At 58.8% G+C, this 55,804-nt stretch carries 54 protein-coding genes, 1 tRNA gene and 1 riboswitch; of the genes, 27 read left to right on the plus strand and 28 right to left on the minus strand.

Annotated features, from left to right (window positions below; translation table 11 throughout):
• Nucleotides 1-121: 121 nt before the first annotated feature.
• From ACIP1X_RS04490 to ACIP1X_RS04505, 4 genes are all read right to left on the minus strand, one after another.
• Nucleotides 122-559 carry an HIT family protein gene (locus tag ACIP1X_RS04490; protein WP_400749701.1) on the minus strand — a complete coding sequence of 146 codons (438 nt, stop codon included), beginning with the start codon at nt 557-559 and terminating at the stop codon, nt 122-124.
• A 37-nt stretch (nt 560-596) separates the two neighbouring features.
• Nucleotides 597-1,091 (minus strand): PaaI family thioesterase, encoded by a 495-nt coding sequence (locus ACIP1X_RS04495; RefSeq protein WP_400749703.1) that lies wholly within the window; start codon nt 1,089-1,091, stop codon nt 597-599.
• A gap of 7 nt (nt 1,092-1,098) precedes the next feature.
• Nucleotides 1,099-2,256 (minus strand): GGDEF domain-containing protein, encoded by a 1,158-nt coding sequence (locus ACIP1X_RS04500; RefSeq protein ID WP_159812112.1) that lies wholly within the window; start codon nt 2,254-2,256, stop codon nt 1,099-1,101.
• A 144-nt stretch (nt 2,257-2,400) separates the two neighbouring features.
• Nucleotides 2,401-2,649 (minus strand): hypothetical protein, encoded by a 249-nt coding sequence (locus tag ACIP1X_RS04505; RefSeq protein ID WP_400749706.1) that lies wholly within the window; start codon nt 2,647-2,649, stop codon nt 2,401-2,403.
• Nucleotides 2,650-2,818: 169 nt separating this feature from the next.
• Here ACIP1X_RS04505 and ACIP1X_RS04510 point away from each other — a divergent pair, with 169 nt between their 5' ends.
• From ACIP1X_RS04510 to ACIP1X_RS04520, 3 genes are all read left to right on the plus strand, one after another.
• Entirely contained in the window at nt 2,819-3,463 is a 645-nt protein-coding gene (locus ACIP1X_RS04510; protein ID WP_400749709.1) for an ATPase, read from the plus strand.
• Between the two features lie 86 nt (nt 3,464-3,549).
• A complete protein-coding gene (locus tag ACIP1X_RS04515) occupies nt 3,550-3,891 on the plus strand; it encodes a hypothetical protein (RefSeq protein WP_400749712.1) in 342 nt (113 codons plus the stop codon).
• Between the two features lie 343 nt (nt 3,892-4,234).
• Nucleotides 4,235-4,867 carry a LysE family translocator gene (locus tag ACIP1X_RS04520; protein WP_400749714.1) on the plus strand — a complete coding sequence of 211 codons (633 nt, stop codon included), beginning with the start codon at nt 4,235-4,237 and terminating at the stop codon, nt 4,865-4,867.
• 419 nt (nt 4,868-5,286) lie between these two features.
• On the opposite strand, the gene ACIP1X_RS04525 is transcribed toward ACIP1X_RS04520, so the two are convergent.
• From ACIP1X_RS04525 to ACIP1X_RS04555, 7 genes are all read right to left on the minus strand, one after another.
• Complete coding sequence (locus ACIP1X_RS04525) at nt 5,287-6,303, minus strand: IS110 family transposase (RefSeq protein WP_400749717.1); 1,017 nt, start codon at nt 6,301-6,303, stop codon at nt 5,287-5,289.
• Nucleotides 6,304-7,065: 762 nt separating this feature from the next.
• Nucleotides 7,066-8,259, minus strand: coding sequence for an ATP-binding protein (locus tag ACIP1X_RS04530; protein ID WP_400749720.1), 1,194 nt, complete (start codon nt 8,257-8,259; stop codon nt 7,066-7,068).
• A gap of 116 nt (nt 8,260-8,375) precedes the next feature.
• Nucleotides 8,376-10,553 (minus strand): TonB-dependent siderophore receptor, encoded by a 2,178-nt coding sequence (locus ACIP1X_RS04535; RefSeq protein ID WP_400749723.1) that lies wholly within the window; start codon nt 10,551-10,553, stop codon nt 8,376-8,378.
• A gap of 217 nt (nt 10,554-10,770) precedes the next feature.
• A complete protein-coding gene (gene yghU / locus ACIP1X_RS04540; protein ID WP_400749724.1) occupies nt 10,771-11,610 on the minus strand; it encodes a glutathione-dependent disulfide-bond oxidoreductase in 840 nt (279 codons plus the stop codon).
• A 629-nt stretch (nt 11,611-12,239) separates the two neighbouring features.
• Nucleotides 12,240-12,677: a hypothetical protein gene (locus tag ACIP1X_RS04545; protein WP_400749727.1), complete on the minus strand. Its 438-nt coding sequence runs from the start codon at nt 12,675-12,677 to the stop codon at nt 12,240-12,242.
• Between the two features lie 96 nt (nt 12,678-12,773).
• Nucleotides 12,774-13,190 carry a GFA family protein gene (locus ACIP1X_RS04550; protein ID WP_212544465.1) on the minus strand — a complete coding sequence of 139 codons (417 nt, stop codon included), beginning with the start codon at nt 13,188-13,190 and terminating at the stop codon, nt 12,774-12,776.
• 89 nt (nt 13,191-13,279) lie between these two features.
• Entirely contained in the window at nt 13,280-14,206 is a 927-nt protein-coding gene (locus ACIP1X_RS04555; RefSeq protein ID WP_400749729.1) for a LysR family transcriptional regulator, read from the minus strand.
• Between the two features lie 125 nt (nt 14,207-14,331).
• Between ACIP1X_RS04555 and ACIP1X_RS04560 the strand changes: the two genes are divergently transcribed.
• A complete protein-coding gene (locus ACIP1X_RS04560; RefSeq protein WP_400749731.1) occupies nt 14,332-14,607 on the plus strand; it encodes a DUF2798 domain-containing protein in 276 nt (91 codons plus the stop codon).
• Nucleotides 14,608-14,945: 338 nt separating this feature from the next.
• Here ACIP1X_RS04560 and ACIP1X_RS04565 read toward each other — a convergent pair whose 3' ends face one another.
• Nucleotides 14,946-15,716, minus strand: coding sequence for an APH(3')-II family aminoglycoside O-phosphotransferase (locus tag ACIP1X_RS04565; RefSeq protein ID WP_400749734.1), 771 nt, complete (start codon nt 15,714-15,716; stop codon nt 14,946-14,948).
• A 154-nt stretch (nt 15,717-15,870) separates the two neighbouring features.
• Between ACIP1X_RS04565 and ACIP1X_RS04570 the strand changes: the two genes are divergently transcribed.
• On the plus strand, nt 15,871-17,658 hold the full coding sequence (locus ACIP1X_RS04570; RefSeq protein ID WP_400749737.1) for a thiamine pyrophosphate-requiring protein: 1,788 nt from the start codon (nt 15,871-15,873) through the stop codon (nt 17,656-17,658).
• Nucleotides 17,659-17,769: 111 nt separating this feature from the next.
• Nucleotides 17,770-18,486 carry a DUF72 domain-containing protein gene (locus ACIP1X_RS04575; protein WP_400749740.1) on the plus strand — a complete coding sequence of 239 codons (717 nt, stop codon included), beginning with the start codon at nt 17,770-17,772 and terminating at the stop codon, nt 18,484-18,486.
• A 2-nt stretch (nt 18,487-18,488) separates the two neighbouring features.
• Here ACIP1X_RS04575 and mntP read toward each other — a convergent pair whose 3' ends face one another.
• Both mntP and ACIP1X_RS04585 read right to left on the minus strand, forming a co-directional pair.
• Nucleotides 18,489-19,052, minus strand: coding sequence for a manganese efflux pump MntP (gene mntP, locus ACIP1X_RS04580; protein WP_400749743.1), 564 nt, complete (start codon nt 19,050-19,052; stop codon nt 18,489-18,491).
• A gap of 7 nt (nt 19,053-19,059) precedes the next feature.
• Nucleotides 19,060-19,230: riboswitch (yybP-ykoY riboswitch) on the minus strand.
• Between the two features lie 190 nt (nt 19,231-19,420).
• Nucleotides 19,421-19,639, minus strand: a complete 219-nt coding sequence (locus ACIP1X_RS04585) for a hypothetical protein (RefSeq protein WP_159812095.1) — start codon at nt 19,637-19,639, stop codon at nt 19,421-19,423.
• Between the two features lie 115 nt (nt 19,640-19,754).
• Between ACIP1X_RS04585 and ACIP1X_RS04590 the strand changes: the two genes are divergently transcribed.
• The gene (locus tag ACIP1X_RS04590) at nt 19,755-20,111 is read left to right on the plus strand and encodes a lysozyme inhibitor LprI family protein (RefSeq protein ID WP_400749746.1); all 357 of its coding nucleotides are present in this window, start codon (nt 19,755-19,757) and stop codon (nt 20,109-20,111) included.
• A 149-nt stretch (nt 20,112-20,260) separates the two neighbouring features.
• Here the strand turns inward: ACIP1X_RS04590 and ACIP1X_RS04595 are convergent, their stop codons facing one another.
• The 6 genes from ACIP1X_RS04595 to ACIP1X_RS04620 all read right to left on the minus strand — a co-directional run bounded on the left by ACIP1X_RS04595 (nt 20,261) and on the right by ACIP1X_RS04620 (nt 26,217).
• Entirely contained in the window at nt 20,261-21,940 is a 1,680-nt protein-coding gene (locus ACIP1X_RS04595; protein ID WP_212550663.1) for an MFS transporter, read from the minus strand.
• Nucleotides 21,941-22,128: 188 nt separating this feature from the next.
• On the minus strand, nt 22,129-22,896 hold the full coding sequence (phnE, locus tag ACIP1X_RS04600; protein WP_282358176.1) for a phosphonate ABC transporter, permease protein PhnE: 768 nt from the start codon (nt 22,894-22,896) through the stop codon (nt 22,129-22,131).
• Nucleotides 22,893-23,717, minus strand: a complete 825-nt coding sequence (locus tag ACIP1X_RS04605) for an ABC transporter permease (RefSeq protein WP_053120731.1) — start codon at nt 23,715-23,717, stop codon at nt 22,893-22,895. Before ACIP1X_RS04605 ends, phnE begins: the two co-directional genes overlap by 4 nt.
• A complete protein-coding gene (locus ACIP1X_RS04610; RefSeq protein WP_400749749.1) occupies nt 23,711-24,508 on the minus strand; it encodes a phosphonate ABC transporter ATP-binding protein in 798 nt (265 codons plus the stop codon). The genes ACIP1X_RS04605 and ACIP1X_RS04610 overlap by 7 nt, the downstream gene beginning before the upstream one ends.
• Nucleotides 24,505-25,368 (minus strand): putative selenate ABC transporter substrate-binding protein, encoded by an 864-nt coding sequence (locus tag ACIP1X_RS04615; protein ID WP_053120727.1) that lies wholly within the window; start codon nt 25,366-25,368, stop codon nt 24,505-24,507. Before ACIP1X_RS04615 ends, ACIP1X_RS04610 begins: the two co-directional genes overlap by 4 nt.
• Before the next feature lie 129 nt (nt 25,369-25,497).
• The gene (locus ACIP1X_RS04620) at nt 25,498-26,217 is read right to left on the minus strand and encodes an SDR family oxidoreductase (protein ID WP_400749751.1); all 720 of its coding nucleotides are present in this window, start codon (nt 26,215-26,217) and stop codon (nt 25,498-25,500) included.
• 354 nt (nt 26,218-26,571) lie between these two features.
• On the opposite strand from ACIP1X_RS04620, the gene ACIP1X_RS04625 reads away from it, so the two are divergent.
• On the plus strand, nt 26,572-28,128 hold the full coding sequence (locus ACIP1X_RS04625; RefSeq protein ID WP_400749753.1) for a diguanylate cyclase: 1,557 nt from the start codon (nt 26,572-26,574) through the stop codon (nt 28,126-28,128).
• A gap of 11 nt (nt 28,129-28,139) precedes the next feature.
• On the opposite strand, the gene ACIP1X_RS04630 is transcribed toward ACIP1X_RS04625, so the two are convergent.
• Complete coding sequence (locus tag ACIP1X_RS04630) at nt 28,140-28,532, minus strand: RidA family protein (RefSeq protein WP_400749755.1); 393 nt, start codon at nt 28,530-28,532, stop codon at nt 28,140-28,142.
• Between the two features lie 114 nt (nt 28,533-28,646).
• On the opposite strand from ACIP1X_RS04630, the gene ACIP1X_RS04635 reads away from it, so the two are divergent.
• Both ACIP1X_RS04635 and ACIP1X_RS04640 read left to right on the plus strand, forming a co-directional pair.
• Nucleotides 28,647-29,540 carry a LysR family transcriptional regulator gene (locus ACIP1X_RS04635; RefSeq protein ID WP_212550668.1) on the plus strand — a complete coding sequence of 298 codons (894 nt, stop codon included), beginning with the start codon at nt 28,647-28,649 and terminating at the stop codon, nt 29,538-29,540.
• A 122-nt stretch (nt 29,541-29,662) separates the two neighbouring features.
• Nucleotides 29,663-30,823, plus strand: a complete 1,161-nt coding sequence (locus ACIP1X_RS04640; RefSeq protein WP_400749758.1) for a radical SAM/SPASM domain-containing protein — start codon at nt 29,663-29,665, stop codon at nt 30,821-30,823.
• Here the strand turns inward: ACIP1X_RS04640 and ACIP1X_RS04645 are convergent.
• Entirely contained in the window at nt 30,794-31,681 is an 888-nt protein-coding gene (locus ACIP1X_RS04645; protein WP_400749761.1) for a LysR substrate-binding domain-containing protein, read from the minus strand. The two genes, ACIP1X_RS04640 and ACIP1X_RS04645, sit on opposite strands and share 30 nt — an antisense overlap.
• A gap of 111 nt (nt 31,682-31,792) precedes the next feature.
• Here ACIP1X_RS04645 and ACIP1X_RS04650 point away from each other — a divergent pair, with 111 nt between their 5' ends.
• The 6 genes from ACIP1X_RS04650 to ACIP1X_RS04675 all read left to right on the plus strand — a co-directional run bounded on the left by ACIP1X_RS04650 (nt 31,793) and on the right by ACIP1X_RS04675 (nt 37,312).
• Nucleotides 31,793-32,845, plus strand: coding sequence for an agmatine/peptidylarginine deiminase (locus tag ACIP1X_RS04650; protein WP_400749762.1), 1,053 nt, complete (start codon nt 31,793-31,795; stop codon nt 32,843-32,845).
• Nucleotides 32,846-32,849: 4 nt separating this feature from the next.
• Complete coding sequence (gene aguB, locus ACIP1X_RS04655; RefSeq protein ID WP_400749765.1) at nt 32,850-33,758, plus strand: N-carbamoylputrescine amidase; 909 nt, start codon at nt 32,850-32,852, stop codon at nt 33,756-33,758.
• Between the two features lies 1 nt (nt 33,759).
• On the plus strand, nt 33,760-34,863 hold the full coding sequence (locus ACIP1X_RS04660; protein ID WP_400749768.1) for an extracellular solute-binding protein: 1,104 nt from the start codon (nt 33,760-33,762) through the stop codon (nt 34,861-34,863).
• A gap of 49 nt (nt 34,864-34,912) precedes the next feature.
• On the plus strand, nt 34,913-36,034 hold the full coding sequence (locus ACIP1X_RS04665; protein WP_400749771.1) for an agmatine/peptidylarginine deiminase: 1,122 nt from the start codon (nt 34,913-34,915) through the stop codon (nt 36,032-36,034).
• A 50-nt stretch (nt 36,035-36,084) separates the two neighbouring features.
• The gene (locus ACIP1X_RS04670) at nt 36,085-37,110 is read left to right on the plus strand and encodes a GlxA family transcriptional regulator (protein WP_053120706.1); all 1,026 of its coding nucleotides are present in this window, start codon (nt 36,085-36,087) and stop codon (nt 37,108-37,110) included.
• 127 nt (nt 37,111-37,237) lie between these two features.
• A tRNA-Gln gene (locus ACIP1X_RS04675) sits at nt 37,238-37,312 on the plus strand.
• 113 nt (nt 37,313-37,425) lie between these two features.
• On the opposite strand, the gene ACIP1X_RS04680 is transcribed toward ACIP1X_RS04675, so the two are convergent.
• Both ACIP1X_RS04680 and ACIP1X_RS04685 read right to left on the minus strand, forming a co-directional pair.
• A complete protein-coding gene (locus ACIP1X_RS04680; RefSeq protein WP_400749774.1) occupies nt 37,426-39,414 on the minus strand; it encodes a U32 family peptidase in 1,989 nt (662 codons plus the stop codon).
• Between the two features lie 567 nt (nt 39,415-39,981).
• Nucleotides 39,982-40,362: a RidA family protein gene (locus ACIP1X_RS04685; protein ID WP_053120702.1), complete on the minus strand. Its 381-nt coding sequence runs from the start codon at nt 40,360-40,362 to the stop codon at nt 39,982-39,984.
• A 138-nt stretch (nt 40,363-40,500) separates the two neighbouring features.
• Here ACIP1X_RS04685 and ACIP1X_RS04690 point away from each other — a divergent pair, with 138 nt between their 5' ends.
• Entirely contained in the window at nt 40,501-41,199 is a 699-nt protein-coding gene (locus tag ACIP1X_RS04690) for an alpha/beta hydrolase (RefSeq protein WP_400749777.1), read from the plus strand.
• A 3-nt stretch (nt 41,200-41,202) separates the two neighbouring features.
• On the opposite strand, the gene gstA is transcribed toward ACIP1X_RS04690, so the two are convergent.
• Nucleotides 41,203-41,814, minus strand: coding sequence for a glutathione transferase GstA (gene gstA, locus ACIP1X_RS04695; RefSeq protein WP_400749780.1), 612 nt, complete (start codon nt 41,812-41,814; stop codon nt 41,203-41,205).
• 109 nt (nt 41,815-41,923) lie between these two features.
• Between gstA and ACIP1X_RS04700 the strand changes: the two genes are divergently transcribed.
• Nucleotides 41,924-42,814, plus strand: a complete 891-nt coding sequence (locus tag ACIP1X_RS04700) for a transcriptional regulator GcvA (protein WP_400749922.1) — start codon at nt 41,924-41,926, stop codon at nt 42,812-42,814.
• Between the two features lie 4 nt (nt 42,815-42,818).
• Here the strand turns inward: ACIP1X_RS04700 and ACIP1X_RS04705 are convergent, their stop codons facing one another.
• Nucleotides 42,819-43,028: a hypothetical protein gene (locus ACIP1X_RS04705; RefSeq protein WP_400749783.1), complete on the minus strand. Its 210-nt coding sequence runs from the start codon at nt 43,026-43,028 to the stop codon at nt 42,819-42,821.
• Nucleotides 43,029-43,393: 365 nt separating this feature from the next.
• On the opposite strand from ACIP1X_RS04705, the gene ACIP1X_RS04710 reads away from it, so the two are divergent.
• The 3 genes from ACIP1X_RS04710 (at nt 43,394) to ACIP1X_RS04720 (ending at nt 47,389) form a co-directional block, all read left to right on the plus strand.
• Entirely contained in the window at nt 43,394-44,731 is a 1,338-nt protein-coding gene (locus ACIP1X_RS04710; protein WP_400749786.1) for an MFS transporter, read from the plus strand.
• Between the two features lie 24 nt (nt 44,732-44,755).
• Nucleotides 44,756-46,018 carry a gallate dioxygenase gene (locus tag ACIP1X_RS04715; protein ID WP_400749788.1) on the plus strand — a complete coding sequence of 421 codons (1,263 nt, stop codon included), beginning with the start codon at nt 44,756-44,758 and terminating at the stop codon, nt 46,016-46,018.
• A gap of 123 nt (nt 46,019-46,141) precedes the next feature.
• Complete coding sequence (locus ACIP1X_RS04720) at nt 46,142-47,389, plus strand: OprD family porin (RefSeq protein ID WP_400749791.1); 1,248 nt, start codon at nt 46,142-46,144, stop codon at nt 47,387-47,389.
• Here ACIP1X_RS04720 and ACIP1X_RS04725 read toward each other — a convergent pair.
• A complete protein-coding gene (locus ACIP1X_RS04725; protein WP_400749793.1) occupies nt 47,364-48,599 on the minus strand; it encodes a LysR family transcriptional regulator in 1,236 nt (411 codons plus the stop codon). The genes ACIP1X_RS04720 and ACIP1X_RS04725 overlap by 26 nt on opposite strands.
• A gap of 156 nt (nt 48,600-48,755) precedes the next feature.
• On the opposite strand from ACIP1X_RS04725, the gene galB reads away from it, so the two are divergent.
• The 6 genes from galB (at nt 48,756) to ACIP1X_RS04755 (ending at nt 54,453) form a co-directional block, all read left to right on the plus strand.
• Complete coding sequence (galB, locus tag ACIP1X_RS04730) at nt 48,756-49,490, plus strand: 4-oxalmesaconate hydratase (RefSeq protein WP_400749795.1); 735 nt, start codon at nt 48,756-48,758, stop codon at nt 49,488-49,490.
• The gene (locus ACIP1X_RS04735) at nt 49,487-50,203 is read left to right on the plus strand and encodes a 4-carboxy-4-hydroxy-2-oxoadipate aldolase/oxaloacetate decarboxylase (protein ID WP_400749797.1); all 717 of its coding nucleotides are present in this window, start codon (nt 49,487-49,489) and stop codon (nt 50,201-50,203) included. Before galB ends, ACIP1X_RS04735 begins: the two co-directional genes overlap by 4 nt.
• A 2-nt stretch (nt 50,204-50,205) precedes the next feature.
• The gene (locus tag ACIP1X_RS04740; RefSeq protein WP_400749800.1) at nt 50,206-51,306 is read left to right on the plus strand and encodes a 4-oxalomesaconate tautomerase; all 1,101 of its coding nucleotides are present in this window, start codon (nt 50,206-50,208) and stop codon (nt 51,304-51,306) included.
• A gap of 70 nt (nt 51,307-51,376) precedes the next feature.
• Entirely contained in the window at nt 51,377-51,937 is a 561-nt protein-coding gene (locus ACIP1X_RS04745) for a hypothetical protein (protein ID WP_400749803.1), read from the plus strand.
• Between the two features lie 302 nt (nt 51,938-52,239).
• Nucleotides 52,240-53,370: an alkene reductase gene (locus tag ACIP1X_RS04750; RefSeq protein ID WP_282353232.1), complete on the plus strand. Its 1,131-nt coding sequence runs from the start codon at nt 52,240-52,242 to the stop codon at nt 53,368-53,370.
• 153 nt (nt 53,371-53,523) lie between these two features.
• A complete protein-coding gene (locus tag ACIP1X_RS04755) occupies nt 53,524-54,453 on the plus strand; it encodes a LysR substrate-binding domain-containing protein (RefSeq protein WP_400749924.1) in 930 nt (309 codons plus the stop codon).
• A gap of 41 nt (nt 54,454-54,494) precedes the next feature.
• Here the strand turns inward: ACIP1X_RS04755 and ACIP1X_RS04760 are convergent, their stop codons facing one another.
• Nucleotides 54,495-55,793 carry an MFS transporter gene (locus ACIP1X_RS04760; RefSeq protein ID WP_400749805.1) on the minus strand — a complete coding sequence of 433 codons (1,299 nt, stop codon included), beginning with the start codon at nt 55,791-55,793 and terminating at the stop codon, nt 54,495-54,497.
• Between the last annotated feature and the right edge of the window lie 11 nt (nt 55,794-55,804).

Genomic DNA, 55,804 nt, shown 5'->3' on the forward strand with positions numbered 1-55,804 from the left:
TGAACGCGGCGCTAAACGCGTAGCAAGCCTGGAAAAGGTGTAAACGATGTCCCCGGTCTAATGTGTAAAGGATGTACCGGTCTCTACAGTGAGGGCTCTAAAGCCAACAACAGCGAGAGAATCAGGGTAAGGGCTCCAGCATCTGCGCAATCCTCATCCGCATTTCCCCATGCACATCCTCCGCATAAGGCACCGCGGTCTTCCAGTCATAAAACCACGCAGGCATCCTGCGCTTTTCCTCAGGCTCCGTGGCGTAACGGGGAAACAAATGGCAATGCAGCTCTGGCTCTGAATTACCCAGAATTTCATAATTCATGCGCAGCGCACCGGTGACCGCCAAAACCACATCCCCGAGGCGCGCCATGTCGAGCAGGTAAACCGCCCGGGCCTCCGCGTCCAGATCATTCAAACTCGGCACCACCGGGTCGGGCAGCAGCAGGCAATAACCCGGCAGAAACTGCACATCGCCCATGACCGCCCAGCCTGAAGGCATTCGGCAGATGACTTTTTCGTTGCTGCCATTGCGGGCCATTTCCACGCGTTGCGAGATAAGCGACATTCACAATCCTTGATGAAAGTTTTGAGTTCAAATTACCTTAACGTCCGTGCGCTGCATCCGCCAATGATCCCGTATCAACGCGCACAAACACCGAATCACCCACCGCTGTCAGCACATCGCCGGCAAACACCTCGCAGATCACCCGCGACTTGCGCCCGACTTCACCTTCAACTCTGGCGCGCAAGGTCAGCGGCACACCCATCGGCGTCGGCTTGATGAATTTGATACCCAGATTGCCCGTGACGCAATCAATACGCGGCAGGCTGCCCGGCTCTCGATTTTCGGCGCGGTAGTGGTAGGCCATCGCCGTCCAGTTGGAGTGGCAGTCGACCAGCATCGCGATCAAGCCGCCGTAGACCAGATCCGGCCAACCGCAGTATTTGGCGTCCGGCACGTGCTCGGCGAGGACGTGCACGCCGTCTTCATGCCAGTAGCTTTTGATGTGCAGACCGTGCGGATTGCTACCGCCGCAGCCGTAGCAAACGCCTTCTGGTGCGGCGCTGTCTTGCAAAGCAGTGTCGAGGCTGGTCATGGTGTTTTCATCCTGAAAGTGGGAGCCCGGTGAGGCGAATGCGGTTGCGGCCACCGCGTTTGGATTCGTAGAGCGCGGCGTCGCCTTGTTCGATCAGCGCCGCCAGACTGGCCGGCGGCGCCTCGAACAGCGTGGCGCCGAGGCTCAAGGTGACGGGTTCGGTGGTGGGGAACGTCTGCGCAGTGGTGCCGAGAAACTGCTCGCGCAGCACGTTGCCGAGTTCGACGATGCGCTCGCTGGAGGCGCCGTTGAGCAGGATGACGAACTCGTCGCCACCCAATCGTGCTGTCAGCGCATTACGCGGCAGCAGCGAACGAATCATCTCGCTCAAGGCGATCAGCAAGCGGTCGCCAGCGATATGGCCGTACTGATCGTTCACCAGTTTGAAGTTGTCGATATCGATCAGCAGCAGGGCGCCGGGACGTTCAGCCGAGACATCGGCGAGCAAGCGCGGCGCACGTTTTTCCAGGGCGCGGCGGTTGTAGAGGGCGGTCAGCGGATCGCGTTCGGCGAGGCGGGCGATCTCTTTTTCGCGGCGATAGCGCTCGGTGCCGGTCATCGACAGCGCAATCAGCATGATCGCCATCGCGCCTTCGACCAGTGAAATCTGGATGATCTCGCCACGAAACGCTGCCAGATCAATCAGCGTGCCGGGGATGACCACGGTCAGTGCCTTGGCGATATAAAAAGCGCCGTGCACCAGCAACACGTAGCGCAATTGCACGGCGCCGACGCTCAGGGATTTACCGTGCGGGCGCAGCAGAAAACTGCCTTTGAGCGTCGCCAGCGCCACCAGCAACGAGTTGGCCGCGAGCATGACTTTCGACCACAGCGGCCCGTCCGGCAGCAGCAACATCACCAGCCAGGTGACGAAAATCAGATACCAGGCGCTCGACAGGCGCGTCTGGGTGAAGCGCGCGACACCGAGCAGGAACAGAAAGTGTGCGGTCACCAGCAGACCGTTGGCGAACCAGATGCCGATCAGCAAAAAGCCGCTGCTGCGTAGCAAGGCGAGGGTGGAACCGACGGTGATCGTGGCGAAACCGGCGCTCCAGAACAGCAGGGAAGGCTCGCGAATGCTGCGCCACTCGATTGCCAGATACAGCGCGGCGGCGGCTGCAAGCGCGATCGAGATGGTCAGCATTGTAATAGGGTCGAGCGGCATTTCTGAGCGAGCCTGTCTATTGGGCATTAAGACCGGCGATTGTAAGCGTTTGGGCGGACTTTTCGCAGGGGGCGCGTTGCCGCGCAGACCACTGGTTTCGGCGCCGGCGCGGACGGTGTGGGCCGTCGCGCGTCGGGCGCTCGGTCATGGCTGCGGCGCGAGCCAGGTGTCCACCACCCGTCGATCCAGTTCTTCCCAATAGGCCATGCCCAATACCCGCGTGGTGTTCAGCCCACGCAGGTAGCCGCGCAGTTGATTGGCGGTGTCGCGAATGAGCTGTGGGTCGTGGATGTCTTTGTCGAGCAGGACGCTTTCGTACTGGACGAGATATTCCGCCACCCGATCACGGAAGTCGGGCAGTACGGCGTCGCGGATCAGATCAAACGTTCTCAAGGAAAGATCCTCTGTGATTATTTTTCGTTGGAATTGAGTGTGTATCAATCTACACGGCGCGCAACTATCGCTGGAAGTAATAGTGATCATCACGAAACGGAAGTTCTGCTTTAGCGGCGTTAGGCGGAAAATTGCCCCCATCGAACACGCTGCTCAAGGAATTTGCGCGATGAACACATTGACTCGACTGGCCATGGTCGCCCTGCTGATGGGCGGGGCGGTTGCCGCTGCACCGACCTACGCAGACGACGCCCGGTCGTGTCACTTGCAACCGATCACGGCCAGCAATGCGGCGTTGAAATACACGCAAACGGTCGGTGTGTTGTACAGCGAAAACACCTTGGAAAACCTGCAATACCTGGAGCGTTACCACGACATGGCGGCGAACGGCGCAAAAGACGCGCTGGACTCGCGGATTCGTGAAGCGTTTGTCGCCAGTTCCGATCCGGAGTTGGCGGTCGACTGGTTGATCAGTTCGTTGCAGCAGCAGTTTTTGTCGGTAACCGTTTACGACAATCTCGATGCGTTGATTCAGGCGCATCCGGACGTGGTGGTCAAGCTCGACACGTTCAATCGCTTGCTGACCCAGCGTAACAGCCTGGTTGAAGCGCGTTTCACCGCGAAGTTCTACGACGCCAATCTGCAATACATCGGCAAGGCCGAAGGCGCGGTGGAGAAAAATTTGCCATCGGTCTGGGTGCATAACCTGGCAGCGCCTGCTGTTGCTGCGCAGATCGACAAGCAGCGTGACCTGCAACTGAATGCGTTGAAGCAGTTCGACGCTTCGCTCAAGGCCCTGGTCGCCGCGAGCTGAACCCAACACATAAATGGCGATGGCGGCTCCGTGAGGCTGAACCATTGCCGGTTAAACCGAACCTTTTATTTTCAGGATTGAACCCGATGCGTCCTTTATTTGTGCCTGTTCTGGCGGTTGCCACGTTGTTGCTCGGCGGTTGCGCGTCTGCCCCGAACACGCCGAGCCTGACCTTGCAGACCAGCAAGACCCCGGCGCAATACGCCGATTGCGTGGTGCCGAAGTTGCAGGGCAGTGAATTGAGCCCGACCGTTTCGCAGACCCAGCGCAGCTACCGGATCGTGGTGCCGAGCAAGATTTCCGCCGACAACGTGCTGGAGGCTTACAAGGCCGGCACTGGCGGCAAGGTGTTTATCTATGAACGACACTTGCTCGCCTCGAACTTGCTGCCCTCCAGTTTTGAACGTGCTGCACAGGATTGCATCTGAAGACTGTGCGAACACGTATCTGAAAGAGCTCCTTTGGTTGGCCGCAACCAACCAATTCTTTGCCCCGCGCCTTTATTGGGTTGCGGGGTTTTTTTTGCCTTGTGATTGGGGGGAATGCAGTCATTGTGGATAGGGGATTTATTGTGGTGAAGGGATTTATTGTGGCGAGGGGATTTATCCCCGTTGGGCTGCGAAGCAGCCCCTCTTTAGATTTAAAAGAAAGGGCCGCTGCGCGCCCCAGCGGGGATAAATCCCCTCGCCACAGGTTCTATGATTGGCCTGAGGTTGTGTGACAGATTGGCTGCTGTAACATGCCGACACCCACATGTCACGAGCACTGAAAATGGATTCTCACTCGATTCTGACCTTCACCCTGGTCGGCGCCATCGCAATTGCCAGCCCAGGCCCGGCGACGTTGATGGCGATCAACAACAGCCTGGCCCACGGACAGCGCAGCACGATCTGGTCTTCCCTGGGCAACGCCAGCGGCCTGTTCTGCCTGTCCGCCGCCGCGATGCTGGGCCTCGGCGCCTTGCTCGCCAGTTCTGAGATGCTCTTCAACGCGGTGAAAATTCTCGGCGCCGGCTATCTGTTCTACCTCGGGGTCAAGCAACTGATGAAGAAGGGCCCAATGCTCGCAGTTGGCAGTGACAGCGATACCAGCAAAAATCGCCCGAGTCGCGGCAAGCTGTTCAAATCGGCATTCCTCACCGCAGTGACCAACCCGAAAGCGACGATGTTTTTCACCGCACTGTTCCCGCAGTTCATCGATCAGGACGCGGCGCTGCTGCCGCAGTTTTTCATCCTGACCTCGATCTTCATGGCGCTTTCGGTATCGTCGCTCAGCGTCTACGCGTCGTTGGCGTCACGCGCCAAAGGCGTACTGACCCGGCCCGCGCTGTCGCGGTGGGTTAGCCGGGTGGTGGGGACGACGTTCATCGGTTTCGGGGCGGCGATTCTGACGATGCGTCGGTAGACGGTTTTTTTGATGTGCTGGGTTCCAACTGTGGGAGCGGGCTTGCTCGCGAAGGCGTCGGGTTGGGCGGCTGGATTTTTGGTGACTGAGTACATATCCGTTGCTGCGGTAACGGCCGCTTAGGGTTCCGCCCTTACGGCGGGTCACCTTTTCCAGACGCCGAAAAGGTAACCCAATGTATGGTCAGCCCATCTTCTGCCACTCAGCAGCGATCAACGGTAAATCGAGCTTGCGCTAATGTATCCGGGCTCAGTGTGAGCACGTATAGCGCTCGGCCCTTGATGAGTAGTCGCTCCCGCCTGTCCTTAAAAAGGCTTCAGCTTCCAAAGCTTTTTGGGTTATCAGGTTTTCAGTCAGGATGTCTGCCGTTTATCGTCATCAGTACTGACGTCGCAAAAGCCGTTGGTGAAGCGTACAGATCAAGCTAAGAGCGTTGAGTTAAAGGTGCCGCCCTTGGTTAACAACACCCAGACGATTCTTGCCATTTTGTTCGCGAGGGCGCAGGCCACTTTGTTTGGATGTTTGCGTGCTAGTAAGTTTTTGGCCCAGACACCGAGGGCATCCGTTCGCTTATCGACGCGACACAAAACGGCGTGAGCGCCCTGCATCAGCAAACTCCTTAAATATTTGTCCCCTCGCTTGCTGATGCCGAGCAGTGTCGTTTCCCCACCCGTTGAGTACTGGCGCGGCACCAGCCCCAACGACGCTGCAAAATCGCGAGATGACCTGAAAATCGAAGCGTCGCCGACATCGGCCACCAGCGCGCTAGCGATGAGAGGGCCGATGCCGGGGATGCTCTGCAGGCGTTGGCCGGCATCGTTTTGCGTCAGCTGTTGTTTGATTTCGACGTCGAGTTTTTTGATCTCATGGGTCAGCTGCCGAATGTCTTCAAGCATGCGTTCGATAGCACTTATCAAGCGAGTGGGCAGTTCACGGCTCTCCATCAGACCTGAGAGCCGATCCAGTGCGGCGTATCCAACGGGAAAAACGACGCCGAACTCCAGGAGAAATCCATGCACTTGATTGATGACGGCGGTGCGTCGATTTACTAAAGACTTGCGCAGTCGGTGTTCTGTGGACAGCACCTGCTGCTCTACGGTTTTGACTTGAACCGATCGGGTTCTGGGGCGCGAGGCCGCTTCACAAATGGCCTCGGCATCAATGAAATCGTTTTTATTTCCGGTGACGTAGGCCTTCACATGTTGGGGTGCAATCAACTGCACGTGATGCCCCTGCTCCATGATTTTTCGGGCGAGCCATTGAGACCCGCCGCAGGATTCCATGGCGATTTTGCAGATCGAGATCTGCGCCAGAAAGGGGAGTAATTGGTTTCGGTTGAGTTTTTTACGCAGCACCTGATGGCCTCTGGCGTCTTGGCCATGCAGGTGGAAAGTGTGTTTGCCGATGTCGATACCCAAAAGCGTGATGGTATTCATGAGAAATCCTCCTTCAGTAAAAAGAGAGCCTCGACAAGTTTAGACCCGCCGAGGATCTCACCGGGCTGACCATCTCATTAAGGCTTTGCCCCAACGTTCGGCCCGCTCGCTGGGGCTCGGGGTTCCTTCGTTACGGAATTCATCCGGGCGCATCGCCTCCGGTTTGCTGCGCTGCACCTCCTCTCGATGCATTTGGCTGCGCCAAACGGTCGCTGCGCTCCCACCCCCGGATAAATCCCTCCACTCAGCCTTCCGACGGGGCGGGTAAAGCAAAATCAAAATCAAAAGCTGCAGCCGAGCTCGCGCTCATCCTGTGTAGGAGCTGCCGAAGGCTGCGATCTTTTGATGTTGCTTTCGCTTTTGTAGGAGCAGAGCTTGCTCGCGAAAGCGGTGTACCTGCAACGAGGATACTGAACCTGCCGCCGCCTTCGCGAGCAAGCCCGCTCCCACAGGTTTCTGCGGTGCATCCAAAATCCCGGTCATACCAAAAAACACAGTGGGAGCTGGCTTGCCAGCGATGGCGGCCTGACAGCCGACCAATCTCTGGCAGAAGTACTCAGTTCCAACTGTGGGAGCGGGCTTGCTCGCGAAAGCGGTGTACCTGCAACGTGGATACTGAGCCTGCCGACGCCTTCGCGAGCAAGCCCGCTCCCACGGGTTTCTGGGGTGTTTCCAAAATCCCGATCATACCGAAAACACTGTGGAAGCTGGCTTGTCAGCGTTGGCGGCCTGACAGCCGACCCGTCTTAAGCAGCCATCGCCTCAAACCCACTTGAACTGAGCCGGGAACCGCGCGACAAAGTGTGTTCCCGACTCGGCGTCGGAAGTTACGCTCAACGTGCCGTTGTGCGCCGTGGCAATCTGCGCCGCGATATACAGCCCCAACCCCAAACCTTCTTTGCGATGGCCGGCTTCCGAACGGGAAAACGGTTCGAACAGCAGCGGCATCAATTGCGCCGAAATCGGAGTGCCCTGGTTAGTCAGCGAGATCACGATTTCATCGTTCTGCGCGTAGGCGTTCAAGACAATCGGCGCGTGAACCGAACCGTGAGTGGCCGCATTACCCAGAAGATTGGACAGTAACTGACTGATGCGGAGCGCATCGCAATACACGCCGCTCGGCACATTCAGGGTATGCGTGAACGTCGCTCGCGGGTGTGACGCCTGTACTTCTTCAAGGGTCAACTGCAGCGTCTGTTGCAGGTCATCGACCAGTTTGCGCTGGATCGGAATCCCGCCACCCAGCCGCCCACGGGCAAAGTCGAGGATGTTTTCAATCAACACGCCCATGCGCAGCGAGCTGTTGCGGATCGCCGAAATCAGATTCAGCGAACGTTTTTCCTCGGTCTTGGTTTCCAGCAGATCGGCACTCATGCGAATCGCGCTCAACGGCGTGCGCAGATCATGCCCAAGCACCGCGATGAACTGCTCGCGCAATCGGCCAAGTTCATTGGCGTCAGCCAGTTCAACCTTGGTGGCCGCCAGATGGCTTTGCGTGTCGAGGCTCATGGCGATCAACTGGGCGAACAGGGTCAGGGTTTTCGCGATGGCCGGTTCATCGAGATTGGCCGGGACTGAGTCGATGGCGCACAGCGTGCCAAAAAAATCGCCATTGGCTTTGACGATCGGAATGGAAATGTAGCTTTCCAGGCCATAGGTTATCGGCGTGTGGTGCTTGGAAAAGATCGGGTGGGTGCTGGCGTGACCGAAGATCACCGGTTGCTGGTGTTGGCGGATTTCGTGACAGATGGTTGATTCCAGCACCAGCTCGCCGCCGGGTTTTAGGCCGAAATCGATCGAGTCATCGACAGCGCAGGCCACCCAGTTGCGCTCAGTGACGCGGGCAACCGCCGCGAAACGCATGCCGGTGAGGTGTTTGACCATGCTCAAAATCACCGGCACGGCGTCTATGCTGCTGATCGCGTCGATGTCAGCTGAGAATTGCGGGTCGGTCATGGCGGGCGCTTCGAAAAGATATCTGTCAAAGACTATCTCTTATTAGCCGACATGACTAATTGCTCCAGCGCAACAAATGCAACGGCGCCGAGAAAATCCCGGCGCCGTTGGTCGTTTTAGAACTTGTATTTGGCGGTCAGCATGTAGCTGCGCGGATCGCCGTAGTTGTCGTTGGAGCCCCACGTGGTGTTGGAGCCGATGGCGGAGTAGTAGACGCGGTCGAAGATGTTGTTGGCGTTAACTTGCAGATCGAGGTGCTGGTTGACTTCGTAACCGGCCATCAGGTCGGCGGTGGCATAGCTGCCCTGTTCGACGCGATAGGTGCCGTTGGCGACTGGCACGTCGTTGTACATGCGGCTCTGCCAGTAAACGCTGCCGCCGACGCGGAGTTTTTCCAGCGGGCCTTGCAAGCGATACATCGTCGAAACCTTGAACAGGTGCTCCGGCGTGTCGGTGTCGAACTGCTGATTATCGTTGGCCGGGTTTTCGTCTTTGATGTAGTGCGCGCGGGTGTAGGTGTAGCCGGCGCCCACTTGCCAGTTTTCGGTCAGCGCACCTTGCAATTCCATGTCGACGCCCTGGCTGCGAACCTTGCCCGAGGCCTGATAACAGGTCATGACCGGGCAACCCAACTGCGTTGCGGCGGTGGTGGCGCGGTTGGTCTGGTCGATCTGGAACACCGCCAGGCTGGCGTTGAGCGCACCGTTGAAGTATTCACCCTTGACGCCAACTTCGTAGTTTTCGCCAACGATTGGATCGAGCACTTTGCCGGACAGGTCTTTCGACGATTGCGGGCTGAAGATGTCGGTGTAGCTGGCGTACAGCGAGTGATGATCGTCGAGTTTGTAGATCAGGCCGGCATAGCGGGTCAGGTTGCGGGTGACTTTAAAGTCGCCGTCGCCGCTGCGGTCGTCGTAGTCGTACCAGTCGAGGCGACTGCCGAGGATCAGTGTCAGCGGGTCGGCGAGGCTCAGGCGCGTGGTCAGGTAAACCGCGTCCTGCGTGGTGACGGTGCGGGTTTTGCTGTCGCGCACGAAATCAGGTTTCGGCGCGCCGATCGGCCAGGCCGTGGTGTATGGGTCGTATTCTTTGGAGGTCGCATCGTAGACGCGATTGCTCGCACCGACGACCAGTTCGTGGGTGCGGCCGAAGGCTTCAAACGGGCCGCTGGCAAACGCATCGATCGATCTTTGTTTGTCGGTGTTGTGCGACTGGTAGGCGGTGGTTTCCAGCGGGCCGCTGTAGCGCGACAGATAGGTGCCGGAGAATTCGCCGTTGAGTGTCGAGGCCGAACCCGCCACGTGCAGGCGCCAATCGTTGTTGAAGCGGTGCTCGATATCGCCGAAAACGGTGTCGATCTGCAGCTTCTTGTTTTCCCAGTCGGTGCCGGGATAGGTCGAGCGGGGCAGGTCGAGGTGGTGTCCGTCGGTGCCCAGCGGCAAGCCGCCCCAGAAGTAGTTGGTCTGCTCGTTCTGACGCGAGAAGCCCAGGGATGCGGTGGTGCTGTCGCTCAGATCGGCTTCACCGATGGCGTAGAACAAGCCGTGATCGTTTTGTTCTTTGTCGCGGAAACTGTCGGCGCCCTGATAGGAACCCACCACGCGGCCGCGCAATGTGCCGCTCTCGTTCAGCGGGCTGGAGGCGTCGATCTCGCCGCGATAATCATCCCAACTGCCAGCGGCGCCGGTGAGGGTGACTTGCTGCTCGGCCGTCGGGCGTTTGCGCACCATGTTGATCGCGGCCGAAGGGTTGCCGGCGCCGGTGACGAGACCGGTGGCGCCGCGAATGATTTCCACGCGGTCGAACATCGCCAGATTCGGTTGTACGGCCATCGAGAACGGCTGGTACGAACTCGGCAGGCCGTCGTACATGATGTTGTCGATGTCAAAACCGCGCGAGCTGTAAGTCTGCCGGCCCGGGCCGCTGGACTGACTGAGGAACAACCCCGGCGTCGCTTTGACCACGTCGTTGACGCTGGTCATGGCCTGATCGTCCATGCGCTGGCGGGTGATGACGGTCACCGCTTGCGGTGTTTCGCGCATGGTCAGTGGCAGTTTGGTCGCGGTCTGCATCGGGCCGGTGGTGTAGGAGCCCGAACCTTCGGTGGTGCTGCTCATTTGCGTGGCGCCGATTTCGGTGGCGCCGAGCTCCAGAACGGTGGCTGCTGTGTCATCTTTCGGCTTGGTTTCAGGCGTTTCATCCGCTGAAACGCTGGTGATGCTGGCCATACAGATGGCGAGTGCCAACAGGTTAGGTGAACGGTTTGCACGACGGCTTTTGGTGTGAAACGACATCAATCTGCTTCCCCAAGTAATACAAAAACGAATCTGTTGCGACTGCGTGTAGGAATTATTCGCATTAGTCTGGCAGATCGAATCGCTCGAAGAAACCCGTACGAGTCAGTTAGTTAATGAAATTTTCACATTTGACGCGTTTGAGAACACGGGGGGCTGAAGCGGGGAGTCGCTGCCGATCAACGAACATTGTGATCGGCAGCGAGGGGGAGAGGGGTCAGCTTAAATCTTCGGCTTGATGGCGCTCAGGCACCTGAGTTACCTCATCGCCCCACGTGCGATTGACCCGCAGGCCACGAATCACCGCAGGACGATTGGCGATCTCTTCGGCCCAGCGCTGCACGTGGGTGTATTCCTGCGCCGCGAGAAACTCCGCCGCTGAATAAACGTTGTTGCGCACCAGTTGGCCGTACCACGGCCACACCGCGATGTCGGCGATGGAGTATTTGTCGCCGGCCAAATACGGGCTCTCAGCCAGACGTCGATCGAGCACGTCGAGCTGACGCTTGGCTTCCATGGTGAAGCGGTTGATCGGGTATTCCATCTTCTCCGGCGCATAGGCGTAGAAATGGCCGAAGCCGCCGCCGAGATAGGGCGCTGCGCCCATTTGCCAGAACAGCCAGTTGAGGGTTTCGGTGCGTCCGGCCGGATCTTTGGGCAGGAAGGCGCCGAATTTCTCCGCGAGGTAGAGCAGGATCGCGCCGGATTCGAACACGCGAGTCGGCGGTTCGGTGCTGTGATCGAGCAGGGCGGGGATTTTCGAGTTGGGGTTGATCTCGACGAAACCGCTGGAGAACTGGTCGCCCTCGTTGATGCGGATTAGCCAGGCGTCGTATTCGGCAGCGGTGTGCCCCAATGCCAGCAGCTCTTCGAGCAGGATAGTGACCTTGACGCCATTGGGCGTGGCCAGGGAATACAACTGCAAAGGATGCTTGCCGACCGGCAGGGTTTTGTCGTGAGTCGGCCCGGCGGTTGGTCGATTGATGCTGGCGAACTGGCCGCCGGACGGTGCTTCGTGTTTCCAGACTTTGGGCGGAACGTAGGGCGACTTGCTCATGAAACAGACCTCGTCATCGATGAATGCACGAGGAGGAATATACCCAATCAAGGGTGATCCATGTAAAACCGGACTGCCTGCCAAACAGTGTTGACCCTGCCGCCGCCTTCGCGAGCAGGCTAGCTCCCACAGGGTTCTCAACCGTACACAAAATCCCGATCAAACCACAAATCCCTGTAGGAGCCGAGCTTGCTCGCGAAAGCGGTGTGTCAGGCGATGGAGAGGTTGTCTGTGCCGACGCCTTCGCGAGCAAGCTTTGCTCCTACAGATTTCTGTCGGACACAAAGGCCCGTGTACGCCCCAAATCAAATGTGGGAGCGAGCCTGCTGGCGAAAGCGCTGTGTCAGGCAATGAACATGTTGACCTTGCCGCCGCCTTCGCGGGCAAGGCCGGCTCCCACAGGGTTCTCGGCCGTACCCAAAATCCCGATCAAACCACCCGATAACTGTAGGAGCCGAGCTTGCTCGCGAAAGCGGTGTATCAGGCGATGGAGATGTTGTCTGTGCCGACGCCTTCGCGAGCAAGCTTTGCTCCTACAGATATTCTGTCGAACACAAAGCCCGTGTACACCCAAATCAAATGTGGGAGCGGGCTTGCTCGCGAAAGCGGTCTGTCAGACACAGCTTCAATTAATGGCGGATATCGCCGCAGAAAATATCGACATTCCCATCAGTCGCGGCCGTGCGCACCACCACGTAATACTCACCGGCCAGCAACGTCGACAACGGCACCGGTGCGCTTCTTGAGAAGGCCCAACCACGCACCGGTTGGCGTTCGGTATTGACCTTGTCGTTCATCGCATACGCCACCGGCCCAGGCTGTGCGCAGCTGCCTTTGTTGACGAAGGTGTACAGGCGCAAGGGCAGGGAAGCCCCGTTGGGTGCGCCGCTGATGAAGAAGCTGAAACCGGTGTCCTTGCCCCAGTCGGCGAGCGTGACGTTGCCGATCTGACCGCTGTTCTGGCGAGTGGCGGTGAGCGTCACGTTTGCGCCGGGCTTGGATGAAGAGGCGCAACCGAACAGGCTGGCGACTACCAACAGTGCGGTGAGTGAATGACTGAATTTCATGGCTGGCCTCCGTTAATGAAGAACTGCAACCACTTAGTTAAGCAGATCGTCGGGCGTCTGAAACCGTCGCATCAACCCGACCACCGTTTACCGTCTTCACGCGCGGCTCTTCGGCCGCTGATCCGCCATCTCGTACCACGACGCCTTAGACGTCAGCTCGACGTGCTTCTGATTGTCCGAGGTGAAGTGCGTATCCAGCGTGCCCAGTGCCACCGAAACCCACTCGGCAAATTCACCCTGTGCCCGCGACCAGAACATCGACGAGCCGCAGTGCGAGCAGAACTGGCGCACCACCGATTCAGAGGATTGATAGGACTTGAGGTCTTCACCGCCCTGCAACAATTCCAGATTGCCGCGCATCACACTGCCGAAGCTGGCAAATGCTGCGCCGTGGCTTTTGCGGCATTGGCTGCAATGGCAGTGTGAAAGCGCTTTGGGCCGTGAGCGGATCTGGTATTTGACCGCGCCACACAGGCAACTGCCGCGGAAGGTTTGGGGTGAAGGTGTGAGCATTATTGTTTTGGTTCTCCATGAAGGATGTACAGCGATCACCGAGGCGCGACTGTGCCTGATTTCGCGCGTTTCGGCGAGTTCGACTTGTATCAAAAATCCATCGGCCAGCGCTGTTTCAGGTGCTCGGTCAAATACTCGATAAACGCTCTGACTTTGGCCGTCATCGCCGCGCGCTCCTGCACGCAGGCGAAAATCTCCATGGGTTCGACAACTGCATGAGTTGCGTCGTCGCGTTGTGCAAACAACGGCAGCAGCTGGCCGTTTTGCAGATACGGAGCCGCGACGAACTCCGCCAGTCGGGTGATGCCGGCGCCGTGGATTGCCATCTGCGTCAGCGCGTCGATGTCGTCGCTGATCGCGGTCGCGTTGATATCGGCGTCATAACGCTGACCATCGCGGATAAAACTCCAGCGCAGAAAACGCCCGTCCAAGGGGTAACGAAACGCCAGGCACGCATGGTTTTGCAGATCATAAGGCGATTGCGGCCAGCCGGCGCGCTGCAAATAAGCCGGCGCGGCGCACATGATGAAGGGCAGGGACACGATCTTGCGTGCGACGATGCCGTCCTCCAGTTGCGGCTTGATCCGCAAGCTCAGATCGATGCCGTCCTGGATGTGATTGATCTTGCCGTCGGTGGTCGACAATTCGATCAGCAGGCGCGGATGTTGCGCGGTGAAACCGGCAATCAGCGGCGCCAGCACATGCCGGCCGAACGCGGAGGTCGAGGCGATGCTCAAGCGACCTTGCAGTTCGCTGTCTTCGCGATTGATCGAACTTTGCGCGGACTCCAGATCCGCCGCAATCCGCTTGACCTTTTCGTAGTACACCGCGCCGTTTTCGGTGAGTGCCATGCGCCGGGTAGTGCGTTGCAATAGGCGCACACCGAGGTGTGTTTCCAGGCGATTGATGGTCTGGCTGACCGCTGCGGCACTGACGCCCAACGCCTTGGCGGCGCCGACGATAGAGCCGGATTCCACCACTTTGATAAAACTGGCAATCGCCGCTAACAGATTCATCGATGTCCTGCCGGAAGGGCTTGATTCGTAAGTACTGCTTTATAAAGCACCTGCATTTGGCCGTCTAGTTGAGGGGCCAGGGCTTTGCTAACGTGCCCGCTCCCTGTCAATGGATGGAAAGCCCTATGAATCAAAGAAGCAATGCAGAAGCCGTTTATGTCCGTCGCCGCAAGCTTTCGGCGCGAGCGACGCCGTATGTGTTTGCGTTGTACATGGCGACCATCATGGCTTTTCTGATGTCGCTGGTGATTACCGCCGCCAATTCAGGCATTGATAACGACTACCTGAGTAATGCGCTGCACGCCTACAAGCTGGCGATGCCGGTGGCGTTTCTGTGCATCCTCGTGGTGCGGCCGATCGTGATCAAACTGGTCGCGATGACCGTGCATCCGCATCGCTGAGCTCGAATACTGTGCCGGTCGCGATGGCGTCTTGTAGGAGCTGCCGCAGGCTGCGATCTTTTGACCTTTTCAACGGCAGATCAAAAGATCGCAGCCTCGTTTCACTCGACAGCTCCTACAGGTTTATTTGGCCCACAACCTTTCTAACTGAATACATGCAAAACCCAATGTGGGAGCCTGCTGGCGATCGCGGTGTGTCAGTCAACAGATCAGTAATCTGATGCTCCCTCTTCGCGAGCAAGCCCGCTCCCACTTTGGAATGCATTGCAAATGTGGGAGCGGGCTTGCTCGCGAATGGCCTCACAGTCAGTTGAGTGATGAAGTCTGGACATCGACTTTCAGAAAAACTCATCAAGCAACTGATAAAAGGCAATCCGCCGCTGATCCGGCTGCACGCCGTAAACCTCGAAAAACACCGGCACCCACGCCTCGCCGAGGTTGTGCGTGATGCTATGCGCAGCTAAAGCCAAATCCTGATAACGATCCGCGACCCCCAATCGGCCGCAGTCGACAAAGCCGCTGAACTGACCGTCGTCAGCGAGGAAATTGGGCAGGCATGCATCGCCGTGGGTCACCACCAGATCTTCATGGCTCGGGCGTTCCAGGAGCATCTGTTGGAAGACATCTTCAGCAGATCGACCGAGGCGTGAATCGTCGAAATCCTCTTCATCGATCAACCCGGCATTCAGGTGCTCACGAGCCAGTTTTATTTTCGGGTCGAGGCTGTGATCGAACGGGCAGCTTTCGATCGCGATCTCATGCAGCTCACGCAAAGCGTTGGCCAAGAGTGTAACGATCTGCTGCGGCGCAAGGTGCGGGCTGCTGGCCAGATCGCGCCCGGGCACTGCGGTCATCAATAGCCAGTTTTTATCTGCTTCGATGGCGGTTTCAAGCACGTGCGGCGCGGCCAGGTTCTGGCTTGCCATCCAGCGCAGCCGCGCGACCTCGCCGGGCAGTTCGCCCCACTGCATGACTTGTTCGGACTTCACGAACAGCGGTGCTGAATCCGCGCACGCTATGCGCCAAACGTCGGCACGGGATTCGCCGATGATCTGTTGTTCGATGACGGCTGCGGCAAAGCGCTTGCGCCAAATTTGGGGTAAGTCCATTGCGTTCATCCCTGAGATGAAAATTGATGGCGGGCATTGTGCCACCCCGGCGTTTTTAGTCGCAAACGAGAAACTGTTTCCCGGTAATCAATCGAAACTTCGCCATCCGCGCGACTGTCCAGACCCTTACACCGGCGAAAAGACGAGGATCGAGATGACAACGACAGTAGGCGATTTTCTGGTTGAGCGGCTCAGCCAATGGGGCGTCACGCGGATTTTTGGTTATCCGGGCGACGGCATCAACGGCGTGTTCGGCGCGCTCGATCGAGCTAAAGGCAAGATTGAATTTGTGCAGGCGCGGCATGAGGAAATGGCCGCGTTCATGGCCTCGGCCCACGCGAAATTCACTGGCGAGCTGGGCGTGTGCATTGCCACGTCCGGCCCCGGGGCTTCGCATTTGATCACCGGGCTTTACGATGCGCGAATGGATCACATGCCGGTGCTGGCCATCGTTGGGCAGCAGGCGCGCACGGCGTTGGGCAGTCACTATCAGCAAGAGCTGGATCTGGTGTCGATGTTCAAGGACGTCGCCGGCGCGTTTGTGCAGCAGGCTTCGGCGCCTTCGCAGGTGCGGCATTTGCTCGACCGGGCGGTGCGTACGGCGGTTGGCGAGCGTCGGGTGACCGCGCTGATTCTGCCCAATGATTTGCAGGATCTCGAATATCAGGCACCGGCCCGCGCGCACGGCACCGCGCATTCCGGCGTCGGTTACACCAAGCCGAAAGTGCTGCCCTATGACGAAGATTTGCAGCGTGCGGCAGACGTTTTGAACGCAGGCGAGAAGGTCGCGATTCTGGTCGGCGCCGGCGCTTTGCAGGCAACGGATGAAGTGATCGCCATCGCCGAAAAACTTGGTGCCGGCGTGGCCAAGGCGCTGCTTGGCAAAGCGGTGCTTCCGGATGATTTGCCGTGGGTGACCGGCAGCATCGGCCTGCTTGGCACCGAGCCGAGTTACAAGTTGATGACCGAGTGCGACACCTTGCTGATGATCGGTTCGGGCTTCCCGTATTCGGAGTTTTTGCCTAAAGAAGGTCAGGCGCGCGGTGTGCAGATCGATCTGCAACCCGACATGCTCAGCCTGCGTTATCCGATGGAGGTCAATCTGGTCGGCGACGCAGCGGAAACCCTCGCGGCGTTGTTGCCGTTGCTCGAACAAAAAACCTCGGGCAAGTGGCGCAAAAAAATCGAAGGCTGGCGCGGTAGCTGGGAGAAAACCCTGGAAAAACGCGCGATGGCCAAGGCCAAGCCGATCAATCCGCAGCGGGTGGTGTATGAATTGTCACCGCGAGTGCCGGATGAAGCGATCATCACCAGCGACTCCGGTTCGTGCGCCAATTGGTTTGCGCGCGACCTGAAAATCCGTCGCGGCATGATGTGTTCGTTGTCCGGCGGGCTGGCCTCGATGGGCGCCGCTGTGCCTTATGCAATCGCTGCTAAATTCGCCTATCCCGAACGCTCGGTAATTGCTCTGGTGGGCGATGGTGCGATGCAGATGAACAACATGGCCGAGCTGATCACCGTTGCCAAATACTGGCGGCAGTGGAAGAGCCCGAAATGGATCTGCGCGGTGTTCAACAACGAAGATCTCAATCAGGTGACGTGGGAACAGCGGGTGATGGAGGGCGATCCGAAGTTCGAGGCGTCGCAGAACATTCCCGATGTGCCGTATCACCTGTTCGCGATTTCCATCGGCCTGAAAGGGATTTTCGTTGATCGCGAAGAGGACGTGGCGGGGGCGTGGGAACAGGCGTTGGCTTCCGATGTACCGGTGCTGATCGAGTTCAAAACCGACCCGAACGTGGCGCCGCTGCCGCCGCACATCAAGCTTGAACAAGCGAAGAAATTCGCCACGACGTTGCTCAAGGGCGATCCGGACGAGGCGGGGATTCTGGTGCAAACCGCCAAGCAGGTTCTGAGCTCAGTTCTCCCCAGCAAAAAATAACGTCCCCCTGTAGGAGCTGACGAAGGCTGCGATCTTTTGACGTTGTTTGTAAGATCAAAAGATCGCAGCCTGCGGCAGCTCCTACATGGGAGTGGAGTTTGGAGGTGATGTTTGATTTTCATTGGTTGTGCCGGCTGGAGTCTCGGGCGTGAGCATTGGCCGGCATTTGCGGAGGAGGGCACGCATTTGCAACGCTATGCGGCGCGGCTCAACTGTGTGGAAATCAACAGCTCGTTTTACCGCCCACATCGCCGCTCAACCTATGAACGTTGGGCGGATTCGGTGCCGGAAGGGTTTTGCTTTTCGGTAAAAATGCCCAAGCAGATCAGCCATGAACGCCGATTGTTGGATTGCGACGAAGAACTCGATGAGTTCCTGGCGCAGTGCAGCGGTTTGGCTGATCGCTTGGGCTGTTTGCTGCTGCAATTGCCGCCGTCACTGGCATTTGATGCGGTCAGTGCCGAAGCGTTTTTCAGTGCGTTGCGCCAGCGTTTCGACGGCGACGTGGTGCTGGAGCCGCGTCATGAGACATGGGTGGCTGCCGAATCATTGTTGATCGCTTACCGGATCGCTCAGGCTGTGGTCGATCCGTCGCGCATCAGCAGAGATTCTTCCGCGGTTGGCTGGCAAGGGACGCGGTATTGGCGCCTGCACGGTTCGCCGCGTATTTACCACAGTGCCTACGATGACTCCTATTTAGAGAGCCTCGCTAGCGTATTGCAGGCCGCCGATGCGCATGGCGCGACGACCTGGTGCATTTTCGACAACACCGCCAGCGGGGCCGCGCCAGGCAACGCGTTGGCACTGACGGCGCTGTCTAACAGCTAGTCTCAGACCACGAGATGCTCATACAAAATCGTCGCACCGACGATCATCAGCACCACACCGCCAACGATTTCAGCACGTTTGCCAACCATAGAGCCCAACACCCGGCCGAGCATCACGCCGATGGTTACCATGGTCATCGTCGCCAGACCGATCGCCGCCGCAGCCACCCAGATGTTCACGTCAACAAACGCCAGGCCAACGCCCACGGCGAGGGCGTCGATGCTGGTGGCAAACGCGGTGACGGCGAGAATCAGAAAGGAGTGCGAACCCGGTTTCTCTTCTTCCTCTTCTTCATGCTTCAAACCGTTGTAGATCATGTGCAGGCCGAGCACCACGAGCAGAGTGAAGGCGATCCAGTGATCCCATTCGGCAACCCATTGGCTCGCGGCCTGGCCGATCAGCCAGCCGATGATGGGGGTGATGGCTTCGATCACGCCGAAGATCAGACCGGTGCGCAGGGCTTCGGTGAGGCGAGGTTTGTGCAGGCTGGAGCCTTTGCCGATGGCGGCTGCAAACGCATCCGTGGACATGGCCAGCGCAAGGAAGATGAGGGAAACAGGATTCACGGAGATACTTCCAGTCGGGCTATGAGTCAACGACACAACCACACGCCCGACTTTTAGGCATGGATGTGTCGTCGGTCTCACCAACCAAAAGGTGTTCGCACCACGGCATGTTGCCGAGAATGTTGATACGAACGCTTCCGCAGTGCACGGAAACAGGCTACTCCCCAACGAGGTGCGGGATCATAGGCGGGGGAGTATGAAAATTTCGTTAAAACTGCCGCTCAAGCTGATTTGTGGCGAGGGGATTTATCCCCGTTGGGTCGCGCAGCGGCCCCTCTTTGAAAAGCTGGGAGCGCTGCGCACTCCAACGGGGATAAATCCCCTCGCCACAAGGTTATCTGTCAAGCATCAAAATCAAGTAGCAAACCTCAGTTGCCATCCGCCACTTTGCGCTCAATCTCATCGACCTTGCGCTGCAGCGTCTCGGCATCCTGCTCTTTCACTCGGGTAGACGAAGGCGTAATCACCTCATCCACACCTTTGGTGTCGTCATCGTGGTCTTCAAGATCACGCTCGACCACGTTCACCGGTTTGCCGGATGTGTCGGTAGGTGGGGCATTCGGGGTTTTGTCGTCGTTGCTGTTCATGGTGTTGACCTCCAGTGGTGTAAACATTGGAGGCGGTGGTTTGGCAGGCGTTCAGAAACTTTGCGCTCATGCATTAGCCCAAGAGGTATCAATCGCTGTCTGGATGACCCAACCCATGCGCAACAAAACTCTACTTTCAACCGTGTTCGGCTTGTCTGCCCTGATCATCGGCCAGGCTGCTTACGCCGCCAGTTTCGACTGCGACCGGGCCAAAGCTGCCGATGAAATAACAGTGTGCGCCAACCGTGCGCTTAACGACATGGACGTGAGCATGGCGCTGCTCTACAAACTGGATCGCCGGTTTCTGCCGATGGGCGGCCGTGGTGCCTTGATTGACGAGCAACAGGCGTGGCTGAAAACCCGTGGCAAATGCGCCGCTGATGTGAAATGCCTCACCGACGTTTATCAGCAGCGAATTCAAGCATTGCAGCAGATCATCGACACCCGCGTGGTCACCCAGGGCCCGTTCTGAAAAGCCTTTCGCGAGCAAGCCCGCTCCCACATTTGACCGAGTTCGATCTCACGAATACGGTCAAATGTGGGAGCGGGCTTGCTCGCGAAATGGCCAGTTCGGTCAACATCACCGTCACCGAACAACCACCCAAATCGAGCACACCCGACTCAGTCTTTGAGAATGTCGCGATCCTTGGTTTCCGGCAGGAAGAACGTACCCAGTATCGCCGTCATCACCGCAATCACGATCGGGTACCACAAGCCGTAATAGATATCCCCGGTGGCCGCGACCATCGCGAACGCCACCGTCGGCAGGAACCCGCCGAACCAGCCGTTACCGATGTGATACGGCAGCGACATCGAGGTGTAGCGAATGCGCGTCGGGAACAGCTCCACCAGCCACGCCGCAATCGGCCCGTAAACCATGGTCACGTAGATCACCAAAATGGTCAGCAACAGCAGCACCATCGGGTAATTGGTTTTTGCCGGGTCGGCTTTCTCTGGATAACCGGCTTCTTTCAGCGCAGTGCCAAGGGTCGCGGTGAACGCATCATTGCGAGTTTTGAAGTCGGCGGCGGGCAGGGCGCTGCCGTCGAAACTCTCGACGACTTTGTCGCCAATACGCACTTGCGCCACGGTGCCGGGTTCGGCGGTGACGTTCTCATACGGAATCGCCCGTTTCGCCAGCAACGTCTTGGCCAGATCACAAGAACTGGTGAATTTGGCCTTGCCCACCGGATCGAACTGGAACGAACACTGGTCGGGGTTGGCGATCACCTTGACCGGGTTTTTCTCCTGAGCGATGAACACATCAGGGTTGCCGTACTGGGTCAGCGCATGAAAGATCGGAAAGTAGGTTAGCGCCGCCAGAATGCAGCCGACCATGATAATCGGCTTGCGCCCGATGCGGTCGGACAGGCTGCCGAAAATCACGAAGAACGGCGTTCCGATCAACAGTGATCCGGCGATCAGCAGGTTGGCGGTTTGCGGGTCGATCTTCAGCGTTTGCAACAGGAAAAACAGCGCATAGAACTGCCCGGTGTACCAGACCACCGCTTGCCCGGCCGTGCCGCCGAGCAACGACATGATCACCACTTTGAGGTTGTCCCAACGGGCAAAAGACTCGGTCAGCGGCGCTTTCGACGCTTTGCCTTCGTCCTTCATTTTCTGGAACACCGGCGACTCGCTCAGTTGCAGGCGGATGTACACCGAGACGATCAGCAGCAGGATCGACAGCAGAAACGGAATCCGCCAGCCCCACTCTTCAAACGCTTCAGTGCCCAGCGCGGTGCGGCAGGCGAGTATCACCAGCAGCGACAGAAACAGGCCGAGGGTCGCGGTGGTTTGAATCCACGAGGTAAAGAAGCCGCGTCTATTACGTGGCGCGTGTTCGGCCACGTAAGTCGCCGCGCCGCCGTATTCACCGCCCAGTGCCAGGCCTTGCAGCAGTCGGAGGGTGATCAGAATCACCGGCGCAGCGACGCCAATGGTCGCGTAACCGGGCAGCAAACCGACAATCGCGGTCGAGACGCCCATGATGACGATGGTGATCAGAAACGTATGTTTGCGCCCAATCATGTCGCCGAGCCGGCCGAACACAATCGCACCGAACGGCCGCACCGCGAAGCCTGCCGCAAACGCCAGCAGGGCAAAGATGAATGCAGTGGTTTCGTTGACGCCGGCAAAGAAGTGCTTGGCGATGATCGCCGCCAGCGAACCGTAGAGGTAAAAGTCGTACCACTCGAAAACCGTGCCCAGCGAGGAGGCAAAGATGACTTTGCGTTCCTCCTTGGTGATGCCGCCGCTGCGCGGTGGACTGCCGGTGGATGTTGTGTAAGTCGTGGCCATGGGTGTTCTCCGTCGTGCTTATTGTTGTAGGCCGGAGTCCCCCAATACCGCTTATCTCACCCTGGCCTTGTGGCAGATGCCTGAAGCGCTGATGCGTAAAGCGTGCACAGTTTGCCGTCGGGCAGGTGTGCACGCTTTCCTGAAGCATAATCAGCTTCTGGCAGATATCCACTCGCCAGCATCGGCACTTATGCTTTGACCCAGCGCTGGCGACTCCAGGCACTCAACCAGTCCACCATGAACACCAGCACCAGCATCGCCAGAATCACCGTGCTGGCCTGCGCTTCCTGAAACAGGCTGAGGCTCACGTAGAGCATCTGGCCCAGGCCGCCAGCACCGACAAAACCCAGCACGCTGGCCATGCGAATGTTGTTTTCCCAGCGATAGAGGATGTAGGCGAGCAGTTGCGGCGCCAGATTGGGCAGGGTGCCGTAGCAGAAGGCGAGGATCGGATTGCCGCCCTGCAAACGGATGGCCTCGGCCGGTTGCGGCGGCGTGTTTTCCAGCGCTTCGGCGAACAACCGGCCGAGTACTCCCGTGGTGTGTAAGGCGAGGGCGAGGGCGCCGGCATTCGGGCCAAGGCCGGCAGCGAGCACCATCAGCGCCGCCCAGACCAGTTCCGGAATCGCCCGCAAGGCATTCAGCAGCAGGCGCGCAACACTTTGCAGCGGCCAGCCGAAACGTCCCGCGGCCGGCAGCGCGAGAACAATGCCAACAACTGCCGCCAATAGCGTGCCGACAGCGGACATGGCCAGCGTTTCCATTGAGCCGTGAAAGATTGCTTTCAGGTAGTCAGCGCTCAAATCCGGGCTGAGAAAACGCTGCACGTAAGCGCCCATTTGCTTCAGGCTGGTGGCGCTGCCCAGTTCACCGAGATCCAGACCCAGATAGGCGAAGGACGCAATCACGGCAACCCCGATAGCGGCGATCAGCAGCAAATTGATCAGGCGATTCATGCCAGCCTCCAGCGCAGCAAGCGGCTGAGTTGATCGGCGGCCAGCACCAGCAGCAGGAACGTCAGCAACATGCTGGCGACTTCACCGCCAGCGAACATGCGGATCGACAGGTCTATTTGCTGACCCAGGCCCCCCGCGCCGACAAACCCCATCACCACCGAGGCACGAATCGCGCATTCCCAGCGATACACGGTGTACGAGAGCAATTCCGCGCCGACATTGGGCAGCGTGCCGTAAGCGAAAGCCGCCAGTCGGCCGCTGCCAGCCTGCAACAACGCATGCGCCGGGCGTTGGTCGGTGGATTCGAAAATCTCCGCGTAGACCTTGCCGAGCATGCCGCTGTAGGTAATGGCAATCGCCAGCACGCCCGCTGCCGGGCCGAGGCCGACCGCACGCACGAACAGCAGTGCCCAGACAATCTCCGGCACGCTGCGCAGGAAAATCAGCAGCCCGCGAACCGGCCAGCGCAGCAAACGTCCCAAACGACTCGGCACGCCACCGCGAGAGGCGGCGGACAGTGACAGGGCGCGACTGGCAATCAAACCGGCAGGTACCGCCAGCAGCAACGCCAAAGCCATACCGGCAGTGGCAATGGCCAGGGTTTGCAGGGTGGCTTTAAGCAGAATTTGCAGAAAGGCTTCGTCGTGCGCCGGCGGCCAGAATTGCGCGACAAACTGGCCCATTTCATTCTGGCTGCCGGGCAACAGCACACTCAGATCCAGCTCGCTGAGTTGAATCCCCGGCCACAACAAAGCAATGGCCAGTAAGCTCAGTAGCAACCGTGGCCATGCAGCGGGATCGCGTGAATCGGCTTTCAGCATCGTGGAATCTGCACAGTCAAAGGCACGGCCACAGCGGTCGGCGATTGCAGCTTTTCGTTGGCGTACAGCGCGTCGAGCATGTCCGGGCTGACTTGATCGGACGGGCTGTCGAACAGAATCTGCCCTTCGCGCAAACCGATGATCCGAGGGAAATGCGATAACGCCAGATCGACCGCATGCAGGCTCGCGATCAATGTCACGTTGTGCTCGCGGGAATGGCGCGAAAGGATCGACAGGGTATGCCCGGCCATCACCGGATCCATCGCCGACACCGGTTCATCGGCCAGCAAAATCTCTGGCGCTTGATACAGCACACGAGCAATGCCGACGCGCTGCAACTGACCGCCAGACAATTGTTGGCAATGGGCAAACAGCTTGTCGCCCAGATCCAGCCGCGCCAATGCTGCGCGCGCGCCCGCTACATCCAGCGGATGCAGCAGGTTCAACAGACTTTTGCCCAGACTCCACTGACCGAGCTTGCCGGCCAGTACCGCCGTGACCACGCGTTGACGCGGCGGCAGCGGCGGTGCCTGATGCACCAGGCCGATGCGTGCACGCAGGCGTTGACGCAGGCGGGCAGACAAGTGCCAGGCGCGCTCGCCAAGTACTTCGATTTCACCGCTGCTGGGCCGCAGTGCGGTGGCCAGCAGATTAAGCAGACTCGACTTGCCAGCCCCGGACGGGCCGATGATCGCAACCTGTTCGCCAACGCCAATCTGCAAATCGATACCGCGCAGGGCATCGACTCCATTGGCGTGGCGCAGGCTGCCCTGTTTGAGGCTTAAGGTCATTTCAGCAGTTCGGCGGCGCGGGCGGCTTCCTCGATGCCCTTGTAGTTTTCAGGCTTGGTGTCGATGAAGCGGCTGGCGGCTTGCAGATCCAGAATCTTCTTCTGCTCAGGATTGGCCGGGTCGAGATCAAGGAAGGCTTTTTTGATCTTCGCCGCGAGTGCTGGATCAAGGGTGCCGCGCACGGTCCAGTTGTAATCGAAGTAGGTCGGGGTGGTGGCGAAGACTTTCACCTTGTTGGTGTCGACCTTGCCGGCGTCTACCAGTTTTTGCCAGACGCTGGCGTTCAACACACCGGCGTCAACCTTGCCGGCCTGTACCCAGGCCACGGTGGCGTCGTGAGCGCCGGAGTAGGCAACGCGGCTGAAATACGCTTCCGGCTTGATGCCGTCGTTTTTCAGCATGAAATAACGCGGCATCAGGCTGCCGGAGGTCGACGACACCGAACCGAAGGCGAAGGTCTTGCCTTTCAGGTCGGCGAGGCTGTGCACGTTCGGGTCAGCGGTGATGAATTTACTGGTGAACTGCGCATCCTGTTCACGCTGCACCAACGGGATCACCGGCGTGGTGGCATCGGTCTTCAGACGTGCCTGAACGAAGGTGAAACCGCCCAGCCAGGCCATATCGAGGCGATCGGTAGCGAGTGCTTCAACCACAGCCGGGTAATCGGCCACCGGCACAAACTGCACTTTCATGCCAATTTGCTGCTCCAGATAAGCCCCCAGCGGTTCGAACTTGCGCAGCAGTTCAGTCGGCGCTTCATCGGGAATCGCGCTGACGCGCAAAACGTCTGCGGCTTGAGCCATCAAGGTAGAAAGGGACAGGGCCAGGCCGGCGGTCAATGCCAGGGTTCGTTTGAGCATGGAAATCTCCGTTTCATGAGCGGCAAAAAGATGTGAAGAGCTGAAAGAGGGCGCTACGTGAGGGTAGACGAATCGGCGAGGTTATACGTACTCACGCGCGCGAAGGCCAGCGCCATCGGGGGGATGCGCTCAGAAACGTTCGTCGAGGATCGCCGGCAAGGTCAGTTCCCTGACGTAGCTGGCCGGAGACAAACCAAGGATCATGCGCACCACCTCGACGACATCGTGTACGGGAATCAAATGTCCCTCACCACGCTGCGCCGCGACGTTAATCGGTGTGCTCAGTAGATCTTCGGTATTCAGATAGCCGAGATTCAGGCAGGTCACTGCCAGACGCTGCTCTCTGTAGCCTTCGCGCAGGGTCTCGGCGATCCCGCGCAGGGCGAATTTGGATGCGCCGAAAGCGACTTCCGGACGCCCGCTCTGTGGCAGACCCGAGGTCGAACCGGTGAGGATGATTCTGGGATGGGGACTTTTTAGCAGAAGGGGCAGCAGACGTTTGATCAGCAAAATGGTTGAGGTGATGTTGCAGTTGACGATGGCCTGCACTTCGTCGTCTGCGCTTTCGACAAAGTCGTACGCGCTGTCGAAGGCGAACTCTTCCCAGATGCCGAGGTTGTAAATCAGCGTATCCAGCCCGTCGGCCTTTACCGCTTTTTCAATCTCTTGCGCAGCCCTGGCCGGGTTCATCAGATCGGCTTCTACCCAGCTTACAGATCGCTCGGCATCCGCTGGCAAACCGTCTGGGCGCGAGCGGGAAACGCCGATCAACGTGTCTCCCGCGTTGCCCAACCCCTCTATAAAAGCTCTGCCTAAACCTTTACTCGCACCCACCACCAAAATATTCATCGATCGTCTCCATGATCCAAGTGCTGATTCCGTACAGCATGCAAACAGACGACCTAGGAAATGGCAAACGAATGGGTGTGTCGGAATATTTATGGACGATAAACGCTACTCCCTGTGGTGAGGGGATAAATCCCCTCACCACAGGGTTTGTTTATTACTCACCCCCGAGAAACTGTTACCGCACTATTCCGGGCTGTGACAAAGGCAAGGTCTCTGCCTATCCTCCATGACATTCCCAACGTGGCAGCGACGGTTTCCTGTTTCGCTCCCCTCAGCAAAAGTCTTGTTCATGGATCTACTGTTACCCACATCGCTCAATGCCCCAAAGTTGATATCCACGTAGTGGGTGGCGGAATGAAGCTTTCCAGACCGCTGCCAATCGACCTGCGCGGACTGATACTGCTTTTTGTCCTGCTGTCGGTCGTCGCGACGCTGTGCAACAGCCTCTATGTCGCCTATCGCGTACAGCGTGACGCATTGATTCACGCGACGCTGGAAGCCAATGGCGCGTATGCGGCGAAAGTAGCTTCGAGCATCGGCGAGTTTCTCGGCGCGGCCCACAATCATTTGAGTTACAGCGCGACGGTGCTGGGCGATCACTGGGATGAGCCTGGGGCATTGCGCAAAGAAGCCATGCGCTTGCAGGCGCAGGACACCGATTTCAACTCGGTGACGATTCTCGATGCGAACGGGCAAGTGCTTCAGGCATATCCGGACAGCTTGCAGATCGTCGGCGCCACGCTGCAATCGCAGGGCATCCAGCAAGCCCTCAAAGAGCGCCGGCCCTTGGTCAGCGAGGTGTACGTATCCTCGGCGGGCAATCTGGTGGTGTTTGTTTCGCAACCGGTTTTCAGCCCGTCAGGTGTATTTCTCGGTGTGGTGGGCGGGTCTGTTTACTTGCTTGAGCAAAGTGCGTTTCACACGGTGATCAGTCGTCATTTCCATCACGACGGCACCTTCGCTTTCGTCGCTGACGGTAATCGGCGGCTGTTGTATCACCCTGACTCGAAGCGGATCGGCGAAGTGCTGGGCTGGAGCCTGACGGTGGATGCCGCGTTGCGTGGTGAAAGCGGCACCTTGCAAGGCGACAACTACCGCGGTGTGCCGATGCTGGCCGGCTACGCCCGTGTGCCGGAAGCCAATTGGGCTGTGGTGGTTCAGCAACCTCGCGAGCGCAGTCTGGCGCCGTTGGCTCAGCTGATGCGCGATATGGTTGTGGGGATGATACCGGCGGGTTTGCTCGGGCTGGCCCTAATCCTCGCTGGAACAGCGCTGATCGCCCGACCCTTGCGGCAATTGTCGGCGGCCGCCGACCAATTGGCCGCGCCTGACACCACGGAGCGCTTGAACCGGGTGCATGCCTGGTACCGCGACGCCGCAGCAATCCGTCAGGCGATGCTGGCCGGGGTGCAATTGCTCCATCAGAAACTCGGTCAGCTCAGTCATGAAGCGCAAAGTGATCCCCTCACAGGCCTGGCCAATCGTCGCGCCATGGACGCTGCGCTGAACCTGCTGGATCAGTCCGGGCAGGGGTATTCCGTGCTGGCACTGGATATCGATCATTTCAAACGCGTCAACGACACCTTTGGACATGACGCCGGCGACGTGGCCCTGCGAAGCGTTGCCGACATCCTCAAACAGAACTTGCGCTCGGGTGACTGGGCGTGCCGCTCCGGTGGTGAGGAGTTCGCACTGATTCTTCCGGATACCCCGCTGGATACCGCGCGGATGATTGCCGAAAGAGTCCGCGCGCACCTCGAAGAAACCGAGGTGCCGCAGGTGGGCAAGTTGACGATGTCCATCGGTGTGGCGTGCCGCGATGCAGACATTGCGACATCCCCAAGCGTGTTGAAACTTGCTGATGAAAGGCTTTACATCGCCAAGCAGAGTGGGCGCAACAAAGTGGTATGAAGGCCAGCAGCTTACGGCTGTTTGGCAATCACCTTGATCTCAAAGTCAAAGCCATACAGCCACGTCACACCCACTGCGGTGACTGTCGGATGCGGCGCATCGCCCCAGAATTCGGTGAGCACAACATTCCAGATCGTCTCGAATTTGCTGTGCGGATCGACGATGAAAATCGTCACGTCGACCACATCTTCGAAGCTGCAACCGGCCTCGCTGAGGATCGCATTCAGATTGATAAAGGCTTGCCGTACCTGGTTCTGCAGATCCGGCTCCGGCGTACCGTCTTCGGTGCTGCCGACTTGCCCCGATATAAATAGAAAACCGTTGGAGCGAATCGCTGGCGAGTAGCGATTGCGCTCATAAAGGGTACGGCGAGTGGCTGGGAATACGACATCGCGCTGAGTCATGGGGTGTCTCCATCGGTGAGTTGATGAAGCCACTGTAGGTATTTGCAGGCGGGCGATAAACGCGCAAGCTTGGCGTTCACTGTTTGTGAATCCCAAACAATCGAGGCGCGAACCTTGGATCGATTTGACGCAATGCAGGCGTTTGCCCGAGTGGTCGAGGCGGGGAGTTTCACCAAAGCCGCCGAAACCCTGCACATGAGCAAGACCACCGTGACGCAACTGGTGCAGCAATTGGAAGCGCGGTTGCGGGTGAAGCTGCTCAATCGCACCACACGCAAGGTCAATGTTACGGCAGATGGCGCTGCGTATTACGAAAAAGTCGTCAGGCTGTTGGCGGATATGGAAGACGCTGAAAGTAATCTGCCTGGCGTATCGGTGGTGCCCTCAGGCCGCTTGCGCGTCGACGTCCCGAGCCCATTCGCCCGGCACATTCTGATGCCTGCGCTGCCAGACTTTCATCGGCAGTATCCTGACATTCAAATCCACATGGGCGTCAGCGACAGGATCGTCGACATCATTGATGAAAACGTGGATTGCGTGGTGCGTGGCGGCGAGTTGCTCGATCAGTCATTGATGGCGCGTAAGGTCGCCGATCTGCCGTTGGGCGTATTTGCGGCGCCGGCCTATCTTGCCCGGGAGGGTATCCCCGAACACCCGCGCGATCTGGAGGATTCCCATCATCGCGTAGTTGGTTTTCTGTGGGCGCGTACCGGCAAACCGGTGCCGTATGCCTTGCACAACGCCAGTGAAAAGCTACAAATCAAGGGTCGGCATGTGCTGGCGGTCGATGACGGCAATGCCTATCTGGCTGCCGGTCTCGCCGGAATGGGTGTGTTGTGGTTGCCGACTTATATGTCCGATGCCCACGTCGCTAAAGGTGAACTCGTACGCCTGTTCGAAGACTGGCAGCTCGAACCCATGCCGCTCTATGTGGCTTATCCGCCGAACCGGCATATCAGTCTCAAGTTGCGCGTGTTCATCGACTGGGTGGTGAGTTTAATGGCCTGAGACACTTGGTGCGGTATTTGCAGGTGAGGTTGTCAATGTCGTCAAAAAACCAACACAACCGGCGAATCGAAAGTGTGCAGTGATGAGATGCACAGCTTTCGACTCATGGAGCAACACTCATAATGAATATGTACATCGATATCGTCGGCGCCTGCAATTTGAGCTGCCCTTCATGCCCGATGGGCAACTCGGAAAATCTCAATTTCAAAAAAGCCATGCAGCTCGACATGTTCAAACAGATTGTCGAGAAGGCCAAGGTCGAGGGCGTTGGCGCTATTTTTCTCTACAACTGGACTGAGCCTTTGGTTCATCCAAAAATTGGCGAGTTTATTGAGGTCATCAACGCTGCCGGGCTGGAGAGTGGCATCAGTACCAATTTGAATCTGGCCAAAAACATGGAAAAAGCCTTGTCGGCCGAGCCAGGTTACTTCCGTATATCGCTGTCAGGCTTCTACCAGGACACCTACAAAAAGGGTCATGTAGGCGGTGATATCGAAGTGGTCAAACAGAACATGATTGCTCTGTCTGAGATCAAGCAGCGCCTGGGTTTAAGCACCCGCATCGACGTTTACTATCATCGCTATCTGGATAACATCGAAGAAGAGTCACTGATGCGCGAGTTCAGTGAGGCGTTGGGTTTTGATTTCTCGACCGGTTATTCGGTGATGATGCCGCTGGAGAAGACGCTGGCTATCGTCGAGCGCGATCCGTCCGTCACGCGAACCGATTATGAAACCCTGGAACGTCTCGCGTTGCCGCCGTACGACGATCTGATCAACGTTGTCCAGCAATTTCCGCAACAAGCTTGCACGCTCAAAGATGACTGGCTGGTGATCGATTGCAATGGCACTACCGTGCTGTGCTGCACAATTTTCAATCAGACCGAATATCAGGTCGGCAAGTACCTCGACATGCCGCTTGATGAGCTCACACGGCGCAAATCGACGGAGAAGAATTGCGTCGATATGTGCAACCGCTGTGCGAAAAAAGGCTTGCACATCTACTCGATGTACCCCAATCAGAGTGTGCTGGAGCGACATGCAGTCAATCGCATCATTGATTTTGAAAATCGCAACAGCCAAGGGTTTACCGTGGACAGCGAGCAACTGGGGCGCGCCGGTGAAGTCAGTGCCGAAAACTTTGATGAAGCCCAGTATCTTCAATTGAACGAGGATGTCAGGCTCGCGATTTCCACCGGTGTCTTTTCCAGCGGTTATCAGCACTATGTACTCTGTGGTCGTCTCGAGGGGCGATTAGGCGCCGGCGTGTTCTCGGTCGTCTGAATGTGGGTTCAAATTGACCGATAGCCACGCGCTAAAGCTTTTCGCCATCGGGTCGTTCTCGCTATCGCGGTGAATCAACAGCGCCCAGTTCGGCCCACGAATGGTGCCTTCCACCAGCGGTTGCAACACGCCGTCAGCCCGCGCCTGACGGCTGAGCAACTGGCTCACCAGTGCGATGCCAAGCCCCGAACACGCGGCGTCCAGCAGCAATCCCGGATCGGAGAAGTTCAGCCCCTGATCCTGCTGGCCGACATCGATTCCGGCCTCGACCGCCCAATGGCTCCAATCCATTTCCCGCTCGCCATGCAACGTCGTGCGCTGTGGCGGCGGCAGCGCCAAAACGCTCGGATGACACGCCGGATAGAGGCGATCGGCGTGCAGCACTTTGAAACTGCATTCAGCCTGTGAACTGATGTCGTCGCGCACCGCCAGATCGATGGTCTGCGTGGCCATGTCCGGCACTTCGTCGGTGCTGTAAATCCACAGATCAACCTCAGGGTGCAGCGCGCGGAAATCCGCCAGGCGCGGCAACAACCAGTGCCGGGCAAACGCCGGCGTGGTGTTGAGCACCAGTTGATTGGGCTTTTGATACTGGCCCAAACGGCGAATTCCCACCGCCAATTGCTGCAGCATGGCCTGGGTGGTGCTGAGCAAATCGTGGCCGGCATCGGTCAGCGCCACGCTGCGTCCGCTGCGAAAAAACAGCGGCTGCTCCAGATACGCCTCAAGGCTGCGGATCTGCTGGCTGATCGCCGATTGCGTCAGGCTCAATTCTTCAGCGGCCTTGTGGAAACTGCCCAGTCGAGCGGCCGCTTCGAAGCCGCGCAGGGAGCTGAGCGGCGGCCAGTGTTTAAGCATATCGATAAGCTCCGCTAATCAGTTGTCTGCTAAATCCATCGTTTGTTTGCCGATTTTACGGCCCGTAGCATAAGCGCATTGAACACAGTGGCTTAACTAACGAGGCTTATCATGCAGCACAACGACAATAAAAACAGCGCCTGGATGATGCCGGCAGAGTGGGTGACCCATGCCGCGACGTGGATGGTCTGGCCGCACAACCAGACGTTGTGGGAATCCGGTTGGCGCGTGACGCTGGCGCAGGTGCAGGAAGATTTCGCTCGCGTCGCCAATGCCATCGCTCGGTTTGAGCCGGTGAAACTGGTGGTCGATCCATCGGCCATTGCCAGCGCCAAAGCCTTGTGCGGGCCGAACATCGAACTGATCCCGTTGGCGGTGAATGACAGTTGGTGCCGCGACTCCGGCCCGACGTTTGTCTGCCACCCGCAGCAAGGCCTGGCTGGCGTGAGCTGGCGCTTCAACGCCTGGGGCGGCAAGTCGGCGCACGATCTGGACGAAAGCCTGGCGCGCCGCGCGCTCAATCACCTCGGTCTGGAATGCTTCGGTACGCCGCTGAGCAACGAGGGCGGGGCTATTCATGTCGATGGCGAAGGCACGCTGATCACCACCGAATCGGTGCTGCTCAACCCCAATCGCAACCCGGGCATGAGCAAAGCCGAGATGGAAGAGATCTTCAGCCGCCTGCTCGGCGTGAAGAAAACCATCTGGCTGCCGGGCGATCCGGATTATGTCACCGGCGACATGACCGATGGCCACGTTGACGGCGTCTGCGCCTTCGCCCGTCCCGGTGTGTTGTTGGTCGATGCGACGCACGATCAATCGTCGGTGTACGCCGAAGTGGCGCGGGAAAATCGTCGTGCGCTGGAGCTGGCCACCGATGCGCAAGGACGCCGGTTCGAGCTGATCGAACTGTTCGAAGCCACCGACGCGGTCGACACCGAAGCGGAAGTGTTCTGCGCCTCTTACACCAATTTCTACATCGCCAACGGCGCGATCATCATGCCGGCCTATGGCATCGAGGCGGACAACGTCGCGGCGAACGTGCTGGAAAAAGCCTTCCCCGGGCGCGAAGTGGTGCCGGTGCAGATCAACCATCTGGCGCACGGCGGCGGCGGTGTGCATTGCATCACCCAGCAGCAGCCAGCCTGGCCGATGAAGGGTTGAAACCATGACAACGCTGACCATTGCTACCACCCAGATGCCGTGCACCTGGGATTTACCCGGCAACCTTGATCGTGCCGAGCAACTCGTCCGTGATGCGGCGAAGCAGGGCGCGCAAGTGATCCTCTTGCAGGAACTGTTCGCCACGCCGTACTTCTGCATCGAACAAAGCCATAAACACATGGCGTTGGCCGAGGAGTATCGCGACAGCCGCGTGCTCGCACGTTTCGCCGCACTGGCTCGCGAGTTGGGCGTGGTATTGCCGCTGAGCTGGTTCGAGAAGGCCGGCAACGCCTACTTCAATTCGTTGAGCGTGGCCGATGCCGACGGGCGTTTGTTGGGCGTGTATCGCAAGACGCACATCCCCAACGCCATCGGCTATCAGGAGAAGGAATATTTCAGCCCCGGCGACACCGGTTTCAAAGTCTGGAACACCGCGTTTGGTCGTCTCGGTGTCGGCATCTGCTGGGATCAGTGGTTCCCGGAAACCGCGCGTTGTCTGGCGTTGATGGGGGCTGAGGTGCTGCTGTATCCGACCGCCATTGGTTCGGAACCGGGCTGCGCGGCGCTGGATTCCCGCGACCATTGGCAGATGACCATGCGTGGTCACGCCGCTGCCAATCTGCTGCCAGTGGTGGCGTCGAACCGCGTCGGGCGCGAAACCGCGACCACCGATTCGAGCCTGCAAATGAGCTTCTACGGTTCCTCGTTTATCAGCGATCACAAGGGCCAGTTACTCGCCACAGCCGACCGTGACAGCACTGGCTTTTTACTGCAAAGCGTCGATCTGGCGGCCATGCGTGAAGAACGTTTGAGTTGGGGTATCTACCGCGATCGTCGTCCGGAAATGTATGGGCCGCTGCTGAGTCAGGACGGTCGCCACCTTCATGCACGCTGGAACACTCAAGGGGTTTGACATGGTTACCCACCACAAACGATTGCTCGGCGCGATGGGCCTGGCCCTGATCTGCGTGATGCCTTCGCTACACGCCGAAGACAAAACCCTGCGGCTGTACAACTGGGCGGATTATTTTGCCGAGGACACGCTGAGCCGCTTCACCGCCGAAACCGGGATCAAGGTGATTTACGACGTCATGGACGGCAGCGAAACCCTCGAAGCGAAGATGCTCTCCGGCGGCAGCGGGTACGACCTGATCTTCCCCGGTGACACCGTTGCCGAGCGCTTGATGCGCGCCGGCAGCCTGATGCCGCTGGATCAATCGAAGCTGACGGAACTGGCCGACATCGAGCCCGGTTTGCAGAAACTGCGCAGCCATTACGAGCACTCCAGCAAAGCTACGGTGCCGTATACCTGGGGCACCATCGGCCTGACCTACAACGAAGAAGAGATCAAAAAGCGCATGGCTGATGCGCCGGTCAACAGCCTCGACATGTTGTTCAAACCGGAGCTGGCGGCGAAGTTTGCCGACTGCGGAATTTCGATGATCGATTCGCCGGACGAAGCGCTGGCGGTGGTGCTCAATTACCTCGGTCGCGATCCGCGCAGCGGCAAAGCCGAGGATCTGGCAGCAGCCAGTGAATTGTTGATGAAGCTGCGTCCGTACATCCGCAAATTCCAGTCGCAACCGGTGACCGATCTGGTCAACGGCAACCTGTGCCTGTCGCTGGGTTACAGCGGCGACATGACTCAAGCCCAGCGCACCTCGGACAGCGCCGGCAAGCACACGAAGTTTCAGTACCGTGTGCCGCGCGAGGGCACCACGGTGTGGATGGACACTATGGCCATTCCGGTCGACGCCAGACACCCGGAATACGCTTACGCGTTCATCAACTTTGTCATGCGCCCGGCGAACATGGCGGCGATCAGCAATTTCACTGGTTACCCGACGTCCAACGCCAAGGCGCGGGCGAGTGTCGATGCAAGTATGCGCGACAACCCGGACATCTACCTCGACGAAGCGACCTACGCGCGTTTGATCCCGGGCAAAGACATCCCTCAGGCCGACATGCGCGCACGCATGCGTACCTGGACTAAATTCAAAACTGCCACTGGCCAATGATCCACGGCCGGCGCGTTCGCCGGCCCTGGTTTTTACAGGAATACACTGCATGTCGACTCGTCGTGAGTTCATCAAACAAGTCACCGTTGCCGCCGGTGTGGGCGCTGCGTTCATGGGCTTCGGTCTGTCGCCGGGCAAGGTGCTTGCGGCCGCTCAGGGGCGCTGGTTCATGCCCGACGAAGGCGACAAGCACGAACGCGCCTACATCGCTTTCGGCGCGCAGGACGCGATCTGGGAAGACTTCACCGAAGACGTCCAGGAAGCCCTCGGTCGCATCGCCCGTGCCATCGCCAAATATGAGCCGGTCACAGTGTTCTGCCGCCAGAACGAGCGCAGCATTGCCGAAGAATTTTGTGGCACCCGCAACATCACCTACGTCACCACGGCGCTGGACGACATCTGGATGCGCGACATTGGCGCCAACTTTGTCATCGACGACGAGGGCGGATTGGGCGCGGTGGATTTCAACTTCAACGGTTGGGGCGATAAACAGCAGCACAGCAAAGACGCGAAAATCGCCGCGCTCGTGTCCAACGGCGCACAAGCGACCTATATCCGCAGTGAGTTGACGGGCGAGGGCGGTGCTATCGAAGTCGATGGCCACGGCACCGGAATCATGACCGAGAGCAGCTGGATCAACCGCAATCGCAATCCGGACTGGAGCAAGGCCGACGTCGAAGCGGAACTGAAAGAGCGTCTGGGCCTGCGCAAAATCATCTGGCTGCCGGGGATCAAGGGCAAGGACATCACCGACGCTCACGTCGATTTCTACGCGCGCTTCATCAAGCCCGGTGTGGTGATCGCCAACCTCGACACCGATCCTGAATCCTACGATCACAAAGTCACGCTGGCGCACCTGGAAATCCTCAAGAACGCCACCGATGCTGACGGCCGCAAATTGCAGATCCACACGATTTCGCCGCCACTCAATCCGCGCAAAAGCAAGTTCAGCAAAAACAACCCGGACTTCGCTGCCGGCTACATCAACTACTTCGTGATCAACGGCGCGATCATCGCCCCGGAATTCGGCGACAAAGCGGCGGACAAGAAGGCCTTCGATCTGCTGTCCGCGCTGTACCCGGATCGCGACATCGTGCAGCTGAACATCGATGCCATCGCGGCCGGTGGCGGCGGGATTCACTGCGTAACCAGCCATCAACCACAGGCGTGATTGACTCTTTGGCGGATCAAGCCAACTATCGGCGCATAACAACATGACCGATGGAACAAAACTTGATCGAACGACGCCAATTCAGCGGAGGCATGAAGGGGAAAAACCTCCGCTATCTGAATGAGCAAAGCGCTGATAGCCCGCGCCTGACCCGTACCGGTTTTCTGCTGCTGGAACACTTTTCGCTGCCGGCGTTTACCCAGGCGCTGGACACGGTGGTGACCACCAATCTGCTGCGCCCGGGGCTGTTTGCCTCGCGCACGTTCGGCTTGGGCGACGGCGAAGTGGTCAGTGATCTGGGGCTGGTGATTCGGCCCGATGCACGTCTTGATTTGGCAGCGCTTGAAGAGCTGGATCTGCTGGTGGTGTGCGGCGGTTATCGCACCGAGCTGCGCGCGAGTGACGAGTTTATTCACCTGCTCAAAGCGGCTGCGGAGCGGGGCGTCAGTCTCGCCGGTTTGTGGAATGGTTCGTGGTTTCTCGGCCGCGCGGGTTTGCTCGATGGCTATCGTTGCGCGATCCACCCGGAGCATCGCCCGGCACTGACCGAAATCGCCAAAGCCACCCACGTCAGCAGCGAACCGTATGTGATCGATCGCGATCGGCTCACGGCGTCGAGTCCATCAGGTGCTTTCCACATGGCGCTGGACTGGATCAAAAGCCTGCACGGCAAAGCGCTGGTTGAAGGCATCGAAGACATTCTGGCGTTTGAGGAATCGCGTTACCGGCGGATCAAGCCTGACGAGAACATCTGCGTCAGTGCGCCGCTGCGTGAAGTGGTGAAGCTGATGGACGCCAATCTGGAAGAGCCGCTGGAGCTGGAACAACTGGCGGTGTACGCCGGGCGCTCGCGTCGGCAACTGGAGCGATTGTTCAAGGAACAACTGGGCACCACACCGCAGCGCTATTACCTGGAACTGCGGATTACCGAAGCGCGGCGTTTGTTGCAGCACACCGAGTTGTCGCAGGTTGAAGTGTTGGTGGCCTGCGGTTTTGTCTCGCCGAGCCATTTCAGCAAGTGCTACAGCGCGTTCTTTGGTTACCGGCCTTCAAAGGAAAAGCGTCTGGTGAAATAGGCGCGTTTTGGAAGTCTCTGTTTTAAAACAAAAAATATTTCACTTCGTGCTTCCCAAACCTCACAAACCTTGGTAAATTGCGCCCCGTTCTCACAGCGAACCTAACGAGGTAGCTGGAAAGAGCAGTAGGGGCGTCGCCAAGCGGTAAGGCAGCAGGTTTTGATCCTGCCATGCGTTGGTTCGAATCCAGCCGCCCCTGCCATATTCGAAAAAACGCCAACTTCGCAAGAAGTTGGCGTTTTTTTATGCCTGCGATTTGGCCAGGTTTGGTGATACAGGCGTGCGCGGCGCCGAAGCACCGCGTACGCCGTCCACTCAGTGCGGTGCGCGCGGTATGGTTTTCATCAGGTCTTCGGGGCTGATGTGGCCGACCACGCTGCCCGGTTGCGGCAGGTTGAGGATGTGGCCCTTCATCTTGCCGATGATGTGCATCTCGCACGGCTTGCAATCGAACTTCAGCGTCAGCACTTCATCGCCGTGGATCAACTGCATCGGCGCGACTTTGGTGCGCACGCCGGTCACGCCTTTCGCCTGTTTCGGGCACAGGTTGAAGGAGAAGCGCAGGCAGTGCTTGGTGATCATCACCGGCACTTCGCCCGGCTCTTCGTGAGCTTCATACGCCGCGTCGATCAGTTTCACGCCGTGGCGGTGGTAGAAGTCGCGCGCCTTCTGGTTGTAGACGTTGGCGAGGAAGGTCAGGTGCGAATCCGGGTACACCGGCGGCGGAGTGGTTTCGGCTTTACGGCCGCCACGCGGGTGAGCGGCGACGCGCGCGGCAGTCAGGTTCTCGATCACTTCACGGCGCAGGGCTTTAAGCTGCGAGTTGGGGATGAAGAAGGCCTGTGGCGCATCCAGCTTGATGTCGGTGGCGTGGTACTGCGTGGTGCCGAGCTGACCGAGCAGATCGCGCAACTGTTCCAGCGCTTGCTCAGGCTTGTTGGCGACGCCGAACGGGCCGTTGAGGGTGACGCTGGCGCTGATGCCTTCTTCGCTGGTAGCGGTGACTTCCAGCTGTTCTTCACGCAGACGTGCGACCCAGCTCAGGGCGACGCGACGTTCGGACGAAGTCTTCTGCAGGGCCTGTTGCCAGTTGTGGTCGAGGTTGCGGTTGAGCGGGTGATTCGGACGCAGCTTGAACAGGCCTTCGGGCATTTCGTTCGGCTCGACGCGATAGCGGTAGCGCTTCTCGCCGTCTTCTTCGAACTCGCCTTTGGCTTCAGCGATGTTGGCGCGGAAACCGACCACTTCGCGTTTCACCAGCACGTTCAAACCGTCACCGTTGGACAGTGGCTCGTGGGTGATGACCTGCATGTCGCGTTTGCCGACTTTCTCGACGGTGCCCACCGGCAGGCCGGTGAAGGTCGGCGAGTCGAAGGCGCCGATGTCGATCTTGCGATCGGTTACGAAGTAATCGGTGCTGCCACGGTGGAAGGTTTTTTCCGGGTCAGGCAGGAAGAAATGCGCGGTGCGGCCGCTGGAAGCGCGGGCCAGATCCGGGCGGTCTTCGAGCACGTCGTCGAGGCGCTGGCGGTAATAGGCGGTGATGTTCTTCACATAGCCCATGTCCTTGTAGCGACCTTCGATCTTGAACGAACGCACGCCGGCTTCGACCAGCGCGCGGATGTTGGCGCTCTGGTTGTTGTCTTTCATCGACAGCAGGTGTTTTTCGTAGGCGATCACGCCACCCTTTTCATCTTTGAGGGTGTACGGCAAGCGGCAGGCTTGCGAGCAGTCGCCACGGTTGGCGCTGCGCCCGGTTTGCGCGTGGGAGATGTTGCATTGGCCGGAGAAGGCTACGCACAAGGCGCCATGGATGAAGAATTCGATGGCAGCGTCGGTTTCGTCGGCGATTGCGCGGATTTCTTGCAGGTTCAGCTCACGGGCCAATACCAATTGCGAGAAGCCGGCCTGATCGAGGAATTTCGCTCGCTCAAGGGTGCGGATGTCGGTCTGGGTCGAGGCGTGCAGCTCGATCGGCGGAATGTCCAGCTCCAGCACACCCAGATCCTGAACGATCAGCGCGTCGACACCGGCGTCGTACAACTGATGGATCAGCTTGCGCGCCGGTTCCAGTTCGTTGTCGTGCAGGATGGTGTTGATCGTGGTGAAAATGCGCGCGTGATAACGGCGGGCGAATTCGACCAGCTCGGCGATTTCGCCGACTTCGTTGCAGGCGTTGTGGCGCGCACCGAAGCTCGGGCCGCCGATGTACACGGCGTCGGCGCCGTGCAGGATCGCCTCACGGGCGATGGCGACATCGCGGGCAGGGCTGAGCAATTCCAGATGATGCTTGGGCAAGGACATAGTTTTTTTAGTCAGGCTGTCACGGTTAGGCGCGCATTCTACCCCCGAAATGCGCGCCCGGCACGCCCGTGCTGCCCGATGGCACCGGGCCCTTGCAGGAGCTACGGCATGCTGCGATCTTTTGACCTTTTCAGATCAAGATCAAAAGATCGCAGCGTTCCGCAGCTCCTACAGGGCTCTATATCCATCACAGATCACTGTGGGAGCGGTGGTCGCCGAATAGGTGGGCGACATAGAAACCTGTGGGAGTGAGCCTGCTCGCGAAAGCGATGGTGCATCCAACATAGCCGTCGCCTGACCTGACGCCTTCGCGAGCAAGCCCGCTCCCACAGGGTTGGGCGGTGGTCGCCGAATAGGTGGGCGAAACAAAAACCTGTAGGAGTGAGCCTGCTCGCGAAAGCGGTGGTGCATCCAATAAAGATGTCGCCTGACCAGACACCTTCGCCAGCAGGCTGGCTCCCACAGGGTTGGGCGGTGGTCGCCGAGTAGGTGGGCGACATAGAAACCTGTGGGAGCGGGCTTGCCCGCGAAGGCGTCAGTTGGTTCGGCGCAAGGCTGGGGTGAAAATCAGGCCTTGGCGGCCATGGCGGTGACTTCTACGCGCATGCCTTCGACCGCCAGGGACGCAACGCCAACCGCAGCACGTACCGGCCATGGCTTGGCGAAGTAGCGTTTGTAAACTTCGTTAAACGCGGCGCGATCGGCCATGTCGGTGAGGTAGATGGTCAGGTGCATGACGCGATCCATCGAGCTGCCCGCACGTTCCAGTGCAACCTTCAGCGCTTGCAGGGTGCATTCGCTTTGCAGGGTGATATCGCCGAGTTCCAGGCTGCCATCGGCACGGGTCGGAATCTGCGTGGACATCATGATCCCGTTGAACGTGGTCACGTCCGAGGAAATGGAGTCCGCGTCCGGATCGGGAGTGAAGATGATGTCTTGGTTGGCCATGGGTGATCCCTTGTGTGAGCGACTAAGAATCGCGCCAGTTTACAGATTCGTCACCGACATGGCCCGTTTCGGCATTCGGCACCATACTTCGGCGCGGTATTGGCAAACGATCTTCTCTTCTCAGACAGGAGCAGGGCCATGAGCAACAAACCGACGATTGTGCTGGTTCACGGATTCTGGGGTGGCGCCGCGCATTGGGGCAAAGTCATCCTCGAGTTGGCGCGCAAGGGCTACACCGATATTCACGCGGTGGAAATGCCGCTGACATCCCTCGCCGACGACGCCGAACGCACGCGCAAAATGATCGCGCAACAAAGCGGCCCGGTGTTGCTGGTCGGCCACTCTTACGGTGGCGCAGTGATCACCGAGGCGGGTAATCAGCCGAACGTCGTCGGCCTGGTGTACATCGCCGCGTTCGCCCCGGATGCCGGCGAAAGCCCCGGCGGTCTGACTCAGCAACACCTGCCGGCCGCCGCGCCGAATCTTGCGCCGGACAGCGACGGTTTCCTCTGGCTCAAAGCCGATAAATTCCACGAAAGTTTTTGCCAGGATCTCAGCGCCGATGAAGCACTGGTCATGGCCGTCGCACAGAAGGCCCCGTTGGCCAGCACCTTCGGCGACACGATCAGCAATCCGGCATGGAAGAACAAGCCGTCGTGGTATCAGATCTCCACCGAAGACCACATGATCCACCCCGACAATCAGCGGCAGATGTCGGCAAAACTCGGTGCGAAAAAGATCATCACACTGGATGCCAGCCATGCCTCGCTGGCCTCGCGTGCCGCTGAGGTGGCGGCGTTTATCGATGAGGCGGCAACGGCTGCGGTGAAACCTTAGGGATCAGACCGGCTGCGTCGCCGCCTCAGCCGCGAGGGCTGCAAGGACACTCGGTCGAGCGGCGATGCGCTGCATGTAAGCAGCCAGCGTCGGCCAATCTTCAATGCTGATGTTGAAGGTCGGCAGCCAGGTCAGAACGGTGAACAGATAGGCGTCGGCGACGCTAAACCAACCCAGCAGATAATCCTGCTCGGCAAGCGTCTGGCTCAAAAAATCCAGGCGCTTGTACAGCTTCAACTTGAAAATATCCTTCACTGGTTCCGGGATCTCGCTGCTGAACAGCGGCGCACTGGCGCCATGAATTTCCGAACTGATGAAGTTCAACCACTCCTGCAAACGCACGCGCTCCCACGTGCCATTGGCCGGCGCCAGTGCATGCCCCGGCACCTGATCGGCAACAAACTGCAAAATCGCCGGCCCCTCGGTCAGCACCTTGCCGTCATTCAGCATCAGCGCCGCCACATAACCTTTGGGATTGATCTCGCGAAAATCCCGCCCGTCAGCGGTGCGTTTGGTTTGATTGTTGACACGAATCAGCTCGAACGGCAGCCCCAATTCCCGCAGCACAATGTGCGGAGACAGCGAGCAGGTCATCGGCGCGAAATACAGTTTCATGGCACTTCCTTGAAATGGAGAGGCGCCAGAATCGTTTTCCGCCAAGGCTTTGGCAAAGGTCATTTCCAGTGCTAGCGTATGACAAAATCTCATGAGCACTGAACGAACGATGGCCAGCCGACTGCCTTCACTCAATGGATTGCGCGCCTTTGAATCCGCGGCCCGCCACATGAGCTTTACCTTGGCTGCCGCAGAGCTGAATGTCACTCAGACCGCCATCAGTCATCAAATTCGCCGGCTCGAAGAGGAACTCGGCGTTCAGTTGTTCCTGCGACTGAAAGACGGACTCGCGCTCACCGACGACGGGCAAGCTTATCTGCCCGGCATCCGCACGGCGTTTCAAGCACTGCGCCAGTCCACCGAGCAACTGCTTGAGTCTCGCCATAACAGCGTGCTGACTATCAGCACGCTGGTTTCGGTGGCATCAAAATGGTTGCTGCCGCGCTTGCCAGCCTTTCAGCAAGCCTTTCCCGACATCGACGTGCGGGTCAGCGCTTCCACCGATCTGGTGGATTTTCGCAAGGGCGGCATTGATACGGCGATTCGTTACGGCCGTGGCGACTGGCCAGGGTTACGCGCTGATTGGCTGATGTCCGATGAAATTTTCCCGGTGTGCAGCCCGGCATTGTTGAACAGCAATCCGTTGAACGCCCCGGCAGACCTGGCCCATCACACCTTGCTGCAAGTCAGCGGCATGACCACTCAAGACTGGGCGGCATGGCTCGGCGCGGCAGGTCAGCCGCAGCAACTGGCCGAAGGATCACGGTTAACTTTCGATCTGGCATTGATGGCCGTGCAAGCGGCAATAGACGGGCAGGGCGTGTGCATCGGGCGTTCGACGTATGTCGAGGATGATTTGCGCGCGGGACGGCTGGTGGCGCCGTTTGCTCTGCGTTTGCAGGATGACTTGGGTTTCTATCTGGTTACGCCCCATGAAACCGCGGGTTCGAAGAAGAACACGGCGTTGAGAAACTGGTTGTTAGCGCAATCAAACGCTTAAGAACTCAGTGCAGCGTAACCACCCGGCGACTTTCGCCAATGCGGATCCGGTCGAGTGCGCGATTCAATGCATCAAGCGCATCGAGCAAAGCTTTGGCCTCGGCTTCGCGACCATCGCCCCAGAGCCGTTCAGCCATTTTGTTCAAGGCCTGAATCGATCGCTCGATTTCGGCGGCGGTGACGGCTTCTTTGTTTGGTGGCGTTTTCTTCGGCATTGATCAACCTGTTCACTGAGTCCAGCCGCTGAATAGAGCGGCTACGACAAACATGTTTCCTCGTCCTGCCGGCCTATCCAACCATTGCGATACAAGCAGGACAAGTTTTTCAGTCAGCTGCCAAAAAATCATGCGGCCGGAATCCTTGTGCCGGCTATCGACTCAGTGTGCGCCTGAACAAGCCCAAAGCTCCGCTCTAAAAATCCCCCATAAGAAAAACCGATACCTGCTTAAGGATTTCCCAGAGGCGGTGCAGGCACTGGCGGCCTTAGAGTCACGGCACCGCTCGACAGCCGTTGTTTCACTGCTGGTTGCTTCAATACCTCCGCCTGTCGGGCACTTCACAACAATAAGAAGGTGCAAGCATGAGTAACGAAACAGTCGACATCAAGGGGTGGATCGACAACCGGCCGGTTGGTCGCTATCAGTGGCTGATCATGGCGCTGTGCTTTTTCATTGTGCTTTTCGATGGCTTCGACGTTGCAGTGATGGGGTTTATCGCGCCTTCCCTGATCCAGGAGTGGGGCCTGTCGAAAGCAGCGTTTGGCCCAGTGATGAGCGCCGGCATGGTTGGATTGGCGATCGGTGCGTTGACAGCCGGTCCTTACGCCGATCGACTTGGGCGAAAAAAGGTGCTGCTGACGGCGGTGACCGGTTTCAGTGTGTTGAGTCTGGCCTGCGCCTTCGCCCGTAATCCCTACGAGTTGGCAGCCTTGCGCTTGCTGACTGGCGTGGCACTGGGGGCGGCATTGCCCAACACCACCACGTTGCTTGCCGAATATCTGCCGGAGCGTAATCGGTCGTTGTTCATCACGATCATGTTCACCGGTTTCAACATGGGCTCGGGATTGGGCGGGTTTCTCGCGGCGTGGCTGATTCCCCATCACGGCTGGCAGTCGGTGCTGCTCGCTGGCGGTGTTCTGCCGATGTTGCTGCTGCCGCTGATGTGGCTGCTGTTGCCCGAATCCGCACGCTTTCTGGCTGCGCGCAATGCGCCCGCCAGCCAGATCGCCAAGGTATTGAACAAGCTGGGCGGTACGTTCAGCGCGGCGACGAAGTTCGTCATCGCCGAACCTCAGGCGCAGCAGAAAGCCCCGCTGCGGTTGTTGTTCACTGAGCAATATCGTTTTGGCACGCTTGCGCTGTGGGCGACGTACTTCATGGGTTTGTTGGTGATCTACCTGACCATGGGCTGGATGCCGACATTGTTGCGCGAAGGCGGACTGTCGATTGAGCGCGCTGCGACCATTACCGGCCTGTTCCAGATTGGCGGCACCGTCGGCGCCATTGTGGTCGGCTGGGCGATGGATCGACGCAATCCGAATGCGGTCATTGCTACGTCTTATGCGCTGGGCGGGGCTTTCATCCTGCTGCTGGGCGCGTTCAGTCTCGAATCCAGCCTGCTTGCATTCGGCGTGGTCGCAGCAGGTTTCTGCATGAGCGGGGCGCAAACCGGCCTGAACGCTTTTGCACCGGGTTACTACCCGACGGACTGTCGTGCCACCGGCGTCAGCTGGATGCTGGGTATCGGCCGCTTCGGGGCTATCTTTGGTTCACTCATCGGTGGTGCGGTGCTCAGTCTCGGGCTGGGCTTGCCGCTGCTGTTCGCGCTGTTGAGTGTGCCGGCCTTTATTGCCGCACTGGCGATCCTGGCCAACGGTCATGCACGGCGCCGAGTCAATCGGGCCTTGCTGGCGCATTAATCTTTTTCGACAAAGGAACTCGTTATGGCACGCATCATTGGTGGCCTCGCTGTATCCCACACCCCGACCATCGGCTTCGCGGTCGATCACGACAAACAGCATGAGGCCGCCTGGGCACCGATATTTCGCGGCTTCGAGCCGATCAAAGTGTGGCTGAAGGAGCAGCAACCGGATGTGCTGTTTTACATCTTCAATGACCACGTGACGTCGTTTTTCTTTGATCACTACGGTGCGTTTTCCCTCGGGGTCGATGAGCGTTACGAAGTGGCAGACGAGGGCGGTAATCCGCGTGAACTGCCGGGCATTGGTGGTCACGCGGCGCTGTCGCGGCACATCGGCGAAAGCCTGGTGGCGGATGAATTCGACATGAGTTTCTTCCGCGACAAACCGCTCGACCATGGCTTTTTCTCGCCGATGTCGGCGCTGTTGCCGTGCGAGCCGGACTGGCCAGTGGAAATCGTGCCGCTGCAGGTCGGCGTCTTGCAATTCCCGGTGCCGAGTGCGCGGCGTTGTTACAAGTTGGGCCAGGCATTGCGTCGGGCGATCGAAAGCTATCCCGAGGATCTGAAGGTGGCTATCGTCGCGACCGGCGGCGTGTCCCATCAAGTCCACGGCGAGCGCTGCGGTTTCAATAATCCGGAGTGGGACGAGCAGTTCATTGATCTGTTGGTCAATGATCCGCAACGTCTCACGGAAATGACCCACGCTGAATACGCCACGTTGGGAGGCATGGAAGGCTCGGAGGTGATCACCTGGCTGATCATGCGTGGCGCGCTGTCGGCCACGGTGAAAAACCTGCACCAGGATTACTACCTGCCGTCAATGACCGGCATTGCCACGCTGTTGCTGGAAAACCAGGATCGCCCGGTACCCGCCGACGTGACCGCGCGGCACCTGCAGCACATGCATCACCAGTTGGCCGGGATCGAAAAGCTTGAAGGCACGTACCCGTTCACGCTGGAACGCAGCGCTAAAGGCTATCGGTTGAACAAGTTCCTGCACCGCATGATCGAGCCAGACTGGCGTCAGCGTTTCCTTGATCAGCCGCAAGCCTTGTTCGATGAGGCCGGACTCAGCGATGAAGAGCAGGAATTGCTGCGACGCCGTGACTGGCGCGGCTTGATCCACTACGGGGCGATTTTCTTTGTGCTGGAAAAACTCGCCGCCGTGCTCGGCGTGCCCAATCTGCAGATTTACGCGGCGATGCGTGGACAAAGCCTGGATGAGTTCATGAAAACCCGTAACCAGCAGGTGCTTTATTCGGTCGCCGGTAAAACGCCGCGCTAACGCTTCAGCGTCACCAGCGGCTCGTTCCGGGCCGCTTTCGCAACACCCCTGAATGACTTCACTGCGTCCGTTTCCTGCGGGCGTAGCGGACTGTTTCAGCCAAAAAAACGGATAACAATAACAATGAAAATCACCGCCAATACCCGCGTTGTCTTCACGCTGTCCGCTGTTTGTGCGCTGCCTGTCGAGGCAAGTGCTGCAGGCTTTATGGATGACGCCAGTGCCAACCTCAATCTGCGTAACTTCTACATCAACCGCAATTTCACCAACCCTGCGAATGCGCAGGGCAAAGCCGAAGAGTGGACGCAAAACTTCATTCTCGACGCTCGATCGGGCTTTACCCAGGGCACGGTGGGATTTGGAGTGGATGTGCTGGGTCTGTATTCGCTCAAACTCGATGGCGGCCAAGGCACTGGGGGCACCCAGTTGCTGCCACTGGACAGCGATGGACGACCAGCCAATGAGTTCGGCCGCCTGGCCGTTGCAGGAAAAATGAAAGTCGGCAAAACCGAAATCAAGGTTGGCGAATGGATGCCGGTGCTGCCGATCCTGCGTTCCGACGACGGACGCTCGTTGCCTCAAACCTTTCGTGGCGGCCAGCTGACGTCGCAAGACATCGATGGTTTGACGCTGTATGGCGGGCAGTTCCGGCAGAACAGCCCGCGCAACGATTCGAGCATGGAAGACATGTTCATGCAGGGCAAAACCGCGTTCACCTCTGATCGCTTCAATTTTGTCGGCGGCGAATACGCGTTCAACGAAAAACGCACGATGGTCGGTGCGTGGAATGCTCAGCTCAAGGACATCTACCAGCAGCAATATCTGCAATTGGTGCACAGTCAGCCACTTGGCGACTGGACGCTAGGCGCCAATCTTGGCTACTTCTGGGGGCGCGAAGATGGCAGTGCCCGAGCCGGGGATCTGGACAACCGTACCTTTTCGGCGCTGCTGTCGGCGCGCTACGGCGGCAACACCTTTTATGTCGGTCTGCAAAAACTCAGCGGCGACGATGCGTGGATGCGGGTCAACGGCACCAGCGGCGGCACACTTGCCAACGACAGCTACAACAACAGCTACGACAATGCGCGAGAGAAATCCTGGCAACTGCGCCACGACTACAATTTCGTCGTCCTCGGCGTGCCCGGACTGACGCTGATGAACCGCTACATTAGCGGCGACAACGTGCACAGCGGGGCGGTTACTGATGGCAAGGAGTGGGGGCGCGAATCCGAATTGGGCTACACGCTGCAAAGCGGCGCATTCAAGAATCTCAACCTGCGCTGGCGCAACTCAAGCATTCGGCGCGATTACAGTAGCAACGAGTTCGACGAGAATCGCTTGATCATCAGCTACCCATTGAGCCTGCTGTAATCGCGTCATCGGCTTGCGCCCGGATCACCCGGCGGATCTTCTCCATCAGCGCCTGTGCCACTGGTGAGTGCAGGCAGCCGTTGCGATAGGTCAGGCCGATGGCCCGGGCGGTCTGTTTCAATTCCAGCGGCAGGATGCACAATTCACCGGAAGCGATTTCCTGCTCCAGTTGATGCGCAGAGACAGCCGCGAGCATGTCCGAGCGCAACAGCAGCCCGCGAATGATCGCCATGTCAGCGCTTTCCACCACCGGTCGAGGCGCCGACATACCAAATCCGGCAAAGCAATCCTCGAGCATCTGCCGCGCCGGCGAGCCCGCGCGCGGCAATACCCAACGTGCCTGGCCGAGATGATCCTGCAAATTGGCGGTGGCGCAGAGCGGATGATCACGCCGCGCGAGCACCACCATTTCTTCGCTCAGCAGCGCTTCACCCACAAGATCACTGGCGTAGGCCGATGAACGCAACGCACCAAAAATGAAATCGACATCGCCGGCGCGCAACTCACTCGCCAGCAAGTCAAACGGACTCTCGTTGGTGATCACTTGAATACCCGGATGTTCTTCGACCAGTTGCACGATGGCTTCAGGAAGGATGCGCGTGCGGCCAAGGGGCAGGGCGCCGACGTGGACGACACCGTGCAAGGCGCCGCGGATGGCAGTGATGTCGGTGTCGATATGCCGCAATTCGTTTAGCGCACGGCGGATCGCAAAAAGAATCTCATGACTGGCACGGGTCGGTTGCAAGCCACGCGGGGTACGTTCGAATAGCGAATGACCACAGCCGTTTTCCAGCACTTTGAGCGTTGAACTGACGGCCGGCTGACTCAACCCCAGCAGGCTGGCGACGGTCTGCATGTGCTGGGTTTCGCAGAGTTTGACGAACACTTGCAGGCGTCGCGCCTGCAACAGATAAAGCGGTTCGACCGCTGCCTTGTCACCATTGCCGAGCAATTTCGGCACGGCTTCAAGCTCGGCCAGAACCCGTCGCGCGCGGGGCAACAGACGCACGCCGAAATCGGTCAAACGCATACCATTGGCATGGCGTTCGAAAAGCGTTACCGCAAGGCGTTCTTCAAGTTCGGAGATAGACCGGGTGACCACCGATTGCGCTCGGTACAACGCCACCGATGCTTTGGAAACGCTGCCGTGATCCGCGACGCGAACGAAGGCGCGTACGTGCATCAGGCTGGGCAGTTCACGGGTTTCCATGGGGCAGACGCTCTGTGGATTGGCGGATCAGGCGACTATGCAACCGCGCTTATCGAGTGGCAATAAAAAAAACGCATACCTCGAACACTCGAACGCATTACTCCACCGGTAAGGCGCGGTGCGATGCTCTTGGCAACCGCAGGAGGAGTATCCGCAATGACCCAATCATTCAAAAACGCGCTGGTTGTCAGCGCCCATTCTGCCGATTTCGTCTGGCGTGCCGGTGGTGCCATCGCCCTGCATACGCAGCAGGGTTACAACGTTCATATCGTCTGCTTGTCGTTCGGCGAGCGCGGTGAGTCCGCCAAGCTGTGGCGCAAAGGCGAGATGAGCGAAGACAAAGTCAAAACTGCGCGCCGCGAAGAGGCTCAGGCTGCCGCCGATATACTCGGCGCCAGTGTCGAGTTCTTCGACATCGGCGATTACCCGATGCGCGCCGACAAGGAAACCCTGTTCCGTCTGGCCGATGTGTTTCGCCGGGTGCAACCGGAATTCGTCCTCAGTCATTCCCTCAAGGATCCCTACAACTACGACCATCCGCTGGCGATGAACCTGACGCAGGAGGCGCGCATCATCGCCCAGGCTGAAGGCTATAAACCCGGTGAAAAAATCATTGGTGCGCCGCCGGTCTACAGCTTCGAACCGCATCAGCCCGAGCAATGCGAGTGGCGCCCCGATGTACTGCTCGACATCACCGAGGTCTGGGACAAGAAGTACGCCGCCATCCAGTGCATGGCCGGTCAGGAACACCTGTGGGAGTACTACACCCGCGTCGCCCTGCAACGCGGTGTGCAGGCCAAACGAAATGTCGGAATCGCCTCGACCCGCAACATCGTCTACGGCGAGGGTTACCAAAGTATCTTCCCGCGCGTCACGGAGAACCTGGCATGAGCCAACACACAGGTAAAACCGGCGTCGTGGTGCGCAATATCCAGCGGGCCGATGCGGCGCTGATCGATGAACTCAAGCGCTTTGGAGTGGCGACGATTCATGAAGCGCAGGGTCGAAAAGGGCTGTTGGGTACGTCGATCAGGCCGATTCAGCAGGGCACCGTGATCAGCGGTTCGGCGGTCACAGTGCTGGTCGCTCCAGGTGACAACTGGATGTTCCATGTGGCCGTGGAGCAATGCCGGCCGGGCGATATTTTAGTAGTCGCGCCGAGTTCACCGTGCACTGACGGCTACTTTGGAGATCTGCTGGCAACCTCGCTCAAAGCCCACGGTGTGCGTGCGTTGGTGATTGACGCCGGCGTTCGCGATACCCACACCTTGCGCGAAATGGGTTTTCCGGTCTGGTCGCGCGCCATTAGTGCTCAAGGCACAATCAAAGAAACCCTGGGCTCGGTCAACCTGCCGCTGGTGTGCGGCGGCCAACTGATTCACCCGGGGGACGTGGTGGTGGCTGACGATGACGGCGTTGTGGTGGTGCGCCGCAATGAGCTGGCGAACGTCGTTGACGCCAGCCGTGCCCGCGCTGATCTGGAGGAGCAAAAAGCCCTGCGCCTGGCCCGTGGCGAATTGGGGATGGACATCTACAACATGCGTGGGCGCTTGGCCGAAAAGGGTTTGCGCTACGTCGACAGCATTGAAGAGCTGGGAGAATGAGCATGGCGCAGACTCGCATCCCCTGTCTGATGATGCGCGGCGGTACGTCGAAAGGCGCTTACTTTCTTGCTCGCGATCTACCGCAAGAGCCAGCGCTGCGTGACCGCGTCCTGCTGGCCGTGATGGGCTCGCCGGATTCGCGGCAGATCGACGGCATCGGCGGGGGCGATTCGCTGACCAGCAAGGTGGCGATCATCAGCTCGTCGAGCCGCGCAGATGCCGATGTCGATTACCTGTTCGCCCAAGTGCTGGTGGAAGAGCCTCGCGTCGACTACGGACAGAACTGCGGGAACATCCTCGCAGGCGTCGGCCCCTTCGCCATCGAGCGCGGTTTGGTCGCGGCGACAGACGACGTCACATCGGTGCGCATTTATATGGAGAACACCGGACAGATCGCCATCGCCCATGTCCCGACACTTGATGGTGAGGTGCGCTATCACGGTGACGCTCGAATCGACGGCGTGCCGGGCCAGGCTGCGCCATTGATCGTGGAATTCATGGACGTCGCCGGTGCCAGTTGCGGGGCCTTGTTGCCGACCGGCAACCCACGAGATGTGATCGACGGCGTTGAAGTGACGTGTGTCGATAACGGCATGCCGGTGGTGCTGATCCGCGCGCAAGACGTCGGTTGCAGCGGTTATGAAAGCCCGGAACAACTCGAAACCGACGCCTCTCTGAAACAACGTCTGGAATCCATCCGCCTGCAAGCCGGGCCGCGCATGAATCTTGGGGATGTGAGCCTGCGCAACGTGCCGAAAATGTGCCTGATTGCGCCGCCGCAGGCCGGTGGGGCGATCAGTACGCGCAGCTTCATTCCCCATCGTTGCCATACCAGCATCGGCGTGTTCGGTGCTGTCAGTGTCGCCGCGGCCGTGCTGAGCGAAGGCAGCGTGGCGGCGGACATTGCGGTTGTAGAAGAGGGCGATGTGAAACACCTGTCGATCGAACACCCGACGGGTGAGTTCACTGTGGCGTTACGGTTGCAGGAAGGCCAACTGGCCGGTTGCGGTTTGATGCGCACAGCGAGGCTGTTATTTGATGGCGTCGTCTGTATTCCGTCAGCGCTGTGGAGTGATAACGCCACATCAGGCACGAACCGCTAGGTGGCTGAAAAAGTGGCTAAGTGCTAGCATTCGCGACTTCGTTGGATTTTACACTCTCAAGGATTTTCGAATGACTTATCTGCGCCTGCTTTTAGCTTCTGCCCTGATCGCCCTCTGCACGGGCTGCGCCACGTCCGCTCAAATTTCCGGCATGACGGTCGCGGCCGATCAAGACAAGGCAAGCACCTATGACGCACAGCTGAAAAATAACGTACGGGTTTCGGAAGTGAATGGCGGAGATAAAACCAACCCTCTGTGGACTTCGGAAATCGATAGCCCTGACTTTGGCGCTGCACTCAAGCAATCGCTCGCAAACGCTGATTTGCTGGGCAGCGAATCCGCTTCTTATGCCCTGCGGGCGAATTTGTTGCGCGTTGACCAGCCGCTGTTCGGGCTGAATTTCGAGGTCACCAGCGAGGTGGAATACACGTTGGTGGAAGCCGCGACCAACAAGGTTGTTCTGCGTGAAATTATCCGTACGCCTTTTACCGCAGGTTTCGGTGATTCCGTTATCGGCGTCAAACGTCTGCGCCTGGCGAATGAAGGCTCTGCTCGCGTCAACATCATCGCGATGCTCAAGCGCCTCAGTGATCTGAAAATCGAGGCCAAACAGGTTGCGTTGAAGAACTAGGCCTTTCCTGAAATGGATTCAGGCGTGACCCTCAAATGGGCGGCTCAAGTAGCCGCCCATTTGCTTTATCTCTCTCGCGCCAGCAATAACCCTCCACAAATTCCGAAGAGAAAAGCCGAATCTCGTTGCTGAAAAAGCAATAGTCATTTGCGATTTCGGCGGATTGTTGCCGTCAGGCTCAGAAGTTAGCATCGATCCATCGTTGCAACTCAGGGCCTTTGGCGCGAGTTCGAGACAGTTCGCACCGTCAACCTGTCGCTCCCGCTGATCGTCGCCACATTCGATCTACTTCGGAAACTCCAATGTCCAAACTCTTCAACGAATTCGCGCTGGGCGACACCACGCTGAAAAACCGTATTGTCATGGCGCCGCTGACCCGCTCGCGCGCACCCCATGATGCTGCCGACGAACGCATCGCGTTGTATTACGCACAACGCGCTACCGCCGGTTTGATCGTCAGCGAAGGCACGCCGATTTCCCGTGAGGGGCAGGGCTATCTGTTCAACCCCGGTATCTTCACGGCCGAGCAGATCGCCGGATGGCGCCTCACCACCGACTCGGTGCATGCGGTGGGCGGCAAGATGTTTGCGCAGCTCTGGCATGTCGGTCGCGTCTCGCACCCGTCGATCCAGGAAGGTGGAAAATTGCCAGTGAGCGCCACGTCGAAGCAAGCGGTCGGCGCGACTGCGTTTGGTTACGACGCTGACGGCAAGCCGGCGCTGGTACAGCCACCGGCGCCACGCCAACTGGAAACCGCCGAGGTGGCGCGGATCGTCGGTGAGTTCGCCCAGGCTGCGCACAACGCGATCGAGGCGGGTTTTGATGGCGTGGAAATTCACGGTGCCAATGGCTATCTGTTCGAGCAGTTCATGAACCCGCTGGTCAATGATCGTACCGATCAGTATTCGGCGGATCGCCTGGAGAACCGTCTGCGCTTCACCCTGGAAGTGATCGATGCCGTGGTCGCACGCATTGGCGCGGCTCGGGTGGGCATCCGTATTTCGCCATATGGTCAGCTGTTCGACATGCCGTTGTATGAGCAGATCGATGAAACCTACACCGCGTTGGCAGCCGAGATTGGCGCGCGGCAATTGGCCTACGTTCATGTGATGGATCAGTCCGGGTTTCCGGCTCCGGGTACCGAGGGCGGTGGTGGCGGGCCGAAGGAAACATTCCTCGATTTGCTGTCGACCATTCAGTCGAAACTGCCTGACACCGCGTTGATTCTGGCGGGCGGCATGTCGCGCCAGCGTGCGGATGACTTGATTAATGACGGCATCATCGACCTCGCCGCGTTCGGCACCGCTTACATCAGCAACCCTGATCTGGTGGCGCGGCTGCAGAACGACTGGCCGCTGAGCGAAGCCAAGCGCGAAACCTTCTATGGCGGTGGCGCCGAGGGTTATGTCGATTACCCACCTTATAAAGGCTAAGTAGCCGCTGACACATTGGCAGCCGCCACCGTTATTCGGGGCGGCTGCTTTTTCGTGTCCGGTGCAAACAGGCCTGAAAGGATCTCGCGGCGGGACAAGCAGACGAAGTTCTGCTGTAGTGCCCATCAACTGTTCTTGATGATCGGACTTTTTATGCACCTCAAAGCGCACCGGTACTTTGCCATGGTCGCCGTGACTGGAAGTTTCTCGGCGACGGCTCGGCACTTTCGCGTACCGGCGTCCTCCGTTTCTCGCTTCATCGCGGCGTTGGAACGAGAGGTCGGTCAGCAACTTTTGTATCGAAACACCCGTGCGGTGAAACTGACGGACGCGGGCGAGCGCTACTACCAGCAAATCCGCGAAGTGCTCGAACTGCTCGATGCCGCTGATGAAGAAATCACCGGCAAGGGTGGCGAGGTTCGTGGACTGGTACGGATTAACGCACCGGTCGCGTTCGGCAGCCTGCACATCGTCAAACTGTTGAACGGTCTGTATGACCAGTATCCCGAATTGACGGTCGAGCTGACCGTCACCGATGCCTTTATCGACCCGGTGCAGGAGGGCGTCGACATCATCTTCCGGGTCGGACACCTGGGCGACTCCGGGTTGATCGGCCGCAAAATCTGCGATCAGCAATACGTCCTTTGCGCCAGTGCGCAGTACATCGCGAAGCACGGCAAACCCGCGTCGCCAGAGGAACTGCGGCATCACGCCTGTCTGGTTTACAAGGGCACGGGCGGGGCGCAGCGCTGGTATTTCACAAAGCCTGGCAGCGATAAGGCCGACATCATCGACGTGCAGGGGCCGCTTCGAAGTAACAATGGTCAGGTCTTGGTGGAAGCGGCGCTGGCGGGCAGGGGGATCGTGTTCTTTCCGTCCTGGCTGTTTAGCCGCGAGAGTTTCGTGAGCCAGCAACTCATTCGGCTGTTACCGGATTGGCAAGGATCGGTGGAGCCAACGCCTAGCCCGATCCATCTGCTGTCCCCGGAGAATCGCATGCGCTCCCAGAAGGTTCGCGTGGTGTGGGAGTACTTCATCAAAGCGATCGGCACTCCGCCTTATTGGGATGATCTGGGGGATTGATGTTTAGGCGCGGGTAGCCAGCGTCCGCACTGGCGTGGGACTCAGCGCGTTTCGCACGGCGGCGCCGGCTCGCCGCTCAATGCATCGACCATGGGCGGATGCTCTTGCACCGCTTGGCGCAAATCTTCGGTCACGCGCAATTCCGCGCCTGTCGGCGAGAAAGTCGCTGCGGCTGCGAAAGGCGCGGGGTTGGCCGGAACCGGGCGTTTGCCGCGTCGCCAGAAAAAGAACGTGACCATGCACAGATTGACCAGGGCGAAGACCCAGAACAGACCGTTTGCGCCGAACGAGTTCATCACCGGCGAGATCATCATCGGACTGATCGCCGAGCCCAAAGAGTTGATCAGCAGCAAACCTTGAATCATCGGCACCAACGCTTCCGCCGGGGCGCGGTCGGCGGCATGACTGACGGCAACCGGATACAGCGCAAACACGCCGCCGCCGAGCAAAAACAGCATCACCGCGAGCATCGTCGACGACAACGGCAGCCAGACGATCACCAGCGACAACACCGTGCACGCCACGGTCAGAAGGGTCAGCACCTGAAGGCGATCCTGACGGTCAGACCAGCGTCCGACCGGGTATTGCAGGAGCATGGCGCCAAGGATCGTCCAGGCCATCATGCTGCCGACTTCACCCACGTTCAGACCCATGCGTTGCAGGTACAGCGGAAGCAACGTGTAAATCGCCGCGATGCTCACGCCCGAGCCGAAACACCCGACCAGCCCGGTCGGCGTCACGCCCAGCAGTTGCCGTGGCTTGAGCGGCTCGACCTGATCGAGCAGGGGCGACACGCGCGGCAGGATCACGATTGGCAGCACCGACAGCGATGCGAGCATGCCGGCAACCATGAACGGTGCGCTGTCGCTCAAACCCGTGATCTTGCCCAGCGTTGCCTGGCCCAGCACGCCAGCGCCGTACAAGACGATCATGTACAGCGCGAGCAAGCGTCCGCGAATCTTCGCGTCACCCGCCAGCAGCAGCCAACTCTCGATCACCAGAAACACGCCGACTGTGGCCCAGCCATTGATCAGGCGCAGGGCGAACCAGCCCCAAGTGTCGTAAAACAAACCCTGCATGAGGATGGTCACGGCGATCAGCGAGGCAAAGCTGCCGTAGGCACGGATATGGCCGATGCGCAGAATCAGGCGGTCGTTGAACAAGGCGCCCAAGGTCAGACCGATGAAATAGGCCGATGACACGACACCGATCATCGTCGCCGACGCACCGGCGGCGTCCAGGCGAAGGGTGGTCAGGGACGACAGAAATCCGTTGCCCAAGGCAATAATGAACAGCCCGAGCAGGGGCGCCAGCGCCATGGCCAGCAAACGCGGAGACATAGAAACCTCAA

This window comes from Pseudomonas sp. NPDC088885, from assembly GCF_044750025.1.
GTDB lineage: Bacteria > Pseudomonadota > Gammaproteobacteria > Pseudomonadales > Pseudomonadaceae > Aquipseudomonas > Aquipseudomonas rustica.

Excerpts from the sequence above, each read along its gene's own strand:
- ACIP1X_RS04490 (WP_400749701.1), bottom strand. The coding sequence starts at position 559 with ATGTCGCTTATCTCGCAACGCGTGGAAATGGCCCGCAATGGCAGCAAC.
- ACIP1X_RS04495 (WP_400749703.1), bottom strand. The coding sequence starts at position 1,091 with ATGACCAGCCTCGACACTGCTTTGCAAGACAGCGCCGCACCAGAAGGC.
- ACIP1X_RS04500 (WP_159812112.1), bottom strand. The coding sequence starts at position 2,256 with ATGCCGCTCGACCCTATTACAATGCTGACCATCTCGATCGCGCTTGCA.
- ACIP1X_RS04510 (WP_400749709.1), top strand. The coding sequence starts at position 2,819 with ATGAACACATTGACTCGACTGGCCATGGTCGCCCTGCTGATGGGCGGG.
- ACIP1X_RS04515 (WP_400749712.1), top strand. The coding sequence starts at position 3,550 with ATGCGTCCTTTATTTGTGCCTGTTCTGGCGGTTGCCACGTTGTTGCTC.
- ACIP1X_RS04520 (WP_400749714.1), top strand. The coding sequence starts at position 4,235 with ATGGATTCTCACTCGATTCTGACCTTCACCCTGGTCGGCGCCATCGCA.
- ACIP1X_RS04525 (WP_400749717.1), bottom strand. The coding sequence starts at position 6,303 with ATGAATACCATCACGCTTTTGGGTATCGACATCGGCAAACACACTTTC.
- ACIP1X_RS04530 (WP_400749720.1), bottom strand. The coding sequence starts at position 8,259 with ATGACCGACCCGCAATTCTCAGCTGACATCGACGCGATCAGCAGCATA.
- ACIP1X_RS04535 (WP_400749723.1), bottom strand. The coding sequence starts at position 10,553 with ATGTCGTTTCACACCAAAAGCCGTCGTGCAAACCGTTCACCTAACCTG.
- yghU (WP_400749724.1), bottom strand. The coding sequence starts at position 11,610 with ATGAGCAAGTCGCCCTACGTTCCGCCCAAAGTCTGGAAACACGAAGCA.
- ACIP1X_RS04545 (WP_400749727.1), bottom strand. The coding sequence starts at position 12,677 with ATGAAATTCAGTCATTCACTCACCGCACTGTTGGTAGTCGCCAGCCTG.
- ACIP1X_RS04550 (WP_212544465.1), bottom strand. The coding sequence starts at position 13,190 with ATGCTCACACCTTCACCCCAAACCTTCCGCGGCAGTTGCCTGTGTGGC.
- ACIP1X_RS04555 (WP_400749729.1), bottom strand. The coding sequence starts at position 14,206 with ATGAATCTGTTAGCGGCGATTGCCAGTTTTATCAAAGTGGTGGAATCC.
- ACIP1X_RS04560 (WP_400749731.1), top strand. The coding sequence starts at position 14,332 with ATGAATCAAAGAAGCAATGCAGAAGCCGTTTATGTCCGTCGCCGCAAG.
- ACIP1X_RS04565 (WP_400749734.1), bottom strand. The coding sequence starts at position 15,716 with ATGGACTTACCCCAAATTTGGCGCAAGCGCTTTGCCGCAGCCGTCATC.
- ACIP1X_RS04570 (WP_400749737.1), top strand. The coding sequence starts at position 15,871 with ATGACAACGACAGTAGGCGATTTTCTGGTTGAGCGGCTCAGCCAATGG.
- ACIP1X_RS04585 (WP_159812095.1), bottom strand. The coding sequence starts at position 19,639 with ATGAACAGCAACGACGACAAAACCCCGAATGCCCCACCTACCGACACA.
- ACIP1X_RS04590 (WP_400749746.1), top strand. The coding sequence starts at position 19,755 with ATGCGCAACAAAACTCTACTTTCAACCGTGTTCGGCTTGTCTGCCCTG.
- ACIP1X_RS04595 (WP_212550663.1), bottom strand. The coding sequence starts at position 21,940 with ATGGCCACGACTTACACAACATCCACCGGCAGTCCACCGCGCAGCGGC.
- phnE (WP_282358176.1), bottom strand. The coding sequence starts at position 22,896 with ATGAATCGCCTGATCAATTTGCTGCTGATCGCCGCTATCGGGGTTGCC.
- ACIP1X_RS04605 (WP_053120731.1), bottom strand. The coding sequence starts at position 23,717 with ATGCTGAAAGCCGATTCACGCGATCCCGCTGCATGGCCACGGTTGCTA.
- ACIP1X_RS04610 (WP_400749749.1), bottom strand. The coding sequence starts at position 24,508 with ATGACCTTAAGCCTCAAACAGGGCAGCCTGCGCCACGCCAATGGAGTC.
- ACIP1X_RS04615 (WP_053120727.1), bottom strand. The coding sequence starts at position 25,368 with ATGCTCAAACGAACCCTGGCATTGACCGCCGGCCTGGCCCTGTCCCTT.
- ACIP1X_RS04620 (WP_400749751.1), bottom strand. The coding sequence starts at position 26,217 with ATGAATATTTTGGTGGTGGGTGCGAGTAAAGGTTTAGGCAGAGCTTTT.
- ACIP1X_RS04625 (WP_400749753.1), top strand. The coding sequence starts at position 26,572 with ATGAAGCTTTCCAGACCGCTGCCAATCGACCTGCGCGGACTGATACTG.
- ACIP1X_RS04630 (WP_400749755.1), bottom strand. The coding sequence starts at position 28,532 with ATGACTCAGCGCGATGTCGTATTCCCAGCCACTCGCCGTACCCTTTAT.
- ACIP1X_RS04640 (WP_400749758.1), top strand. The coding sequence starts at position 29,663 with ATGAATATGTACATCGATATCGTCGGCGCCTGCAATTTGAGCTGCCCT.
- ACIP1X_RS04645 (WP_400749761.1), bottom strand. The coding sequence starts at position 31,681 with ATGCTTAAACACTGGCCGCCGCTCAGCTCCCTGCGCGGCTTCGAAGCG.
- ACIP1X_RS04650 (WP_400749762.1), top strand. The coding sequence starts at position 31,793 with ATGCAGCACAACGACAATAAAAACAGCGCCTGGATGATGCCGGCAGAG.
- aguB (WP_400749765.1), top strand. The coding sequence starts at position 32,850 with ATGACAACGCTGACCATTGCTACCACCCAGATGCCGTGCACCTGGGAT.
- ACIP1X_RS04660 (WP_400749768.1), top strand. The coding sequence starts at position 33,760 with ATGGTTACCCACCACAAACGATTGCTCGGCGCGATGGGCCTGGCCCTG.
- ACIP1X_RS04665 (WP_400749771.1), top strand. The coding sequence starts at position 34,913 with ATGTCGACTCGTCGTGAGTTCATCAAACAAGTCACCGTTGCCGCCGGT.
- ACIP1X_RS04670 (WP_053120706.1), top strand. The coding sequence starts at position 36,085 with ATGGAACAAAACTTGATCGAACGACGCCAATTCAGCGGAGGCATGAAG.
- ACIP1X_RS04680 (WP_400749774.1), bottom strand. The coding sequence starts at position 39,414 with ATGTCCTTGCCCAAGCATCATCTGGAATTGCTCAGCCCTGCCCGCGAT.
- ACIP1X_RS04685 (WP_053120702.1), bottom strand. The coding sequence starts at position 40,362 with ATGGCCAACCAAGACATCATCTTCACTCCCGATCCGGACGCGGACTCC.
- ACIP1X_RS04690 (WP_400749777.1), top strand. The coding sequence starts at position 40,501 with ATGAGCAACAAACCGACGATTGTGCTGGTTCACGGATTCTGGGGTGGC.
- gstA (WP_400749780.1), bottom strand. The coding sequence starts at position 41,814 with ATGAAACTGTATTTCGCGCCGATGACCTGCTCGCTGTCTCCGCACATT.
- ACIP1X_RS04700 (WP_400749922.1), top strand. The coding sequence starts at position 41,924 with ATGGCCAGCCGACTGCCTTCACTCAATGGATTGCGCGCCTTTGAATCC.
- ACIP1X_RS04705 (WP_400749783.1), bottom strand. The coding sequence starts at position 43,028 with ATGCCGAAGAAAACGCCACCAAACAAAGAAGCCGTCACCGCCGCCGAA.
- ACIP1X_RS04710 (WP_400749786.1), top strand. The coding sequence starts at position 43,394 with ATGAGTAACGAAACAGTCGACATCAAGGGGTGGATCGACAACCGGCCG.
- ACIP1X_RS04715 (WP_400749788.1), top strand. The coding sequence starts at position 44,756 with ATGGCACGCATCATTGGTGGCCTCGCTGTATCCCACACCCCGACCATC.
- ACIP1X_RS04720 (WP_400749791.1), top strand. The coding sequence starts at position 46,142 with ATGAAAATCACCGCCAATACCCGCGTTGTCTTCACGCTGTCCGCTGTT.
- ACIP1X_RS04725 (WP_400749793.1), bottom strand. The coding sequence starts at position 48,599 with ATGGAAACCCGTGAACTGCCCAGCCTGATGCACGTACGCGCCTTCGTT.
- galB (WP_400749795.1), top strand. The coding sequence starts at position 48,756 with ATGACCCAATCATTCAAAAACGCGCTGGTTGTCAGCGCCCATTCTGCC.
- ACIP1X_RS04735 (WP_400749797.1), top strand. The coding sequence starts at position 49,487 with ATGAGCCAACACACAGGTAAAACCGGCGTCGTGGTGCGCAATATCCAG.
- ACIP1X_RS04740 (WP_400749800.1), top strand. The coding sequence starts at position 50,206 with ATGGCGCAGACTCGCATCCCCTGTCTGATGATGCGCGGCGGTACGTCG.
- ACIP1X_RS04745 (WP_400749803.1), top strand. The coding sequence starts at position 51,377 with ATGACTTATCTGCGCCTGCTTTTAGCTTCTGCCCTGATCGCCCTCTGC.
- ACIP1X_RS04750 (WP_282353232.1), top strand. The coding sequence starts at position 52,240 with ATGTCCAAACTCTTCAACGAATTCGCGCTGGGCGACACCACGCTGAAA.
- ACIP1X_RS04755 (WP_400749924.1), top strand. The coding sequence starts at position 53,524 with ATGCACCTCAAAGCGCACCGGTACTTTGCCATGGTCGCCGTGACTGGA.
- ACIP1X_RS04760 (WP_400749805.1), bottom strand. The coding sequence starts at position 55,793 with ATGTCTCCGCGTTTGCTGGCCATGGCGCTGGCGCCCCTGCTCGGGCTG.